This window comes from Acinetobacter lwoffii, assembly GCF_024129435.1.
Lineage (GTDB): Bacteria > Pseudomonadota > Gammaproteobacteria > Pseudomonadales > Moraxellaceae > Acinetobacter > Acinetobacter lwoffii_F.
The window spans coordinates 173,015-230,685 of record NZ_JAMXXN010000002.1; the positions used below are offsets into that span (position 1 = coordinate 173,015).

Below are 57,671 nucleotides of genomic sequence, written 5' to 3' on the forward strand. Positions count from 1 at the left end.
AAATTGATGTGGTGTATGGCAGTACCGTACGCAGCAAACATGTCGGACGTGACTTATTGGCCGGCCTGAAAAATATTGTCGGTGGTGAGCTTACCGCCTATACCGAACTGCTGGAAGAATCCCGTCAGGAAGCCATGAACCGCATGATTGAAAAAGCCCGTAGTATGGGTGCCAATGCGATTGTCGGCATTCGTTTCTCGACCTCTAATATCGCCCAAGGTGCTTCTGAACTCTTTGTTTATGGGACAGCCGTAGTCGTTGATCCGATCATGCCGAAATTGCCCGACCCTTTTCCGCAGGCAGATTAAAGCATGGATGGTTTAATTCTCCAGATCATCATTTTTGCCATTCTGTTTAGTGTTGGTTTCGGTTTTGGACGTTATAACGAAGGTAAACATTTTCGTTATCTGGATGAACAGGAACAACGTCTGGCCTATATCCGGGTGAACAATAGCCGCTTCGTTGTGTCTGAATATTCCGGACAGATGATCAGCAGCAATGTGGTCATTTCCCATGATTATTTTAAATATGCGATTGCCAATGTGCAGAATATGCTGGGTGGCCGTCTGACCAGCTATGAAAGTGTAGTAGAACGCGCACGACGTGAAGCGATTGTACGTTTAAAACTGGAAGCCGAAAAAATTGGTGCGACTCAGATTATGGGCATTCGGCTCAGCACGACTGAACTCGGTATGCAAGGTGGCATGGTGGAAGTCTTTGCTTATGGCACTGCAATCCAACAACCCGCTCAATCCGTTTAAACATCAGTTCAGAAAAAATCTATTGAGATAATCACGCCTGCTACGCGATCCGCGCAGTCAAATGACTCAACTCGAATCAGTTCGACACCTTTAGGATGAAATGTCGTAGAGGAAATAACTCAGACCGTTGCAATCTTCTTTATTGCAAACGGTTCTGTGCTAGGATCTTGAGAAGTCAGCAAAATAAATATAAATGACATGATGTAGTTTCTTCAGTCTATAAAAACGGCACTTCAATCCCGTCTGTATTTCTTTATTATTTTCCCAGCAATCGTTGGATTTTATCTGGTTTTACAAGCCCTCACCCCTTTGAGCTGGTCAAACTCCCTGTTGATCAGCTGGAATATCGCAATTTACGCTTATTTATTATTGACCATAAAAAACTCTGGCGTATTGATCATGCTCATATCCTGCAACGCGCCATGCAACAGGATGCCAGCAAATGGATCATTCTGTTTCTGGTGATCACCACCCTCATCATGTGTTTTATAGCGATTATTATTGAAATTAATCACTTACCTAAAGATACTACCATCCGAACCGGTCATTTAATCTTGTCAGTTCTGACCATTATTTCAGCCTGGTTCTTGATGCATACGATTTTTGCAATTCATTATGCACATGACTTTTATTTGGCGCTCGACAAACAGCAACAAGGTGGACTGGATTTCCCCAATACCACCAGACCGACTTATCCAGACTTTCTATATTTTAGTTATATCATCGGGACTTCTGCGCAAACTGCAGATGTATCCATTACTTGCCAATCCATGCGGGTTTTAAATACCCTACATTTGCTTTTGGCTTACGGATTCAATACCACCATTCTGGCCATCAGCATTAATGTAACGGCAAACTTTATCAGCACTTAAAAAGTTTTTTGGATAGTGGCAGTACCCTGAAAATAGCGATCTACCGCCCAATCAGCTACCACTACCCTGCGTCTAACCTGACCAGTTTTTAAATTAGGTCAATCACAGTATTTGATTGCTTCAAGCGGTGAGACCTTTACGCAATTCATCTTCGACGATGCTGAGTTCAATTTCACTAAATTTACGAATCTCACCTTCAGCATGCTTTTCTAGCATGCCACCCAGCAAAGGCACTTTGACTTTGACTGTCCAGTTTAACTGGAACTGGATCTGGTCTTCATCTCCAGTGACTGCACGCTGACAGATGGCCTCGATCGGCAAGTTCGCACCGAGTTGTACCGTCGAAGTCATTTCATTCAGATCGCTAACATCGGTACGCTGCAAACGGAATGCATCTTTGAGTAATTTTTTTGCGATATCAGGAATATTAACATCCAGATTATAAGCGCGTTTCAGGGTATACATATGCCCCTGCTTTTCCGAAACCAGGATTTCCAAGTTTTGCGCAGGAATTCGATGGCAAACTGCCTCATGCAAACGAATATCATTGGCCAAACGCTTAAATTCATCAATAGACACGCCATTGATAATTGCTTTCACGGTGAACTGATGTGCCATGCTATTTTTTCCTTATTTTTATTACGATATTCGCCTATGCCACTCTCGGCTGATGCGAATAAAAATCAGATACAGAGATGACTCTGCAATTTATATCAACTTTATAGCGGATGTCATTATTCTTTTATCGGGAAATACCGGCAATCCGGTCAATGTTTGCAACATAGTTTTACTGAAAGCTGTGCCTGTCCACAGCTGATCTGTAGCTGCGCTTCGCCATAATAAATCACGGCATGAAACTCATCGGCACCATCGTCCAGACCGGAAACAGAGTATTCTGTAACAGCCGGGAAAGCCTGTAACCAGTCAGCCTTATAAAAATCCGAGACCGAATCAAACTGCAAATACAGTTCAGGCTCAGCTTCGATCTTCATCGCCAGTGCAATAAACTTCTGTAATTGTGCTTGATGAAAATCAATGATCATAGCGCTCCTGCCTTTTTAGTCCGGATCATTGTTCGCCAGACTTCGTACATTTTAAATGACTATTTCAAGAATAGGATTCACGAGTCTTGAGGTTTTTCTAGCGCAAGATTATGGCTTGAAGGAGATAAATTATATGGGCTATTTCCGCCAAGCGGCAGAAAAAATCTGAGCTAAGGCATGAGATACCTTTTCTGAATTGCAATGGCTTAAGTACGTAGTCTGAGATCTTCAATCGTAGAAAATGACTGAAAGTGGTGTTCTAAGCACAGTCAGAATGCAAAAGTTCCCTACGAATTTCATGCCGGTGCTCTTCTCCAAAACGGTCGACATGTGCATAGAATACGCCATAGCGACCGACATAATATTCCAGTGACTGATCATAAAAATTCCAGAAAATAGACCATTCGCCTAAATCCATCTGACGAACCTGGGTACCACTGTGCATCGGCATTTTTTGTAATAGTTCTTGCTGTAACTGTTCGGCCTGTGCCCGATTCTCAATATGCACCTGCCGTTGAAAGAATAGCTGTGCCACATCGTCAAACAGTTCCAGTTCATAAGCATCCACCAGATGTACTTGCTGCTCTTGCTCGATGACCTCTTGTTCTGTCATGCTAGAAATCTGTGCTGGTTTTTCTGGACGCTGACACACCAGATGGCGCTGAGCTTTATAGATCTTTCTGCCTACGATCCAGGCAGCATTCAACATGAATAAAACACATAACAAGAGCAGTAATTTCAGCATGGTTGATGATCTCATATGACTAATTTTATTTTTATGGTTATAGGATCAAGATTCATTTGAATAGTCCCTTTTGACTCAGCATACGTCTATTTTTTATACAGTGCAAACTTGAGGCATATTTTTACTATTTATCTCCTCTGCTTGCTCATTTGTGCCCAGATTCAAACTTCGATTTATTTAAAAATGGATTTGCTTTGATTTTTTATTTTTAACGCTGTAATGAGATTGAAGAACTTGAGATAAACAAACAGAACAAATCAGCAACAGAACCGATCTTCACATTGATAAATCACAGCAAAGATTCTCAAAAAACTACAATATTGTTCTGTTTTTTACCCTCTTCTTTTTTATCCAATAAACCTTCCCTATAAATGTTCGAGAAAATGAATAATATTATGATTCGTGAAGGGAAGGTCGAAGATATACCTCAAATTATTCAGGTCATTCATGACAGCATTCAGTCCTGTGTACTGGATCATCAGCGTGAAGAAAGCAAAATTCAAACCTGGCTAGAAAAATTTGATCATGCCAGCCTGATTGTCGATATGCTGTATAACGATTGCTGGGTTTATCTCATCTATGACAAGGTCGTCGGGTTCTTATTGGTCAGTGATACTGGAGAAATCCGGATGCATTATGTGGCCCAACACTGCCAAAGACTGGGATTTGGCACCGAGTTATTTCAACAAATGCATCGCGCTTTATTAAAGAAAAAAATTCATCAGATTGAAATACAGTCTACTCAAACTGCGTTAAGTTATTATCAACACTGCGGCTTTCATCCCCATTCTGCCGAGCCAGAAGATGAATCGCGTTATCTGTATAAATATGTTTTTTAATCGGCCTCTTTTTCAATTTTTAACTGATCACGTCCGGCCTGTTTGGCGGCGTAGAGCTGCACATCTGCCGCTTTCATCAATTCATGAATATCTGCATAGCCATGTTTTTGTTCAACCCAGGCCGCGCCCATACTAACCGTAACATAATCTTTTTCATCTGGCCGATTCAGATGTTGCATACGCTGTTCCCGAATCTGGTTTAACACATTTTCCAGATTTTTAAGGGCAGTTTGAACCGGCATTCCAGTGAGCAGAATCGCAAACTCTTCACCACCATAACGTGCCAGATAGCCAGACGGTGGCAAAGTGCCTTGAATAATCCTGACCAGATTTTTCAGGATTTCATCGCCTTTTAAGTGGCCATAGTAGTCATTATAATTTTTAAAAAAATCGACATCGAGCATGGCAAAAATCAAGGTATGTTGCGGCTGTTGTTGGGTCTGTATAAACTGCTGCTGGATTTCATGATTTAAGGCACGCCGGTTAAAAGCTCCGGTCAGTGCATCAATATTCATCTGCTGTTCCAGTTTGGCATTCACTTCACGCAGCTGCTGGGTACGCTCTTTGACTTTTTGATCGAGCGAATTATTGAGTGCGATCAGGTTCAGGTTTAGCTGTTCAGTCTCATAAGTTTGATGTGCATAATGTCTGGACTGCTGAAACATGATTAATAAGGCATAGATACTGGTTGAGATAAAGAACAGATGCGTGGTTTTAATTACATTGATCAGCAACAGATAATCATTCAAAAAAGTGACACAAAGGAAAATAATTGCAATCAGATTTAAACGCGAATAATGCTCTTTATAACGTAGGGTCTGATAAAAGCCATAAATAAAATTACCGATGATGACCAAGGCGAAAATCGCACTAAATAGGGCTACTCGTTCAAATATCTCAGGAGGTGAAAATAGGGTGAAAGTAATGTTAAAAACCAGTAATGCCACAGCGATATAATAAATCACCGGATTTAGATAACGTCGGTTAAAAAGATGCATATAACTGAGAAAAAAGAAGGCAGCAATAAAAGTAAACAAATACTCTAAGCGGGTTCCCCACAGCCAATTAATATTGGTAAATACCGAATAGGCATAAGGTGCAGAAAACAGATTATGCAGGGCCAAAAAGACAATAAACCAGCCAAAAACAAAGATACTTTTACTGTTACGTTCTCGTGATCCCCGGAATATCGAAAATAGAATGGTAAACACCCCCACCCCAAGTACCGCGCCGCACACCATGGCAATACTCATCATGAGCTGCTGGAATTGGCGATTGATGGTAGCTGCAACGCCGATCTGCATTGGTCGTTCGAGACCGCCATGCAAGTGGGTATAATTGGAAGCCTGAATGCTTAAGGTAATATACTCAGTGTCTGGAACAAAATAGCCAATACGCGGTGCTTTCTCAGTCACCTGTTTGTCAGGTGTGGTACTGATTTCCCCGAGACGGACAATAAACTGTCCATTGACATATATCCGATAGGCGCCGTATTGGGTTGGAATCCGAATCGCGATGCGTCGCCCGAGAAATTCTTTCGGAATTTTAAAATAGCCAATAAAGGTACCGTAGCCAGAGTTTGAACCCGCTAGAGTTTTAAAAGAGGCTGGCAATTCAACTGTTTTTGACTGGAGTACGGGGCTGGGCTGAACAATAAACTGACTCGGATAAAACAGCCATTTTCCCTGCAAGGCACTAGTGCTATGTTCGGTAAAATGAACTTCAGTAATATGGTCGTGAGATTGCTGCTGAAATGACGGCGAAGGGAGTTCATCCTGAGCGATTGCTGAACTTATGATGCAAGTCATCCAGCTCAAGGCACAGACAAATACGAAAAAACAGACATTCCTTATCAAGTTATGCAAATACGTTATATCTCAAAATAACTCTTTATTATTCTTATAATCTACAAGGAATATTTTTGATTTCAAATCTTTTTAGATGTTTTTTGTAGCGTCTCCGGCACAGTCTATTTTGAAGCGACTGTACCAGAACCTTCATACATTTTTGAATAAAAAATATATTTTATATTCAGCAAGTTAAATGATTTTAATCACGTGTTTTTACATCAAACAGTTCAATTTCAAAAATCAGGTTGGAATTGGCTGGAATGACTTTACCCATTTTACGTTCGCCATAGGCCAAATGTGCAGGCACCATCAGTTTACGCTTGCCACCAACTTTCATTCCCAGAATCCCCTGATCCCAACCTTTGATCACACGACCGGTACCAATGACAGTTTCAAAATAATTACCACGGTCAATAGAAGAATCAAACTTGGTTCCATCTTCCAGCCAGCCGGTATAGTGCGTGGTAATTAAGGCACCTTTTACCGCTTCTTTACCTTCGCCTACTTTTAAATCAATAATTTCAAGTTCGTTGATCATGGTTATTTACCTGAGAGGAGCATAAAATTCAAAGCTCAGTATAAACTGGATTGCTCTGTTTTTTTAAGCTTGGGACATTGATGGGTTAAAAGCTGAGTTCCTGAATATTCTTATCATTGAGTAAATACTGGGTTAATTCTTGATGATTCTTGGCCGATCCCATCAGAATCCAGCGTCCGACAATCTGTTGATCAATTTTTTTTTGTGAGGAATGCACCACTTTTAACTCATAACGTTTAAATAACATTTCGTAGTGATCGGAATCATTCTGATCGAATGGGCAGACGATTTCATAGCTGCGTTCCTGATTCAGAGATTCAATGCCACGCTGAACATACATTAATAGAACCAGCACCGCCATGACAATAAAAGTAGCCCAAATACTTAAGAGTTCATAGCCAGCACCGACTGCCATGCCGAGTGCTGCCGTCATCCAGATGGTAGTCGCGGTGGTAATTCCAGAAATACGGTTATCATCTTTCAGGATAACACCAGCGCCCAGAAAACCCAGCCCAGTCAAGACATTGGCGGCCAGCCGGTCAGGATTGGCCACGCCTATTTTCAGGGAGATAATGGTAAATAAACAGGAACTCAGACTGACCATAATCATGGTACGCAATCCAGCAGATTTACTGTGATACTCACGCTCTGCACCAATAATTGCGCCAATCGCGACAGCTAGCAGTAAATCATAAAGTTCATGGTACATGGTGCAACCCTGCGTATTCTTATTCCTCAGATATACGCAATTTGAGCTACAAGATACAAGTCCAGACTTGCATCCTTATTTGGCCTTATTGTAACTGTTCCCACTCCACCAGCACCTGGCCCTGATCGCCAATCAAGGTCCATTCACCATCCATCACATTGAGCTGTAACTGCATGGTGCGTTCGCATAACTGTGGCAATGCGTCGGTGGTTGCGGTAGATAACTTCCACACTTCCACATTTTTTAAGATTTTTAATTTGCTGCTGCGCTTATACCATTCATCCACCGCAGAACCATAGGTGACAACTGCGACCTGCTTGCAACGCGCACTGGCCTTTTTGACTTTATCTTCATCCGGGCTACCGACTTCAATCCATTTGACCAGTTGACCGGTCAGATCTTTTTCCCAGAGTGCCGGTTCATCGGTTTCAAAAAGATCCTTGGTAAATTCCAGCGCTTCATCGGCATAGCGTGCATAGGCCAAAATACGCACCATCAAGCGTTCAATGGTTTCTGAAGGATGCAGCGCCATCGTCAGCTGATAGTCTGCATAACGATGCGTATCCATGTCCGCAATATTCAAATCAACCTTATAAATCGTCGCTTTTAACGCCATCACATAATCCTCAAATTTGGCGCCTAGCATATAAGATTTAGCGCTATTTTGCTGAACAGATTTAGGCCAATAATTCATTCAGCGCACTAGAAACAGTACCATTATTTCTCTGGATCCATACGACATTGCATCAGGGCAGTTTCAAAGGCCAGCCAATCCCGTGACTGTTGATAAATCACTTCTACCCGGTTATCAATGCCTTCATCTGCCGACTGATAATTAAACTGCTCAGGATTAAAATTAAAGCTTTTCCAGCCTTGATCCGTATTAAAAATTCCCTTGATTCTGAGCCAGTCTTTTTGTTCACAGAGCAGATCCAGCAGATCATAAAAATCAAATTGCCAGCGTTTTGGCAATTTCCAGCCCGCAACCTGATAACCCTGCGCGCTTTCTACATAATGATAAGGCATTTGCTGAATCACTAAGGGCGTATCTGCTGAACGGGTGATCTGTTGCTGTTTTAACAAAGGCTGAATCTGACGGGCGGAACCCCGATAGTCCTGCTTGATCAGTTCGATATCGAGTTGTCCATGCTCGGTGAACAGCCACTGTTGGGCATAAGGTTGATATTCTGCCTGAAGCTGCGTGAGCGCTGCGCGATCTGCGGCTGTCATCAAGTCAGTATGTGAAATCACCACAATATGCGCTGCCTTGAGCTGGTCTGCATACAGGTTTTGCTGGGTCCAGTCCCGGTCATGCAAACGCGAACCATCTACCACAGTGACTAAAGCCTGCATGTTTAAATGGCTGTGCCAGTGCGGTTCGGTCAGCTGTTCCAGTAATTGTCCCGGGTGCCCCAGCCCAGTAGGTTCGATAAACAGACGATCCGGTTTCACCTCTGACAGCAGCCGTGACAAGGCGATCTGCATGGGTAACTGGCTACTACTACAACATAGACAACCACCCAACAGCTCTTTGACCGCAAAGCCCTGGTCTTGTGGCAATAACTGCTGGTCTACCCCAATCTGGCCAAATTCATTCATCAGTACCGCCCAGATTTCCTGTTCCGGTTTTTGCTGTAATAAATGTTTGAGTAGTGTGGTTTTACCTGCCCCCAAAAATCCGGAAATGATATGGACAGGAATAGCCTGCGACGCTGACAGAATTTTCAAAATCGACTCTCAAGAGATTGAATAGAAATAGCAATACTCTGCATTATAAAGCACAGTGTGACTTTAAAATGCGTGTTCTTCGCAAACACGGCGTGAAAATCACAGAGATAAAAATTAATGGAATGATCCAAAATTACCAATTTTCTATGTTAACTTTTATTTCAAATTTGATTTTTGAAATATTCATACACACTTTCATTAAATAAAACTCTGCATAATTAACAGAAATAAAACAACTTTCTCAGTTTTGTATCTGCAGGGTTATTCCCTGCGTGTCGCTTTTGTTAATTGATTTGCTCAGTAAAATTTCAGTGCTTAGGATGGGCATCTGTCGAATTGATGTGATGGTCAGCTCGGCAGATTACATGACATGAATAAAAGGATGCCAAAAATGAAATATGCACAAATCTTACTTGCCACTACGCTTACTGCTGCTGCAGCCACCAGTTTTGCTGATAGTAAAACTACAGATGCGAAAACCACCACTGCAGAAGAAAAAGTGATTGTGACTACCCAGGAATTACCTGAATCGAATGCTCCTGTTGCAGGCGCATCTGCAGAGCAGCCTGCTGCCTCTGAAGCTGCTGCGGAAACTACGACACCTGCAAAACCTGCTGCACGTTAAGTGATTGAACAACTCGTTTAATCCTTCAATGAAGATATCAGGGACAGTAATTCTCCAGTAGGCTTTGTCCTATACTGCCCCCGATATTATTCTATGCTGAATCATGCTTGATGCTGGTTCAGCATTTTTATTGCATAAAATCTATTTATCACCATAGTCAAAACTGATCATAGAATTAATACAGGCTATCAAATTTTTATTATTTTTATAATTAAAATCAATTATTTATTTAAAAACAACCTATTTCAATCCAATATCATCCATATACTTAAGCTACTATCGCCTAACTTGTTTCTGGCTTCTAACTGTCCCTTAATAGCATCAAATGCAAGTCGATTGAGTGGACATTCGCTATGAGCAATACTAATTACACTACTGAAGTGGCAATCCTTGGCGCCGGCCCTGTAGGCTTAACCATTGCCAACTATCTGAGCAAGCAAGGCGTAGCTGTCACGATTGTCGAACAACTGGATAGTTTGATTGATTATCCACGTGCGATTGGAATCGATGATGAATCCTTGCGTACCATTCAATCTTTGGGTTTAGTCGATCAAGTCTTACCGCATACCACTCCGAATCATGCGATGCGCTTCTTGACGCCTAAAGGTCGCTGTTTTGCAGATATTCAGCCTTTAACACGTGAGTTTGGTTTCTCGCGCCGTAATGCCTTTATTCAGCCACAAGTCGATAACGTTCTGCTGCAAGGCTTAAAGCAATATAAAAACACCCAAGTGCTGTTTTCTCGTCAATTGACCCAGTTTAGTCAAGATGCTGACGGCGTAACACTTAACCTGCAAAATAAAGAGGGCGATGCAGAAACCATCCGCGCTCAATACCTGATTGCTTGTGATGGCGGTAATTCTTATGTGCGCCGCAACCTGGGCATTGCCTTTGAAGGTGAAACCGCACCGAATCAATGGATTGTAATCGACCTTGAGAACGACCCGCTTGCTACACCGCATATTTACTTATGTTGTGATCCGGTTCGTCCTTATGTATCAGCCGCATTGCCACATGGTATCCGCCGTTTTGAATTTATGGTCATGCCGGGTGAAACACAGGAAGAACTCAGCAAACCGGAAAATATTGCCAAACTTCTGTCCAAGGTTTTACCAAGTACGGATGGTATCGAAGTGATCCGTCAGCGTGTTTATACCCATAATGCCCGTATTGCCGACAAATTCCGTGTCGATCGTATTTTACTTGCCGGTGATGCAGCGCACATTATGCCGATATGGCAAGGTCAGGGTTATAACAGCGGTATGCGTGATGCCTTTAACCTGGCCTGGAAAATGGCACTGGTTATTCAAGGTAAAGCTGGCCCAGCACTTTTAGATTCTTATCAGATCGAACGTAAAGACCATGCCAAGGCGATGATTGACCTGTCGGTGATGGCAGGTCACGTACTGGCACCACCGAAAAAATGGCAAGGTTTTGTTCGTGATGGTATTGCCTATGCCCTGAACTACATCAAGCCGATCAAACAGTACCTGCTGGAAATGCGCTTTAAACCGATGCCGAAATATCATGACGGCGCACTTTTGAGTAACGGAACCAAGAACTCTCCGGTTGGCAAGATGTTTATCCAGCCTCAGGTTCAGCTGGCTTCGGGTGAAACCGTATTACTGGATAAAGTGATCGGTAATGATTTTGCGATTATTGCCTGGGGTGTTGATCCGAAATGGGGTCTGAGCCCACAAACGTTGCAACAGTGGAAATCGCTGGGTGTGAAATTCATTCAGGTGATCCCGGCAGTGCAATTGCAAAATAGCCAGCGCAAAGAGTATCAAGATGTCATCACCATTGGTGATATCGGCACAGATATCCGCTCGTGGTTTGGCAACACGTCTGATTCAGTTGTGATCCTGCGTCCTGACCGTTTCGTGGCTGCGCTGGCCATTCCTCAATCGATGGAAAGCACCAGCCAGCAACTGTTTAAAAAGCTTTACCTGAAATAATATTAGGGTCACCTTTCACCACGCTTCGGCGTGGTTTTTTTTATTGTTTTTAGATATCCCGGACAATATATAGACCGAGGAGTTAGACTCGGTATTCCTGAAACCACGGGATATCTTTCAGGGAATCACGGCAAGCCATCTGCTGCAGGAAGGGTCTGAACTCATCAAATTTCGGTAAAATTTTCGCAGATATGGCGAAGATTAAACAATAAGCCACATAGAGATCCGCGGCCGAGACTTTTTCACCCAACAGATAGGGACTGGCCTGCCCGATGCCCTGTTTCAGAAAATCAAATACGGCTGCTTCATTCCCAAAACTTAAACTTCTTCGGTTCTTTTCAATATTTTCTGGCGACACCTGTAAATCTTTTATATCGATATATTCGGTTAACGGCCCATGGCAGAAAAACATCCATTTTAAATACACCCCACGCTTGGGATCATCCAAAGCAGGTGCCAATCCTTGGTCACAGTACTTATCTGCCAGATAAATAAAAATGGCGGCCATTTCTGAAATGACGATCTCCTGATCTACCAGACAGGGAACTTTTCCCATCGGATTCATCTGTGTATATGCCTGCTGATGCATATCCTCATAGGCAATCTCCACCTGCTCAATCTGATCTTCAATTTGTAATTCTTTCAGCAAAGGCAACAAGGTCAGGCCACGTGATTGCGGATTGTTATAGAGCTTCATCATCCTGCTTCAACCGGTTTTTTTATTGTTAGAGGTTCAGTATAAAGCGATTTGCAGTTCCGATTTAAAAGGATGTGCTACAGATCATTTCTGTCGCACTGCTTTTTCGATGGGCTGATCAACGATGCAGATATTAGAAAAGATCCACACAAAACTTTTCTTTTAATACTTTTAAAATCAGATCAATCACCACATGTTTTTGATCCTTGCGATAATTGGCATACAGTCCAATCATCGGCAACGGTTCCAGCGTCTTTTTCACCACAATATTATCGCCGAGCAGTGGAATCACATAAGCCGGCACCAGACTCCAGCCCACGCCCATTCCCACCAGATTGACATTGAGCAGGATATTGGTGGAATACTGCACCACATTCACTTTTAATTTAGACTGTTTAAAAAAATCCTGAATCAGCTTATGCAGTTGCGGTGAGGGCTGCTCATCACTAATTACAAAGTCCTGACTTTCAAAACTCTTGATACTGACATAGGGCAAGGCCGCAGCCGGGGAATCTTTGGGCACAATCAAGGTTAAAGGCTCATCAAAAATGCGGATCGAATCAAACTCACTTAACTGCCCCGGATAACGGGTAAAGGCAATGTCAATCTGTCCATTTCTTAAAGCACTAAACTGTTCTGCATCGGTCAGACTGTGAAACTGTGCTTTCAGTTCAGGAAAATGCGCGCGGATATTCGGCATGATATAAGGAAAGACTTTCATTTCCGCGACCGGGACAAAACCGATATTCAGCTGGTCCTGCTGCGCATTGGCGATCTGTCTGGCAGTCTGAATGGCGCGCTCTGCATGTTCAAGACTCAGTAAAGCTTCTTTTAAAAACGCCTGTCCAGCTTCAGTTAGCCCGACCTTACGGTTATTCCGCTCTAGCAACTGTACGCCAACCTCACGTTCCAGATCCTTGATTTGCTGGCTCAATGAAGGCTGTACCGTATTTAATTTTTCCGCGGCACGGGTAAAGTTCAGTTCCTGCGCCACCGTAACGAAATAACGTAAATGCCTTAATTCCATTTTATAACTCCAAACTTGCCGGGCGCTTATTTTGCTTTTTGGCAACATACTGACGATAAACCAATATCGTCACAATGACGAGTGCGGCACTCAAAACATAGGTAGTTTCAAAGCCCCAATAGGCAATCAATACTCCCATTGCCACGGAACCGATCGCTAAACCCAGATCAAACAGGGTAAAGAAGGTTGAAATCGCATGTCCCATACGCTGTTTGTCGACCGACTGAATGGCCAAGGTCTGCAAACATGGGAATAGTGAACCATAACCGATCCCAATAAACACCGCCGACAACCATAATATCCATTGATTGGAAATCAGGCTGACAATCACTAGACCAATAGCAAAGAAAACAAATGAAGGATAAATAACTGCACTTGGTCCTTTACGGTCATAAATCTTTCCGACCCAAGGTCTGACCAGCAACATAGACGCTGCAAAGACAATAAAGAATACGCTGGTATAGGCCAAAAGCTGCTTGGTTTCACTAAATGCAGTAATAAAACCCATGATGCCCGAATAGGCAAAAGCGGTTAGCAACGCCACGAAACTTACCGCCAGAACTTTGACTTCCAGAATATCCTGCAAGCTCAAGCTGGTTCTCTCTGTGCTTATGGCTTCAGGTTTTGGTAACTCTGTGATTTTGAGCATCCAACAGAAAATGAGCCCCAAAGAAATGATAATGGCAAGAATGCCAAATAAGACCTTAAAGCTGGTGAACTGAATTACGGTCAATGCCAGCAAGGGCCCAAAAACCACACCAAGATTGGTCGACATGACGAAATAACCCATGCCCTCACCTTTGCGCTGTTCAGGAATAAATTCATTGGCGACGGGTACTGCCACCGTGGTCAAAATACTGAACCAGATGCCATGTAAAAAACGCACCAGCAACAGCGACCACATGCTATCTACCAGCAAATAACTAAAGGCAAATAAGGCAAAAATCACGCCGGCACCGCGCATCGAGATTTTCTTGCTGAGCTTTTCGATGATCATGCCGGAAAATGGCCGGATCGCAATCGAAGAGGCCAAAAATAGCGTCAGCGCCAGACCCGCTTCTTTTACCGAACCGCCCAGATCTTTCATGATGTAAATCGGCAAGATGGTCAATAAAGCAAAATAATAAACAAACAGGAAAAAATTATTGAATAAGCACAAGATAAATGAGCGATTCCATAACCGCTCAGCGCTAACTGACATAATCACCAACTCTTAAAATTTGTAGGGAAATAGCACAAACTCAGGCTTGAACAGTGACCGGATGCAAGGCCAACTCGACCAGATTCTGGATATAGTGTTCATCTGGAATCCGGTTGAAAAAAGTGATCTGGTAATGAATCGGGCCGTATAAGGTATCCAGCATCAAATCAAAAGGATAATCCGCGCGGATTTCTCCCCGTTCAATCGCTTGCTGAATCAGTTGATGGGTCTGTTGCCGACGTGGCAAGAGATATTGCTGAAAGAACTCACCTGCCAGTTCGCGGTGATTGGCAATCACTACCAGCAAAGCCCGACCGACCGGATGATTCAGCGCTTGAGATAAAGAACCGAGTTGTTGAATGAGATTGCTTTTCAGGCTTTTAGAGGTATCCAGCTCAAATACCGAAGCTGTATGCTGTTTGAAAGTGTCCAGCACCAGTTCCGATTTATGTTTCCACCATCGATAAATCGTGGACTTGCCAACACCGGCACGTGCCGCTACATCTTCAATCGTCAGCTGATGATATTCACATTCTGCCAGCGCATCTGCGACCGCCTGTAAAATGCACTGCTGTCGTCGGGAACTTTTTTCGTCACTGCTCATATTTTTCTACTTAACTTTTAAGATCTAAAAATCGAAACGATACGTATCGTTTTATATTAGAGTAAAAAATAACAAAGCTCCAGTGAAAAACTGAAATTGATGCAAAAAAAAGACCTTCATATGAAGGTCTTTTCTCAATCACGATTTAACTTAACTCTGTGCAGTCTTTTTATAAATGCTGCATGAAGGATGATGATTTTCTTGCAAACGCGCGACTTTACGCTGTTCTGCTGCTTCAAAACGGCAACGTTTCCAGTCATTGTCCAGGTTCAAAGCTGGAATCTGTTTTGGTTTACCATTTTCATCCACCGCAACCATGGTGAAATAACAGCTATTGGTATGACGTACCGTTCTCTTTTGAATATTCTGGGCTTCTACACGAATCCCGATTTCCATTGAAGTACGGCCAACATGATTCACACTGGCCAGAAAGGTAACCAGCTCACCAACGTGAATCGGCTCTTTAAAATTCACCTTGTCTACAGATAAGGTCACGACATAACTACCCGAATAGCGACTTGCACACGCATACGCCACCTGATCCAATAATTTCAGAATGGTTCCACCATGAACATTTCCTGAAAAATTTGCCATATCTGGCGTCATGAGAACTGACATCGTTAACTCTGACTGGTCATCCGACACTGCTGCAATTTGATCTAAAGGGGCCATCGTTTTCTTTGAACTCTTTGAATGACAAGGTTATCGTTTATTATTATAGCGTCTTTAACATGAATAAAATGTTCATTTCGGCAAATGAAGCATCACAATTATTGATATAGAAAATGTATTCATACAGAAAAAAATATATTTAATTGCTTAAAATCTCAGTTAGAAAGTTAAGTGCCAATAAATCAACACTTATTTATCTGTGGCCGATCACACAGCAACTGAGAATTTTTCACTGTTTTAAGCTCTGAACAAAAATAATTCAGGAAAATAGAAAGACTTTTCGTGATTTAAAGCATTACTGGTCTGAGCATTTCCTGCGCCACGTTCTGATAACTTAAAATTTGTTGACCATCCAAGGTCGTTTCAACGGTAAAAGAACCATCCTGATGGGTCGCGGTCACTGTAAAAATATAGTGTTCGAATTGTGCCAGTTTGACCTGCTGTCCAATTTTAATATGCGTCATGATGTCTATATCTGTGCAGTGATCTTTTCAAACTGCATTCTGGCATGAACACAGATGCTTTTGAATATTTGATCAACTTAAGTATACGAATAATAATATTAAAATTTTAATTTAGGACGAATAAGGCTTATTATTTAAAACAATATACTTATAATTCAATTTGTTATATTTAAAATTAATTTTATCTTTTGCGATAATTCTGATTGACTGATACACATAGGCAATTATCTTATCTTTTATAACAATCAGTTAAGCGTTACAGCCGATGATCCTTTATCCTTTTGATTGAATATCCCTATACTGCGGTCCTACGATATAGGAATAAACAGAAAATTCAAAAAAAGATTTATTGAGCTTGATGTTCATGTACCACAAACTGTGGAATACGATGTCCTTGAGCATAATCATGTTTTTGGTAGGCTTGTGAAATTTCCATCAACTTTAACTGGGTCGCCTCGGCACCAGCCTGCATGGTGAGTTCCCTGCCACGTACATCAAAGATATGGCCTTTTTCGCGTAAGTCCGGCTGAATCACCACATCTGCATGCTTTAATTCTTCATGTGCCAGATGTTGCTGCATAATATTAATGTTCTGATTAAACAGTCCCCAGACATTGCTGGTTTCCGTGTGAATGGGCTGTGCCAGAATATCCACCGCAATCACAATATCGGCTCCCAGCTCACGTGCCACATCGACCGGCACCGGACTGACCAGACCACCATCTACATATTCTTTACCTTGAATAATAGTCGGAATAAACATACTCGGAATCGAGACTGAAGCACGTACCGCCTGTCCGGTATTGCCATAGTTAAAGACGACTTTCTTGCCTTCTTTCAGCGCAGTTGCTACCACAAACATCGGGATTTTCATGGCTTCAAGCGGAGTTTGATCGACCTGTAAATTGACATAGTCTTCAACTTTCTTGCCATCAAAAAAGCCTTTTCTGGCCAGTTTGATATCACGGACATCATTCGGTCGCATGCTGAGGGCAATATTGCGCAGTTCAATCGCCGGTTTACCACTTGCATAAATGGATCCCACGATACTGCCCGCACTGGTTCCGACAATAAAATCTGGTTGAATACCCGCTTGTTCCAGTACTTCCAGCGCACCAATATGCGCATAACCACGCGCACCGCCACTGCCTAGGACTAAAGCAACTACCGGACGCTGTTGGGTTTGCTTGATCTTTTGAAAATCAATTTGATTTGGACGTGCCTGAGCTTCTCCGCGTTGTGCAGCAGGTTGCAGATGACTGGTCGCCGCTTGGGCTGTCATGGGGGTCGTTTGGCAAGCACTCAGGCCAAATGTACCCAGTATCACCATACTCAACACATATTTCTGCATGCAGAGAATGTCCTCATTAATCTAAAGCAGCATAGTGTATAAACACATGCATAAATAGTCTGTAGAATTTCGTAAAACTGTCATACAGTTCAGCTACTTTACCTTCATTTTTCCCCATAACTGTATGTCTTCAATCTCACTGTATCGGATTTTCCTGATTTTCCTGCAACTGGGCTGCATTTCATTTGGTGGTCCAGCGGCGCATCTGGTGTTTTTTCACCGAAAATTTGTGACCCAACTGCAATGGTTGAATGACACCCAGTACAGTCAACTGGTCGCTTTGGCGCAACTTTTACCCGGGCCGAGCAGCAGTCAGGTGGGGCTGTCGATCGGTTATCTGCAACGGGGCTATACTGGTGCCGTGATCGCATGGTTGGGTTTTACCCTGCCCTCAATGATTCTGATGACCTTGGTGGCGCTCTTGGGTCAAAGCTATTTTCATATTTTAAACTCAAACAGCTTTCATACCATCCAGTTAATTGTATTTTCTGTAATCGCCTGGGCATTCTGGCAAATGCTGAGAAGCTTCTGTAAAACGGTTTGGCAATACGCTGTCTTAATCCTCTCTGTCGCATTACTGATAGTCGTTTCAGTAAGTTTTAACCAGATTCTGGTCATTATACTGGGCGCAATCTGTGGACTCTTGGCTGGATATTTTTCCCAATCAGATTCGAAACCCAAAGAAATTAACAAAACGGCAATCAGCTCGCCATATATTCGATCTGCCGCTGCACCCTATTGGCTGCTAGCATTTATCTTGCCATTTTTGCTGCTGCCCTTAGCAGGCAAATTATGGGGTGAATCGGAGCTGCAATTTTTTTCCAATTTCTATCAGACTGGCTCGCTGGTATTTGGTGGCGGTCATGTAATTCTGCCTTTGTTACATCAGGACTTTGTTACGACTGGTTTAGTCAGTGCACAATCTTTTGATCTTGGCTATGCATTTGCCCAGCTGATGCCGGGACCTTTATTCAGTTTTGCCAGTTATATTGGTGCTTTGCTGCCTTGGACGCCTTATGCCTGGCTGAATACATTGTTAGCGACCTGTGCAATCTTTTTACCTTCATTTTTCTTGATCTTTGCCACCTTGCCTTACTGGTCGTGGTTGATGCAGCAGCGCCATATTCATCAGGCGGTGATGGGCATCAATGCTGCAGTGGTGGGTTTGTTACTATATTTATTGCTGGATCTTTCACAACGCTATTTTAGCTATGGTTCCGACCTGGTCTTTGTCGCGGTGATGATTGCCCTGCTACGCTCAAAACTACCGGTCTGGTTCAGCCTGATTTTGGGCTTTGTGCTTTATCAAAGTTATTTAAATTTCTTCTAAAGAAAACTTTGGCACAAAAAAGCCCCGAATGATCGGGGCTTTTTACTTCAAGTCTTACCAGATATCTGATTTGACTTTATCTTTAAATTTAGGATGATTATCCAGCTTAAACTCAGGCTCTTTCGCGCCACGCTTCAACTGACCGGTATAGTCTTTGAGCAACATCAGCAGGAAGGGCATCAGCAACAGGATTGCGATCAGGTTGATACTTGCCATCACGCCCATGAACAGATCTGCCATATTCCAGATCAATGGCACACTGGCGATAGAACCGAAATACACCATGATCAAAACAAAAATCCGGAAGATCAGCATCACCCGGCGATTGTTATTGATGAACTGCACGTTTCCTTCGGCATAGGCATAGTTACCAATAATTGAAGAATAGGCGAACAGGAATAAAATCAAAGCCAGGAAGTCATCGCCCCAAGCCCCAATCTGGCTTTCCAGTGCCATCTGGGTCAAGGTCACGCCTTCAAAGCCTGCATTTTCATACAGACCCGAAACCAGAATAATAATCGCGGTACATGAACACACCACAAAGGTATCTACAAATACTCCGAGCATCTGTACCAGACCCTGGTTGACCGGATGTTTGACATCGGAAGCTGCAGCGGCGTTCGGTGCCGAACCCATCCCTGCCTCGTTAGAGAACAGACCACGCTTGATGCCCATCATCATGGCCATAGATACCATGGCACCAAAGAAACCACCAGCGGCGGCTTCAAACTCAAAGGCTTTACTGAAAATGAGCTGGAAGATGGATGGGAGCAAATCGTAATTGATGACCGCAATATACAAAGCCACAGCCAGATAAAGCACAGCCATAAACGGCACAAAGCTTTCCGCGACTTTTGCAATCCGTTTAATTCCGCCAAAAATGATCACCGCAGTCATAAAGACCAGAAACAATCCAACCCAGGAGATTTCCAGATTCAGGCCGCCTAATGGCAGAATCAGGTTCGCCTGATCCCAGCCCCAGGCATGAGAAGTCGCTCCGGTAATGGCATTGGCCTGAACTGCATTGAAGACAAAACCATAAGTCGTGATCAATGCAATCGCAAAGACAATCCCGAGCCATTTCTGTTTCAGGCCTTGGGTAATGTAATAAGCTGGTCCACCACGGAATTGCTGGTTTTTGTTATCTCGCACCTTAAACAACTGGGCCAAAGAGGATTCAACAAAAGCAGAACTCATGCCCAGAAAGGCAGTAAACCACATCCAGAAAACGGCACCGGGGCCACCAATTGCAATCGCAATGGCAACACCCGCGACATTGCCCACCCCGACCCGGCTTGCCAGTCCAGTGACAAAGGCCTGAAACGGGGTAATGCCGTGCGTATCCTGAACCTTGCCACGGCTATTTTTCATGACTTTCATGCTGTGCCAGAACAAACGAATTTGTACTGCACCCGTCATGATCGTGTAGAAAATACCGACTGCGACCAGAAACACCACCAGAAAATCCCATAAAGGGCCATTCAGGGCATTAATCCAGCCGAGTAAGGTTTCATTTAACTGATCATTCATGTCACATCCTTATGAGCCTATGACTCATCGTATCAGGCATAAAAATTATGCAAAAAACTTCAAAATCATCTGAATAACAGTAGCATTGATTAAGTCAACGAAGAACGCACCACATAATGGAACAATCAGGAAGGCCTTATGCGACGCACCATACATATTGGTAATCGCCTGCATATTGGCAACCGCTGTTGGCGTTGCGCCCATACCGAAACCACAATGCCCTGCTGCAAGTACCGCAGCATCGTAGTTTTTACCCATGATGCGGAAAGTTACAAAACCGGCATACAAAGCCATGGTGATGGTCTGTGCACCCAGAATTACCATCAATGGTCCTGCAAGGTCAGCCAATTGCCATAATTTCAATGATAACAATGCCATCGCCAAGTACAGCGACAATGAAGCATTACCGAACACATCAATCGCGCGATCGAAAATCTGAACTTTGAAAACACCTTCCAGTACATTACGCAGGATGACACCACCCGCCAATGCCCAGACAAATGTTGGCAGTTCAAATGCAGTACCTTTACTGAAACCCGTCATAAACTCTGCAAAAGCCAAACAGCCTGCAAATAGACCCAAGGTCGTGATTGCATTATCAGCGGTAATTAAACGCACCTGATGCGGATATTCAAACGGTACATATTCGCTGGTGGTGCTGTCCATTGGCGTATTGTCACGCGTTTCAATTTGCTGATCGGTACGCGCAGTCGCCAGGTTATAACGGTTGATCAGCAACTTGGCTAAAGGTCCGCCAATAATACCGCCGATAATCAATCCAAAAGTCGCACTGGCCATACCTAGTGCCAGCGCCCCCTGAATACCATGTTCAACTTCAAAAATTTCCCCCCATGCACCCGCAGTACCATGACCACCGGTTAAGGTAACTGAGCCTGCAATCAGGCCAATCAACGGGTCAATACCCAATAATGTTGCCAGACTCATGCCGACCGCATTTTGCAAAATAATGAAAGCCGAAACAGCAAACAGGAAAATAACCAGACCGATCCCACCTTCACGCAACTTGGAAAAGTTGGCACTCAGACCAATCGAAGCAAAGAAAATCAGCATAAAGCTGGTTTGTAATTCTGCACTGGTGGTGATGCTATATCCCCACAATGAATGCACCAGCAATGAGATAATCGCCGCAACCAAACCGCCCGCAACCGGCTCAGGAATATTGTAACGTCTTAAAAAATCGATTTTATTAACCAGGAATCGGCCGAGTAACAAAACAATGACTGCGGCAATCAAGGTATAAAATGCGTTAAAAGTAAAATCCATAATTTTTTGCCCAAGATGATTTTGAATTTTTTATTTTTCTAAAAGTTATGGAGTGCGCTAGATTTCTAGCTCGCTCATTAGATGTTCATCTGGAAATATCCTGATTTGATCTATCACCTTTAGAAAAACAAACCGATTTATCATCTCTTTCAAACTTATGAATATCATCATCACGATCATATTCAACAAATGAGAGATTTATAAAAGCAACACCTTTTCTATTCCGATACTCAGTCTGTTGTAAAATTGCAGACAATTTTCAAACAGATGCGCATGCTGGTAAAAAAACTGTGTTTTAAGCTCAAAAAAAACATTCAGTGCTTGATGAGTGCTTTCAACCTAAAGACTTCATTCAAGCCATCTGGAATCGCGTTATTTAAAACAGATCTTAATCACGAAATGCATGAATTAAGATGAAAAGTCGTACATTATGCTGTTTCTTCGTATCAGGTTTTATTTCTTTTTATTAGCAATAGTTAATTTACCTATAAAAAATAATTATAAATTCTCATTTTTATATGAAGATTAATCTATATTTTAATTCAAAAAAAATATTAATCTTTTACTCGACACAAAATGAAACAGGGATCTTGAAATTAAATTATCTTGATTTTCAGTCAAAATAAACCAGTTCTCTGTGTGAAATTGTTATTGTTGAATGGTTCAAGCACTTGGGTTTTAAGCCATTTTTTAAATCAAAGACCAACTTTATGACTAAATCCATTGCTATCACTTAGGCGATTTATGCTCAGCTAAAAGAATGCGAAATTTAATTATTCAAGTCATTTTGCTGATAAATTGTTTTTTCAGCTGGCGAAGAATTAAATTTTCCTATCCCCCGTTCTGTTTGTTTAGTTTATAGTCATTGCAAACTCAATAAGGATATTCGACTGGACCCCATAATGGATCAAAATCTTGTTCATGCTGTAGATCACACCATCACTTCTCGCCATTCAGTGCGTGCTTTTTTAAATACCCCCGTTAGTACAGACACCTTAAAAGAGATTTTGACGGTGGCCAGCCGCGCGCCCTCAGGAACCAATACCCAACCCTGGAAGGTGTATGTGGTAACAGGTAAAAAGCGTGATGAACTCGTGCAACGTGTCTGTCAGGCACAAATGCAAATCTATGCAAATCCTGCATTGTCACAGCAGTATCAGGAAACTTTCGCCTACTATCCTGAACAATGGATCTCGCCATTTATTGAACGTCGTCGTGAAAATGGCTGGGGTTTATATGGCTTGCTGAATATTCAAAAAGGCGAAAAGGAAAAAATGGCGCGTCAGCAGCTGCGTAATTTTGAATTATTTGATGCCCCTGTCGGCTTATTTTTTACTGTACATCGGTCTTTGGCGATTGGGTCCAAAATGGATGTTTCCATGATGATCCAGAATGTCATGCTGGCAGCAAAAGCCCGCGGTCTGGACACTTGCCCGCAGGCAGCCTGGAATCACTTTCACCCGATCGTGCTTGATCTGGTCGGCGCACCCGATGATGAAGAGCTGGTCTGCGGTATGGCACTGGGTTATGCCGACCCAGAGCAAATTATTAACAGCTTTATTACCCCGCGCGTTCCCGTAGAAGAATTTGCCGTGTTTATCGATGAGTGATGCAAGCAGGGCTAAGCCAACTTGCTTAGCCCTCTGTCCAGACCAGTATTTTTATTATCTGAGAGGCAGCCAGCATCTATGCATTTTTTAGGCTGGGCATGTTGATTTTAAAAATCGCCCAAGCAGAAATACCGACAAAAACCAGCATGATCAATGCCATATTCAGTAAAGCATGCCAGATCAGAAAATTCAGTAATACACCGCTCAATAAACCACAGACAAATTGCATACTGCCCATAATGGCACTTGCAGTTCCTGCCCGCTCGCCCTGTTTAGCCATTGCTAAAGCCATGGCATTCGGACCAGTAAACCCAAGGGCTGCCACAACAATAAACATGCCTAACAACACCCAGAGCACAGAATCGACATCCAGACAGCCGAGCAAGATTAACCCTAATACACCGGCAAACTGCAGGCAGGTGCCGATTTTCAGGCGCTGTAATATCGAGAAACGCCCAGCCAGACGTTTATTCAAGGTCGAAAACAGCATGATCCCGAAGGCATTGGCACCAAAGGCGTAAGCAAACTGCTGCTCGGTCAGTTGATAACGATCCATCAGAATGGCAGAAGAAGCGCTGATATAACAGAACATCACCGCACCGGAAAAACAGCCGGCATAGAGCGGGCGTCGAAAGCTTGGATCCTGAAAAATAGTACGGTACAAACTTAATACCTGCTGGAAGTTCAGCTTGAGACGGCGTTCTGGCTCCAAGGTTTCTTTAAATAGAAAATGTACACAGGCCAGACTCAACAGACCGCAGCCCATCAGCACCAAGAAGATCACATTCCATTCATAAAACATTAATACCCAGGCCCCCAGACTCGGGGCGATGATTGGTGCAATCGCAGTCACAATCATCATGCTGGCAAAGGCCTGAGCTGCTGAGTGCATATCCAGACGGTCACGAATTGCAGCACGTGCCATGACCACGCCAACACAACCACCGAGGGCTTGCAGAATCCGTGCAGCGATCAGGCTCCATTCATCCTGCGCAAAGACACACAGCAAACTTGCTACAATGTATAAGCACAACCCAAAATACAGCGGTGGTTTACGCCCAACCCGGTCACTGATCGGACCATAAATCAGTTGCCCGATCGCCAGACCGAAGAAATAAGCCGGCAAGCTATTGGAAACCATTTGGGTACTGACACCAAAATCTGCTGCCATAGCCGGTAAGGCCGAAAGATACATATCAATGGATAAAGGCCCGAGTGCACTTAAGGTCGCCAGCAAAACAATCCAGGACATGGCATAAGGTTGTTGTACTATTTTATTCGATGTCATAAGCATGAAGATTTAAAACGCTAATATGCAGACAAATTAACACAGTGCATAGTATGATTTAGCCTGAAATGAAGATTTATAAATATACTATTTTCATTAGCCTATTCAGATTCAGCTCTAAGACTGCAGTATAAAGGACGACCTTTGAAATCTTGGCTCACTCGTCTCAAGCAAACCACCTATAATACGACCTTGATGTATAACCTGCGCATGATGACGGCATTTGCAGGTACCGCCTTTGTTCCCTATTTTATGGGACAACAATTGATGACGATTCCACTGACTTTAGGCGTGGTCGCAGCCGGTTTAAGCGATATTGATGACCGCTTTTCGGTGCGGATATTAAATCTGCTCTATACCTACATTGGCTTCTTTATTACCGCAGTGGGTGTATATCTGCTCTATCCCTATCCTGTGCTGTTTGCCTTGGCCTTAATTGTATCCTGTATTGCCCTGATTTTGCTGGGTTCACTAGGGCGACGCTATGCCACGATTTCCTACGGCTGTCTGGTGATTTCCGTTTATTCCATGCTCGGGGTGGAGCTGTTTGATGAATGGTATAAACAGGCTGGTTTATTGGTCATCGGCGCGATGTGGTACGGTCTGCTGTCGACCATCAGTTTCCTGACTTTCCCTGCCCGGCTGGCGCAAGACAAGCTTGCCATTTCCTATTCTGCGCTCGGTGATTTTTTATATGCCAAGTCCAATCTGTTTGATGTGGACATGACGCCGAAAAGCTATCAGCAGAGCATGATTGAACTCTCGCTTGAAAACGGCAAACTGATTGCGATTTTCAATGAGATGAAAACTGCCCTTTTAACTCGTCTGAAAGGTGACCGTGGGCAAAAAGATACCCGTCGCAGTCTGCAATATTATTTTGTGGCGCAGGATATTCATGAACGTGCCGATTCAGCACATATTGATTATCAGAAATTGGCCAAGATTTTCCAGCATAGCGATATCCTGTTCCGCTTCCAGCGCATCATGTCAATTCAGGGCAAAGCCTGTAAGGACCTGAGTGAAAGTTTACTGATGCGCAAACCCTATGTGCATAACCAGCGCTTCAAGCATGCCTTTGATAACCTGAGACAGTCTCTGGATAAGTTACGTCAGGAGCAGCAGTATGATCAGGTCTGGATCAATTCCTTATTTGCGCTGTTTCAAAACCTGAAATCAATTGATGCCCAGTTACGCAACCTGGAAACCGAGCAGAATATCAAGTCCGAGCGTTTCAAACATATCGAGAACCAGCTTAGAGATGATGACCTGAAAGGCTGGGATGACATCAAGATTCGGATTAAGCAGCATCTGACCCCAGAATCGGTGCTGTTCCGGCATGCCATTCGCCTGTCGATTGTGCTGCTGATCAGCTATATTTTTGTACAGGTCAGCAATATTGAATATGGTTACTGGATTTTATTGACCGCACTCTTTGTCAGCCAGCCCAACTTTAACGCCACCAAACGGCGTTTACGTCTGCGTATTATCGGTACGTTGGTCGGTATTATCCTCGGTTATGCCATTTTATATTTTGTGCCGTCCATCGAAGGACAATTATTGCTTCTGGTACTGAGTGGGATTCTGTTCTTTGAATTGCGCAGTAAACAGTATGCACAGGCCACCGCCTTTATCACGATTTTAGCCCTGATCAACTTCAACCTGGACGGTATGGGCTATGCCGCGGCCATCCCGCGTATGATCGACACCTTGATTGGCTGTGCGATTGCCTGGTTCGGCGTCAGTTTTATTTTTCCAGACTGGAAGTTCCGGCGTTTGCCGCGCAGTATCAAACGCAGCTTGCAGGCAGAAGCAGATTATTTGAGTGAAGTAATCGAGCAGTATAAATCGGGACGTAATAATGGCTTGAAATATCGGATTGTGCGCCGTACGGCCCACAATACCGATGCAGAGGTGGCTTCACTGATTTCAACACTGGCCACTGAACCGGATATTGATCCGGTACAAAAATCGCTGGCCTTTGAGTTCCTGTGTCTGAATCATACTTTTATCAGTTATATTGCCGCACTGGGCGCACACCGGGAAAAAATTGAAGATCAGGACATTCTGAATTTACTAGACAAAGCACTTGAGAACATTCGTGGTGCATTGTTACGAGATGAAATGCCCGATTTAAGTGCGCAAAATATGATTGCCCATATTCGCCAGCGCCTGGCTCAAGATCAGGAGCAAGATCAGAAATCCCTGATCATTTTGCAGCAACTGTCTTTAATGTTCAGCATTTTAAAGCAGTTGAGCCAACTGAAACAAAGTTTGAGTCATGAGCGTGATGAACAGGCCACTGAATTAGGTTCATTATAATTTGGCTGATTTTGGAACAATATACTCACTGAATTGGTACAATTAGTGCTAAACTTTTTACAGTTTAAAATCTGCTAATTTCACTATGACCGCGAAAAATTTATACGCTTATACCCTACAGCCTGTGAACTATGAAATTTCAGAAGCCGAGCAGCGTCATGCTCAGCTGGTGATCTGGCGTAGTACCAATAAAATTGGCATGAAAGCATGGCTGATCATGGGTGCTGTTGTTGCACTTTCTATTCTGGGCATTCTGCTCCTGAAGAACTATTCTACCGTGTTCTGCTGGGTGGCCATTATCTGTGTAGTGTTGTATTACCTGATCCGTACCTTTGGTCTGGAATGGTATGTTAAACGCAAGATGAATGAATTTCCGGTACAGGAAATCAAGGGTGTTCGCCTGGGCGTACAACCACATGGCATCGTGATGCGCCAGAAAATGGGCATGCAAGAAGGTGTTGGCGCGATTAGCTGGAAAGACATCTATGAATGGTACAACACACCAGAATTCATGTTGGTCAATTTCAAAGTAAAAGGCCAGCAAGGTGCGTATATCCTGCCGAAACGTCTGGACAGCAAAAACTTCTCTTTCGCCACGATTCGCAAGCATCTGGAAGCCGAAGTCGGCGCAGCAAAACAAATCTAAACTGTTCTTTTTTCAGTGAAAAACCTCCTGCCCCGGCATGGAGGTTTTTTTAATCTTAAAACAATAAATGATAATGAGAATAAATATTATCCTCAACACCTATAATTCGGGCTTAAACTTCAGTTATAATTTTGCCACTTTTATAGATCTCACCCTTAATCTGACGACCATGTTTAAAAAGACATTTTTCCAAATCCACTGGTTTCTGGGGATTACAGCAGGTTTAATCCTCTCGATAATGGGGGTCACTGGCGCAATCTATTCCTATGAACAACAAATATTAAAATGGATGAATAGCGACAGTTATACGGTTCAGGTTCAGCAACGTGACAAACTCACGCCTTCCGAGCTGTATCAGTACTTTAACCGTACTGCGCCTGACATGAAGATCAACAGTATTACCGTGGCACAAGATCCAAGTGCTTCGAGTACCGTGAATGTCGCTAAAGAAGGCGCACGGCGTGGTCAGAACATCATGATCAACCCGTATACGGCTGAAGTCTTGCCAGAGATTAAGGGTCGGGAATTTTTCCAGTTTGTTCAGCAACTGCATCGTAATTTGACGGTTGGTCCAGTAGGTAAGCAGATTACCGGTGCCTGTACCCTGATGCTGATCTTTTTTGTCTTGTCAGGTCTGTACCTGCGCTGGCCGAAACGTCATTCGATCAAGCAATGGTTCTTTGTAAAACCTCAGTTGAAAGGCCGTAATTTTATCTGGGATCTGCATGCTGTTGTGGGAACCTGGGTGGTGATTTTCTACCTGATTCTGGCCTGTACCGGTCTGTACTGGTCTTATGACTGGTGGCGCAATGGCATGTTTAAAGTGCTGGGTGTGGAACGCCCGCAACCGGAAATGCAGGCCAATGCCGGCAATAACCGTGGTGAAGGACGTCCAGGCGGTGAACGTGGTCCGCGTGCCGAAGGTGAAGTACGAGGCGAAGGCCGCCAAGGTGGCGAACGCGGTGCTGGTGGTGAAGGCCGTGAAGGTCTCAGCCCTGAAGCTACTGCCCGTGCGCTAGACCAGAGCTGGATTGGCTTTAACACTGAATTTTCAGATAAGTATTCTACCGTAACGTTTAACCTTCCGAAAAAATCGGATGGCGAAATGCAGCTGAGCTTTATCGATCCAGTCGCTCAGCATGAACGTGCACGAAACAGTGCCACTTATAATTACCAGACAGCTGAATTTACCAAAGTTGAGCTGTATGAAGATAAAAAGCTTAATGAAAAAATCATGAGCAGCATGTTACCGGTGCATCGTGGCAGCTTCTTCGGCCCAATTTACCAGTTCTTTGCCATGGTCGCAGCCTTGTTGATGCCGTTGTTCTTTGTGACCGGCTGGATGCTCTATCTGAAACGTCGTAAACAGAAGCGCTTAACACAGGCAGCACGTCAAGGTGCGACTGCAGTAAACGTCGATGAAAATGCCAAACCGTGGCTCATTGCTTATGCCTCACAAACAGGGGTTTCTGAGCAACTGGCTTGGCGTACAGCAACTGCCCTACAGGAAGCACGCCAACCGGTAACCGTCAAGCCGGTACAGCAACTGACGCTTGCCGATTTACAGCAAACCGAACAGGTATTATTTGTTGCCAGTACTTATGGCACAGGTGAAGCGCCGGATCTGGCTTCTTCTTTTGAGAAAAAAATCCTGTCTGCTCAAGCTGATCTCAGTCATTTAAGTTATGCGGTATTGGCTTTAGGTTCTCAGGAATATCCAGACAGCTATTGCAGTTTTGGTCACCGTATTGATCAGTGGTTAAAACAGAATGGTGCCCAGCAGCTATTCAATACAATTGAAGTCGACAATGCCAACAACGAGCATATCCAGCAATGGAATACTGCACTGGCACAAGTCACTCGACTTGAGCTACAAGCGATGAGTATCGATAAGACCTTTGATCACTGGAACCTGAGTAAACGTGAAGTCCTCAATCCAGGTAGTCTGGGTGCGCCTGCCTTCAATATCGAACTGACCCCTGAACATGAAGCCATCTGGCAAGCAGGTGATATTGCCGAGGTTCAACCAGGGAATAGCCAAGAACATATTCATGCATTTATGCAAAAGCACCAGATTGCAGCGGGTACAGAGGTCCCATCTCTGCATCAAAGCATTGAACAGGCACTCTGGGATCGTGATCTGACTCAAGCTGAACCTTTTGATTCTCTGGATCAGCTCCTCACGCAATTACCGGCTTTGGCAACACGTGAATACTCGATTGCCAGCATTCCAAGCCAGCAGGTTTTGCGTCTGGTGGTACGTCAGCAAACCGACACGAATGGTAATCTCGGTCTGGGTTCCGGCTGGTTGACTCAACATTCAGCGCTTAATGCACCCATTGCACTGCGTATTCGCAGCAATGAGTCTTTCCACCTGATTGATGACAACCGCCCGATTATCTGTATTGGTAATGGTACCGGGATTGCGGGATTATTAAGTCTGCTCAGTGCGCGTAACCGTCAGGACTATAGCCAGAACTGGCTAATCTTTGGTGAACGTCAGCGTGAACATGACTTCTTCTTTGAAGAAACCATTCAGGCCTGGCTGCAAATGGGAACCCTGAAACGTCTCGATCTTGCATTCTCGCGCGACCAGCAGGAAAAAGTCTATGTACACCATAAACTGCGTGAACAGGCTGAAGAACTAAAAGCCTGGATTGCACAAGGTGCGGTGATTTATGTTTGTGGTAGCATCAATGGTATGGCCAGCGATGTGGATCAGGCCCTGACCGAGATTCTCGGTGAAACAATGCTAGATCAATTACGTCTGGATGGACGTTATCGCCGTGATGTATATTAAGATAACCTGATATGCTAAAAACCGGGCTCAATGGCCCGGTTTTTATTGAAGATACAAAAGCAATAATAAGAATATGAATAAGAAAAAAGGAACTCTGGATGCTCAATCAACTTAAACGAAGTCTTAGCCTGATCTTTGGCTTGATTCTATGTCTCAATAGCGTCTGGTTACTGAGCCAAGGTCAGAGGCATTTTGCTATTGCCTTGTCTACCTTCATTGGGGTGGCATTCATCCTGTATGCCTTGTTTTTTTCATCTATTCAGCGCTGGAAACAGAATTCCCGATTCAGAACCTTGTTCTGGAACAGTCTCTGGGGCGGATTTCTATTCTGGATCATCAGTGTCGCTGCTTTCTTCGCTTATATCCAGATGTCAATCAACCCGACTGTTCCGGCACGACCTGCTGCAGCGATTTTAGTATTAGGTAGTGGTATTAATCAGGGTCAGCCCTCACCCATCTTAAAAAATCGTCTGGATACCGCAGCAAAATATGCAGAACGATATCCGAAGACTTTAATCATTATGACCGGTGGACGAAATTTCTGGGAGAGACAGAGCGAAGCTGAAGTCATGCAAAGTTATATCCATACGAACTATCCGCAGCTCAACAACCCCATTAGCCTAGAAGATCAAAGCAGGAGTACCCAACAGAACCTGCAATATTCTCAGGCAATATTAAAACAGCAACATATTGATCGAAATGAGCCAATTGCGATTGTCACCAGCGATTTTCACAGCCCTCGTGCTCGCGCCATTGCCAGACATCAGGGTTATCAACAAGTCATCAGCCTGAGTGCCAGCACACCCCAGAATGTTCGCTATAATTCCTGGTTACGCGAATATTTTGCTTTGATTAATGGCTGGCTACTGAATGAATATTCATTGTTCCAATAAACAAGCTGTTTTAAAAACAATAAATTTAATTTAAACGGATCTGCCTAGGCAAAGGCATATCCGGATTTTTAAACAGTTCAGGTTTTTGCACATAAATCTGATACAGATAATTTTTAATATCGAGTAATAATTTTTCCGGTGCCACCAGAATATTCTGTCCTTCCGGGGTCAGATCAAGCGAAACAATGGTACTTTCCTGACGTAAAAAGGGAATGACTTTCTCTACAAAATCCTTAAGACCAATTTCCTGAATCTCGTAATTTGCCCAATTGTCTTTAATCAGCAGTCGAGCCAGACCTTTACTTTGCCAGCAGGCAAATGCGCGTTGTCCGGTAGGCGTGGCACATAAGGCCCAGCCATCTTGGTAGAGTGCAAAAATGCCAGCATTGGCAACAATGGCTTCAATATATTGCTTATAAAGCTGTTGAGGATCGAAAGCAGTTTTTTGGGATTTGGTCGCGGCTTTGCGCTGATAGGGATTTCTCATAATCGTGAAATCTTAATATTATTATAATAGAATCAGATTCTAAGGAATAAATAGAGTTGAAGCAAGAAGATATGGTGGGCGCTGACGGGATCGAACCGCCGACATTCTGCTTGTAAGGCAGACGCTCTACCAACTGAGCTAAGCGCCCTGAGAAAAACAATAACGTTGTTTTAAATGACGCAAGACCAACAAGGAATATAGTCTTGGTATCTTGAAAACTCAGATCTCAGGAATCCAAGCTTCTCATCTTAGGATGGCGCAGCGGACGGGGCTCGAACCCGCGACCCCCGGCGTGACAGGCCGGTATTCTAACCAACTGAACTACCGCTGCATCGTAAGAATCTGGTGGGCGCTGACGGGATCGAACCGCCGACATTCTGCTTGTAAGGCAGACGCTCTACCAACTGAGCTAAGCGCCCTGATAAAGAGTGTCAATCTTTAGTTTATTAAATTCAGGCTCAGGGACCTCAATTTAATTTCTTTTGAAATGGCGCAGCGGACGGGGCTCGAACCCGCGACCCCCGGCGTGACAGGCCGGTATTCTAACCAACTGAACTACCGCTGCATCGCAAAAGAATCTGGTGGGCGCTGACGGGATCGAACCGCCGACATTCTGCTTGTAAGGCAGACGCTCTACCAACTGAGCTAAGCGCCCTCAAAAGGTCTATCGTATAAATGGCGCAGCGGACGGGGCTCGAACCCGCGACCCTCGGCGTGACAGGCCGATATTCTAACCAACTGAACTACCGCTGCATTTACACAATGTCGCTATTGTGGCAAACGAAAATTAAGATCTTAAAGTGGCGCAGCGGACGGGGCTCGAACCCGCGACCCCCGGCGTGACAGGCCGGTATTCTAACCAACTGAACTACCGCTGCAACTATAAGGTCTCAACATGAAAGAGCTTGGTGGGCGCTGACGGGATCGAACCGCCGACATTCTGCTTGTAAGGCAGACGCTCTACCAACTGAGCTAAGCGCCCTTTCTAAACGTCTATCATCGTTTGATGGGTGCATTATAGAGAATCTGCACAGCCTGTCAAACGCTTTTCGGAATGTTTTCCACTTTTTAGGTGTGAGTGATTAAAAAATAGGTTGTTTGTTAAAAAAAACAACACTTTTTGTTTATTTTTTAAGTCTCTACCGAAATTTTTTAATTTTCAAAATCAAAATTGAAGCGAAATTTTGTGTTTTACCCTGCCAGGTTTCAGTCTAACCATACGATGTATTGCAATTCTGATTAAGGATTATACAAAGCTTTAAAATACTCGACGTTGTGTTCATGTAATCTTGCAACTGTCATTTATTTTTTATTCAGAAAATGCCAGTAAATCTAAGCTTCAAATAATCATTTAACCCATTTCATGCGATAAAAATACGATCTGGATCAGATTACTCAATCTTTTCTGCTTTCTCCAACAAGCAGATTCAGTTCATAAAAACAAAATCATTTTCACATGATCTTAAAATCTAACTTTTAATCGCTTTTCGAAACATTTAGTTTTTCCAGATCTAATGCTTGTTCTGAAATATAGACCAGTGCATCTTCACTAATCAGGTCAAATAACTCAGCGACCTCCGGATTACGCATACGGATACAGCCGTGCGACAGCGGCTCTCCCATCTTTTCAGTTTCTGGTGTGCCATGAATATAGATATAACGCTGATAGGTATCGCAGCCCTCGCCTTGATTAAAACCTGTCTCAAGGCCACTCAACCATAAAATGCGCGTCAGGATCCAGTCCCGCTGCGGAAATTCCGCTGCCAATTGAGGATTATAAATTTCACCCGTCGCCTGACGTGCGACAAATACACTATTTAAGGGAGCATTCTGACCAAACTTTTCAGCGACTTTGTGCCAGCCACGAGGAGTCTTGCCACTATTTTCAGTTTCACCAATGCCATTTTTGCCACTGGAAATCAGATATTGCTTGTTTAGACGGGGCAGATACAGTTTTTGTTGGGCAAGATCAATCAGGATATCAGCTTGATCCAGATGCAAGGTATTCATGACTTGTTATTCTCAGACTCTATTTTATTTGGCTCTATAGGGTTTAACTGGCTCTCTGCAGATGGCGCTGTCGGTATATCTGTCTTTTCTGGGCCGACTGTATTTTGCTGAATAATGATCTGATTCGGTTCAGGGCGTCGCCATAACCAGATCGCGACGATCAGCATCGTAATATTGGTAAAGGCTTTTACGGCCAAGGGTGCCGTAGTAAACAGCATGATGATCCCGCTGATCAGCATCATGATACTGGCCAGCCATTTGGCCTTACGCGGTACAGTACCGTGGGCACGCCAATCTCTTAAGGTCGGACCATATTTGGGATGATTCAATAACCAGTCATCCATTTGTGGCCAGCCTTTGGATGAGGCCCAGGCGGCCAGAATCAAAAAGACCGTTGTTGGCATACCCGGCAGGATTGCACCGATAAAGCCCAGGATCACAAACAGCACCACCAGACTTCGCCAAAACAACACTTTCATACATCAACCCTAGCCGCAGAATTCAGGTAGTATAAAGCGTTTTCCGATACTGTCCGTTGTATTTCTGCACTTTTCACAGGTTGTCCTATGCCCTTTTCCAATTTAAACCAAAATCTTGTAGAAGCATGGCAACGTTATCAACATCCTCTGGTGCGGCAGCTAGCATTTGCTGTTGGCAGTCCGAATATCCTGTCCCATGTTCCAGATGAACTTGAGCTCATACATCGTTTTGAGTTGCATGACAGCCAGACCTGGCAGCGACATCTTAACCATTATCATCCACGCTTGGAATTTCTTGATCAGCATCCAAAAGAATTAATCGAATTTGTACAGCAACTAAAAAGCACACGTTTGGGGCTGCGTTTTGAAATGCTGGTCTGGTTCTGGTTGCTCGATGATGCTTACCATCCCTATCGGCTGCTTGGCCATAGTCTGCAAAAAATTGAAGGCGCCAAAACCTTGGGTGAGCTGGATTTTCTGCTATTAAATACCGATACAGGACAGATTGAACATTGGGAAGTAGCACTAAAATATTATCTGGCCGAAGCCGATTTTAACCTTTCACATTGGTATGGCCTGAACCGTACCGATACTTTAATCAGAAAAATGAAGCATTTCACACAAAAACAATTCCAGTTTGATGAGGCTTTGCAGCATCCCATTCAAAAACGGTATTGCGTCCTCAAGGGACAGCTGTATTTGCCTACACATCATGCTGACCAGTCGATTCCTGCATGGATCAATACCGAACGTCGTCTGGGCTTATGGGGACAGCATATTCCTGCTGCACAGCACGGTTTCTATCGTCTGCAACGACATGAATGGATTTATCCGCAAGCCCGGCCGAGCAGTTCAGCTGCGATCTGGTGGACGAATGGACTTTATAAAAAACTCGATAGCAATGACTTTTATATGTATCGCAATCCGGTGCTGATTCAGTATCCTTCGCATAAGCCCCTATAAAGCATTACATTTATTAACCGAAGCACTATGAAAACCACATATTTTTTAGAGCGTATATTTTCTACTCTAAGTCCCACATCATAATAATTTTATTATTGATTATACGGAGATGATGATGAAAAAAATTCTTGCTGCTTCATTAATGATGGCTTTTGTATTGACTGGCTGTAACACCGTAAAAGGCATGGGCAAAGATGTGTCTAAGGCTGGCGATGCGGTAACCAATACTGCTGAAAAAACCTCTGACGAAATCCGTCAAAACTAGTTTTTTCCTAAACGCTCACAGAACCCTATCCCAGATAGGGTTTTTTTATATCAGTCGTTCACATTCAAGCCTATATTCGCCTATTATAGAACCGAAAAAATTATCGACTGTTGAATACCGTATGAGCTCTTCCGCTACCCTCGATTTAAGCCTGCAACTATTACGTCAGCCTTCTGTCACACCGATTGATCATGACTGCCAGAACATCATGGCTGAACGTTTAAAGAAGATTGGTTTCAACATTGAATCCATGCGCTTTGAAGATGTAGATAATATCTGGGCACGCAAAGGCACAGAAGGTCCGGTCTTCTGTTTTGCTGGCCATACCGATGTCGTGCCAACGGGGAATCTGGATGCCTGGAACTCAGATCCTTTCTTACCAGAAATCCGTGAAGGCAAACTTTATGGTCGTGGCAGTGCCGATATGAAGACCGCGTTGGCAGCCATGGTAGTCGCAACAGAACGTTTTGTTGAAAAATATCCGAATCATAAAGGTTCGATTGCCTACCTGATTACTTCAGATGAAGAAGGCCCATCGATTAATGGCACGGTGAAAGTGATTGAAACACTGAAAGCACGTAATGAGAAAATCACGTGGTGTCTGGTTGGTGAACCTTCAAGCACTAACAAACTGGGCGATATTGTTAAAAATGGCCGTCGTGGTTCATTAAATGCCAATCTCACAGTCAAAGGCAAACAGGGTCATGTGGCTTATCCGCATCTGGCCGTGAATCCGATTCATACCGCCTCTAAAGCGATTGCTGAACTGTGCGACACAGTCTGGGATCATGGCAACGAATATTTCCCGGCGACGACCTTCCAGATTTCCAATATCAATGCAGGTACAGGCGCAACCAATGTTGTTCCCGGCACCATGAACCTATTGTGCAACTGGCGTTATTCAACTGAAGTGACTGCCGAAGAACTTAAATCCCGTACACTGGAAATTCTGGATCGTCATGGTGTGGACTATGATGTTTCCTGGACTTTATCTGGCCTGCCTTTCCTGACCCCGGTCGGTGACCTGGTAAATGCAGCTAAAACCGCCATTCTGAATGTGACAGGGACTGAAACCGAACTCTCGACTTCGGGTGGCACCTCAGATGGCCGCTTTATTGCGCCTACAGGTGCACAAGTTCTGGAACTTGGCGTATTAAATGCCACGATTCATCAGATCAATGAACATGTCGATATTGCAGACCTAGAGCCACTGGCTGAAATTTATGAGCAGATCTTGGTCAACTTACTTGGGAATTAAATAAATAGATGACGTAATAAAAAAGGAACTCCATGAAGTTCCTTTTTTATATTTTATAGTTTGAATTACGGCCCGATTGCAGCCTGAATATTCGTCATATTCGGAATATGGAACAGCTGTTCGTTCATGCGCACATATTGAAAGATGGCAGGATCATTCACCGGCTGATCGACATCGACCACTTCAGAAATACGGATCCGGATGGTTTTCGGCATTTCATTGCACATCAAGGCAAAGCGCTGAGTGATTTCATCACCCTCAATCACCAGTGCCACCCCATTTTGACGTGACGGATCATTCACTGCATAGACCGGTAACTGTGCCTCATGCCATTCTACAGTTTTGACCTGAGTATTGCTATCCAGTGCTGACAGGACAATGTTTTGTGGCAATAACATCGGATCTTTGCCATGACAATCAATAATATAGGCATCAATAAATCCGGTCGATACCGTAATCAGATGCTGAAGTTCCTGCTGGCTAATCTGATCAGCCATTTTATTGCTTGAATTGGTCTGACTCATATATTACCCCTGTTTTTCAGCAATCAGTTGTTGGATATTGGCCAACAGTTCCGCTTCCTGGAACGGTTTACCCATATAATGTGTTACACCTAGGCTGAATGCACGTTCACGATGCTTCTCACCGGTACGTGAGGTAATCATGATAATCGGCAAGTCACGGTGAATATCATGGTGACGAACCAGATTGGTCACTTCGAAACCGTCCATACGTGGCATTTCGATATCCAGCAACATCAGATCCGGTCTGACGTTTTCAAGCTGCTCGATCGCATCCACACCATCTTTGGCAGTGACAATATCATAGCCTTGACGTTCCAGCAGACGCGACGTCACTTTACGTACAGTCACCGAGTCATCGACAATCATCACCAGACGACGTGCATTGGAATTACGCGAACCATCACGCTGATCATTCAGTTGTTTGATACGCTGTGTCGCCTGAATCTGGCGGGCAACATTCTGTCCATCGAGAATGAGACAGACCTGACCATCACCTAGAATCGTAGCACCGGCCACCACTCCGACATTGGCAAACTGCTGTCCAATCGGTTTCACCACAATTTGCGCTCGTGAACCGACCAGCTGATCGACCAGCAAGGCAATGGTTTGACCACTATTGCCTTTGATCAACAGCACCGGTAATGAATGCCCAACATTATTCAGACGTGGAATCGGCTGGTTGCCAACAAACTCAGACAGATAGCGCAATTTATAATTTTCGCCATCGATCTTGAAATAGTCATCTTTACTGTTGAAATAGCTTTCCAATGTGGTCGGCGCAATACGCACGATCCGGTCAATCTGTGCCAGTGAAATCGCATATTGCTGATCGCCCACTTTCACCATCAAGGCATCGCTGACCGCTACGGTCGTCGGTACGCGAATCGTAAAGATGGTGCCCTTGCCCAGTTTCGAGCTTACTGACACATGGCCGCCCAGCGATTTAATTTCACTTTGCACCACGTCCAGACCGACACCACGACCAGAAATCTGGGTCACTGCTTTCGCGGTACTGAAACCAGGATGGAAGATAAATTGCAGGATTTCTTCCTGATCAATAACTTGATCCGCTTTGATTAGATCCAGACTCAGCGCTTTTTCACGAATCTTCTCTGCATCAATCCCCTTACCATCATCACTAAAGGATACAATTACATCGGTTCCCTGGCGGCTGATGTTCAAGACAATCGAACCCACTTCCGGCTTGTTCAGTGCGATACGATCTGCCGTATCTTCCAGGCCATGGTCAATCGCATTACGCAGCATATGCTCAAATGGGGTGACCAGACGCTCGAGAATATTACGATCCAGTTCACCTTCGGTATTCTGTACGATCAGTTCTGCAGGACGGTTCAAGGTGGTCGAGGTTTGACGCACAATACGCTGTAAACGCGGCAACATCCGGTCAAACGGAACCAGACGGGTACGCATCAGACTTTCCTGAATCTCGGCCTGAATACGGGATTGTTGCAATAACAGTCCTTCAGTTTCGCGAATCTTGTCGGCCAGCGTACTCTTGAAGTCGACTAAATCCGATGCCGATTCTGCCAGTGATTTGGACAGCTGATTTAGAGAGGAATATTGGTCCATTTCCAACGGGTCAAAGTCTGCATAGCGCGAATTTTCTGAACCATGTTTGGCAATAATCTGTGATTCCAGCTCGCCTTCCATTCGACGTAGCTGGTCAGCAAGACGCTTGATCGCCAGTTCCATCTCGTTCAAGGTATTGCCCAGCTGGCTTAGGTCCATCTCGATACGCGAACGGTTAATCGAGTTCTCACCGGACAGGTCAATCATTTTCTCGACCAGATCAGCAGAAATACGGATCATCTCGTTATTGCTATCGCTGGTGCCGCTATTCGCCCATTCACCCATCATGTGTGGCGGTTCAGTACCATCGCCTTCAACAAAGCCAAAGTCGCTGACCACCAGATTATCTGTTTTCGCCAGACGCTCAGGCAATTGCGCAGTAACGTCCACATAAGCAATCTTTTTCAGACTGCTGTGCAGCTGCTCAAAACCGTTATAGTCACGCTGGAAAATCGCCTGTCTTAACCAGACCAGCGTTTTCTGCAATAAGCCATCATAGGCATTCGAGTTAAATTGATAGACCGCAAACTGTTCGAAAGTCGTTTCCAGCTCATAAGCAATACTGGCCACTTCTTCAACATCAATCATACGTGCGCCGCCCTTGATACTATGGGCAGCACGCTGTAATTGCAGCAATAAACTACGGTCACTACGCTGGTCAAACCATTGATTGAGCAGCTTCTCGGCATTCGCCAGAATCTCTTCGGATTCTTCCAGGAAAGATTCTTCAACAATGGATTTCAGTTCGTCTTCTTCAGAACGTTCCACTGGTGTGTCTTCAGTAGCCTCAGGAGATTCCAAGATTTCCAGTAATTCTTCAGCTTCAGCCAGATCAGTTGCAGGCTGTTCAGTCGTTGCTGACTCTTCAAGTTGCGGCTCAGAAATTGATGTCGCTTGGACCTCTGCAACTTCAACTACAGTGTTCGCGCTCTCCGCAGCAGCAACAGCTTGTCCAGACACCAGCGCCTGAATATTTTGCAGAATCGCAATCGCTTCTGGTGCAGGATAATCAATACCGTCTTCCCGAATCGATTGAATACGATCGGAAACGTTGTCCTGAACCAGACGGATAATCTGGATTAAAGCAGGTGTCACGGCAATTTGCTGACGGATCACCCGCTCATAAATACTTTCTAGTTCATGCGCAATCAAACCGATATGCGATGCTGCGATCATGTTTGCACCACCTTTTAAGGTATGCAAATGACGCATCAGATTGTTCAGTGAGGTCGTATCATCCTGTTTTTTGCTCCAGGTATTTAGATCTTCATCAATGCCTGCCAGCAATTCATCCGCTTCTTCCAGGAAGATACTTAGTAATTCTTCATCAAAATCACGGTTGGTTTCAGCACTTTGCTGCTGCTGACGATCCGCAGCGATGCGTTGGCTCAAGCCAGCAAAATCGACACTGCCAGTCGCGACAGTTTCAGCCACCTGTGTGGCCTCTGAGCTTAGCTCAACATTCTGATTGGTATTATCTTCAGCAAATATTTCCAGATCCTGCTGCACAAATGCAGACAGTTCACTGAGTATTTTTTGAATTTCATCATTCAGAATGACGCGCTGTCCTGCGGCCAAGGTATCAAATAAATGAATAAATTCCTGATGCGCCTGTGCGAACAGTTCATAAGCATAATCGCTGTTTAGCAGCACTGGCTTTTCAAGCAGCGCATCATAAGCCGATTTCAGATCGGCAGTGAATTCATGAATTCCCTGCGCTGCCCGGCTTTCTGTATGTGCCAGCAATTCTGCAGCCTGCTGGCTGAGTGCCTGAATATATTCCGGATAATCGACTTGGGCGCGTTTATCAAATTCAAACTCGGCATCCAATAACAGATCAATATCCAGCTCAACCAGTTTGGACACCAAGCCTTGCGTCTGAATACTATTGGTTTCAGTAACTGCAAAGCCATAATCATTCCAGACACGCTCAAAGGTGGCATATACCGCATCCAGTTTTGCAGTGTTGCCCTGACGTAGCAAATGCAGATAGTCACTGACAAACTCGGCATACTGAATCAGTAAAGCAGTTTCTTTTGAGGTTGAGACAATTTCATCTTGCAGCAGGGTTTTGAACAGATGCTCTACTTTAGAGCTGGCCTCAAAAATCTGGTCAATCTGCGCCATGGATGAACTGCCGCGCAAGGTATGAATCGCACGAATTAGCGCATTATAATCTTGTGATTTTTCATCTTCAGTGCGAAGGAAGGTGGCAATCGTTTCCAGATGCTCTTCTGCTTCTTCAATAAAGATCGCCACAGTTTCTTCGATATCACTGCGAACCGGTACTTCTACTGGCGCTACTGTTAGCTCAGCTTCACTTGGCTCATTGTCTGCAAGCTCAAGACCTGTCATCTGACCTTCAGCAGTCAAATGAACTGCCAATGCCAGTAATTCTTCCAATGCAGGCTCAGGCGAAATTTGTTGTTGTAATTGTTGTCCCAAGAGCACCATTGGACGCAGGTCGAGATCCAATTGCTGTACATGTTTGAATTTTGGATATAAAGCATATTGATAGACATTCAGTACCGCTTGGGCAAATTTTTGCACCGTCGGTGTTAGCTGAATCGAACCGGACAAAACCCGGTTTAAGGTATCTTCAACCGCCCAGGCCATTTCCCCTGCCGATTTTGCCCCGACCATGCGGCCTGAACCTTTCAGGGTGTGAAAATGGCGGCGAATGGTCTTCAGATTTTCTTGATGATCTGGATTAGTCAACCATTCTGGAAATAAAGCATTTAACTCAACGAAGATCTCTTCGATTTCCTCAACAAAAATTTCAAGAATTTCTGCATCTTGATCAAGATAACTATCTTCAGGAAGCGTTGTCGTTTCAACTAAATTTTTTAATATTTCTTTCATAGCTTATGCTTCTTACGTTATGCCGCCAAGAAGGGCGCTCAAACTTAATTGTGACCGTCACGCAATACCTAATGTTTGAGGTTAAGTACATCTTGTCGAGGCTTTATCTGTATTTTTTGAATGTGCCTCAATCGTAATCAAGGCACATTCTCCCCATCATCGCTAACTTTATTCTGGTAGTTTAAAGTCAGCTACAGATTCACGTAATGCATCGGCCATATTTGCCAGTTCAGATACCGAACGTGCTGTATCGAAGGTGGCACTGGTGGTTTGCGAAGTAATTTCCTGTACGACATTCATCGTGGTCGCAATATGACCTGCAGATGCAGACTGCAGTTTCGCTGCATCGGAAATGTTCGCAATCAGTTTCGCCAGGTTATTCGATACGGTTTGAATCTCATCCAGTGCCACACCGGCATCTTTAGACAAGTTCGCACCACGTACAACCTCGGCTGTAGTTTGCTCCATCGAAATAACCGCTTCGTTGGTATCGGTCTGAATGGTTTTTACCAGGCCTTCAATCTGCTTGGTTGCAGACGCAGAACGCTCTGCAAGACGCTGTACTTCATCGGCTACAACTGCGAAACCACGACCGGCTTCACCCGCCATCGACGCCTGAATGGCTGCGTTCAATGCCAAAATGTTGGTTTGGTCGGCAATATCGTTAATCAAGGCAACGATGTTACCAATTTCCTGAGAAGATTCACCCAGACGTTTAATACGTTTTGAGGTTTCCTGAATCTGTTCACGAATCGTGTCCATCCCCTCAATCGAGCGTTGTACGACATCCGCACCATTTGCAGCAATTTGTACCGAACGGTCTGCTACCACAGCAGATTCATCGGCGTTGGCAGATACCTGATCAATCGACATGGCCATTTCGTTAATTGCCGCAGAAGCACCGGCAATTTCCTGAGCCTGATGTTCAGAAGCTTCAGCCAACTGGTTGGTAATGCCCTGTGTGGTCGCGGTATATTGCGCAACTTCTTGCGAAGTTTCAGTAATACGCGATACCAGGTCACGTAACTGGTCGATTGCAAAGTTAATCGAGTCGGCAATCGCACCGGTAAAGTCTTCCGATACTGTTGCGTATGAACGTAAATCACCATCTGCAAGATCGGCGATTTCATCCAGTAAACGTAAAATCGCATTCTGGTTACGGTCATATTCTTCTTGTAAACGGCCTACACGCTGCTTATCCGATACACCACGTAAAGAAAGCAATTTGAATACACAAAGCAAGAAACCAAGTAACAAGGCAATCAACAGGATGGCTGGAATAACGGTTTTAAGACCTGAGTTACCTGATAATTTGTTCAGGTTATCTAAAAGCACATCAGACTGGGCAAAAATAGATGCAGCGGCCTGACGAACTTTTACAATTTCAGTCGAGTTCTTCAGAATAATTGCTGATGCTGATTCGAGTACTTCATCATATTCAGCCTTAATACCTTCTAGAGATTCACGCATTGCTGGATCAGCAATACGCTGTACGCCCAGTTCAACAGAACCATTCAATTGTGCATTTAAATAAGAGCCGAAAGTTTCGGTATCGGCACTAAAGTCATCCGCCGATTCACGAGAGCCATCACTACCTGTCAGTACCAAACTGATTGAACGTAAGATACGTTCTGCAATGAATACCTGGTTTTTGGCAATAACCACCTGGTTCGATGGCATATCTTGACGTGCCATCTGGTCGACCATCAAGTTATATTCCGCCTGAATCCCCGGAATCGCTTCACCAATCGCGATGTTGGTGTCGTATAACTGGTTAATAATCTTTTGTTGCGAGGTAATCAGATCAATACTGCTGGATACTTCTGTCCACTGTTTATCAACAGCTTGCAAAGCATCATTGTTAGAGTGAATACTTTTAACTGTCTCAAGGTTTTCAGCAAAAGCTTTTTGCGAATCAGTCAGGTTCTTCATGGCCTCAGGCGTACCCGAAGCTGTCGCTTCAGTCGCTTGGCGCGAAATCGTTTGTGAGAGGAGACGCAAATCACCCAGACTTTGAGTGAGTTCATTGGTACGTGGAACACTATAAAAAAGATACAATAAAGTGATCAGTGCGGCTAAAAGACAGCCTGCTGCTCCATAGATCAGCGGTTTTGATTTCTCACTATCACCGAAGACACGTGATAACTGATCTACTTGCGTTTGAATCTTAGCTAAAAAAGCATTACCGCCTTTGCGGCCAGTGCTCTCACCTGTATTTTTCTTTTTAAGTTTAAAGCCCATGCAGCCTCTCCCCGGTTGACGCCTTGCTTAGTTTCGAGCGCGACATTTAATTTATAAATTTTATAGATGCGTTCATAAATTTTGGATTTTGCAACAGACGACTGAATAAAAACACATGCCACTGCTGGTTGTGCTGATGGAAAAACCCCTGACAATATTCTTGTAAGTTTTTATCCAATTCAGATTTCTTCGAAAAGAAACTTTTCTTATTGAAATGTTGTATACCCAAAACTTGATCTACGACCAAACCCACATACTGGTCATTATGGTTGATACATAATACTTTTTGAGTCGGTGAAAATTGACTGCTTTGCCCTGATACGTACTGCGTCAGATCAGAAACCGATAACAGTCTTCCCCGGATATTCGCCAGACCCAACACCCATGCTTGCGTCTTGGGTACCGGCGTATATTCTGGGGGATAAATCACTTCTGATACTTCCCCCAGCGGGGCAACAAAATATTGCCCCATCATCTCAAAAGCAATGCCCGACCATCGGTTAACTTCATTGCCATTGGAAACGTAGTTTTTATTCCCCCGTTTCGCAATGCGAAGCAATTCGATAAATCCATTTGCTGCCATAGAGCTTATCCTGCATTGAGGTGCTGCTTAATTACATCTATTAATTGTTTTTCATCGACTGGTTTTGTTAGATAATCCGCTGCGCCTTGACGCTTGCCCCATACACGGTCAGTGGCCTGATCCTTAGTACTCACAATCACGATTGGAATATGTTTGGTCGTTGCACCACGTGCAATCTGGCGGGTCGCCTGAAAACCATTCACGCCCGGCATAACCACATCCATCAGGACTAGGTCCGGCAATTCTGCCTGTGCCATGGTGACGCCATCTGCGCCATTGGCTGCTTCAATCACCTCAAAGCCGTGTTTAGAAAGAATCTCTCTAAAGCGAAAAGTTTCTGTCGGTGAGTCATCCACAATTAGGATACGTGCCATGCCAATTCCCCAAAAAAATCAAATATTAAGCACTAATATGGTTACGGATTGCATTGAGCAATTCATCTTTACTAAAAGGTTTAGTCAGGTATTCATCTGAACCCACGACACGACCTTTGGCCTGATCAAATAAGCCATCTTTACTCGATAGCATAATCACAGGAATATTCTGGTAATTCTGAGAGTTTTTGATTAAGGCGCAGGTTTGATAACCATCCAGGCGCGGCATCATAATATCTACAAAAACGATATCTGGATTTGCTTCGGCAATTTTTGACAAAGCCTCAAAACCGTCTACTGCAGTAATGACCTCATAACCTTCGCGTTGAAGAAGAGTTTCCGCAGTACGACGAATGGTCTTTGAGTCATCAATAACCATAATTTTTAGATTTTGGAATTTATCGTCCATTTGTTTAACCCTTCCCATTTTAGAAACTATATGCCATAAGGCTCATAGGATTATTTTATTACGATCGATAAACATTTTTAACATAAAGTCACTTGTATTATCAATGAACATTTTCCACACAAGTAGACAAAATCATTTATTTTTAATAACAGCTTCACATTTTCTTATCGTTATTGGTTTTTTTTTGACTAACGGTAGTTTTTTATTGATAAATTTAAGTCTAATATAACAAGATTATTACTTTAAAATAAGTAATTTAGTCAACTTTAAATTCGGGGAGCCAATGATGAGTCAGTTTTTAAGAAAACTTGCTGTCATTGATAAAAATAAAATGACTGGTCAATTCATTGTTGTTGTGCTGCTACTGTTACAGGTGAGCTTAACGTGTGCGAGTAGTAACCAACTCCCGCAAAAAGCCACTTGGTATCGTTATTATGACAGCAAGGGTGTGGCCAATATCAGTACTAATGTCACGCCAAATCATATCCGTTATGGCTATGAAGCACTTGACCAGAATATGCAGGTGATTAAGCGTGCCCGTCCTTATAATGCCGAAGCGGATATCAGGCAAGCGCCACAACGTGCCAAGCAGGCGCAGCGAATTGCCGAAGATCATAAACTCAAGCGTGCTTATAACAATAGCCAGACCGCTTTACAGAAAAAGAATGACAGCCTGGTCCAGTTAAAAAAACAGATTGATTTTCAGCAAGAACAAATGAAGCAACTGCAAAAAGATCGGGTCATGTTTGTGCGTCAGGAACGTGAATATTTACGTAAAGGTAAAACACCACCGGCACACCTGAAAACAACATTAGACAATAACCAGAAAAATCTCATTTCCCAAAAAGAAAATATTCAATCTTTACAAAGTCGCTATCGAAATCTGGAAGCAGAATACGACAAAATTATCGCCCGTTTAAAAGCACTTGAATAAATACAAATAGCGTGTTGAGGTTTTGATCCATAGCACGCTAAAAGGACTCATATGCAAACTGCACCGCATTCTCATGATTTAAATATGCCTTCCCCGCGCTCTATCCTGATCATGAGTGCACTTTGCTTAAATATGTTTTTAGTGGCTTGTGATAAAAATGAACCCGTACAGCAAGCAGAAACACCCAAATCCATTGAAGTCATTCCTCAAGATCTAGTTGCAGTTCAATCTGGCAATTCAGTTCAAAAAACTGCATTCACCGGCACCATTCGTGCAGTCAATCAAAGCAGCATACAGGCACAGGTTTCTGCTACTGCCACCAGCGTAAACGCACAGGTAGGTCAATCAGTTTCCAAGGGACAAGTGCTGGTACGTCTAAATAATCAGGACAATGCAGCCCGTTTGGCACAGGCACGTGCGAATCTGGCCTCCACTCAAGCACAAGCCAATCAGGCTCGCAACATGATGCAGCGGAAAAAGCGCCTGCTCGATCAGGGTTTTATTTCAAAAGTAGAATATGAACAAAGTCAGGTCGATTATCAGGCCCAGCTTGAAAATGTCCGCGCCCAGCAAGCCAATGTCGATATTGCCCAGAAAGCAGATCGTGATGGCACTATGACTAGCCCGATCAGTGGCGTGATTACCCAGCGCCAGGTCGAACCCGGCCAAACCGTGGCAATTGGACAAACCCTGTTTGAAATCGTCGATCCGAAACGGCTGGAAATTCAGGCACGCGTACCCAGTGATCTGCAATCAGGTTTAAGACTGGGCAGTAAAATCGAATACACTATTCAAGGTAATCCAAACCGGCTCACTGCCGTAATTAGCCGGATTTCCCCGATCGCAGATCAGGCCAGTCGCCAGATCGAATTCTTTGCCACGCCAAATGAAACCATTCCCTCGCTAAGTATCGGCTCCTTCATTGAAGGCAACATTCTGAGTTCACAACAGATTTCCGGACAGATGATTCCATTGGATACCATTCAGGATATCCAGAACAAACCCTATGTCTGGGTGATTCGCCAGAATAAAATTATCAAGGTCAATGTTCAGGTACTAGAACAGCGTTATAGCGACAACATTGCCGTGGTTCAAGGACTGGAAAATAGTGATCAGGTCAGCCGGGTTAAGTTTAGCGAAGCCGATCTGCAAAAAACTGTCACCCTTCGCGCCAACTAAAGCCATTCACACAGGATCATTGATATGTGGTTTACCCGAATTAGTGTGAAGTATCCGGTTTTTACCATCATGATGATGTTCTGCCTGATGGTGCTGGGGCTGGCTTCATGGCAGCGGATGGGCGTTGAAGAATTTCCTGATGTCGATTTCCCATTTGTGGTGATCTATACCAATTATCCAGGCGCTTCTCCGGAAACGGTTGAATCGGAAATCACCAAGAAACTCGAAGATCAGATCAATACCATTTCCGGTTTGAAACAGGTAATTTCCCAGTCTAGTGAAGGCCTGTCCATCATCACCACCGAATTTAATCTGGATGTGACCTCTACTACAGCAGCTCAGGACGTGCGGGATAAAATCGCCTCTGTGACTGCTGAATTCCGGGATGAAATTCAGGAGCCGATTGTTGAACGTTATGACCCGACGGCGAATGCGGTAATGTCGATCGTATTTGAATCCGACAATATGGATGTGAAAGCGCTCAGTTCCTATCTGGACCAGCGGATTGTGCCACAATTGCGCACAGTCCCGGGAGTCGGAACGGTCAACCTGCTTGGTGATGCGCAGCGCCAGATCCGGATTCAGGTGGAACCGCAAAAACTACAAGCTTTTGGCATCGGTGTGGACAGTGTGATTAACACCTTAAAGGCCGAGAATATTGAAGTCCCGGGGGGGACGCTTAAATCGGGTAATTCGGAACTGGTCATTGAAATCAATTCCAAAGTGCTGCATCCCCTCGCCTTCGGCGATCTGGTCATTGCCAATAAAAACGGCGTACCGATTTTCCTCAGACAAGTTGCCAATATTCAAGACAGTCAGGCAGAGCTGGAATCCGCAGCTTTTCTGAATGGCAAAACTGCAGTTGCGATTGATATTTTGCGTAGTTCAGATGCAAACGTCATCGAAGTAGTCGACAAGAGCTACGCAACTTTAGAAAGTATTGAGGCGCAGCTTCCACAAGGTACCACTTTACAAGTGGTGGTGGACTCCTCCAAAAGTATCCGCGGCACCATTGGTGATGTAGCCCGAACCATTATTGAAGGTGCGGTACTGGCTGTGCTGATTGTCCTATTATTTTTAGGCTCTTTCCGTTCAACTGTGATTACCGGTTTGACCCTGCCCATTGCACTCTTGGGCACGCTGACCTTTATCTGGGCCTTTGGTTTTAGCATCAATATGATGACTTTGCTGGCACTGTCCTTAAGTATTGGCCTGTTGATCGATGATGCGATTGTGGTGCGTGAAAATATCGTCCGGCATGCCGATATGGGCAAAGACCATGTGACTGCTGCGCTCGATGGCACCAAAGAAATTGGCTTAGCCGTGCTGGCCACCACATTGACTATTGTTGCCGTATTCCTGCCTGTGGCCTTTATGGGCGGAATTATTGGCCGTTTCTTCTACCAGTTCGGGGTCACGGTGAGTATGGCCGTTCTGATCTCGATGTTTGTCAGCTTTACCTTAGACCCGATGCTCTCTGCACACTGGGCAGAAAAGAAAAAAGATCCGAATAAAAAACCAGGTCGGGTGAAACGTTTCTTTAGCTGGATCTCCGGCAAGCTGGATAACTTAAGCCATGTCTATGAAAAATTATTAAAACTGGCATTGCGCTTCAGATTGATTACCCTAATGATTGCTGTGGCTTCATTATTTGGTGCTCTGGGTTTATCCAAACTAATCGGCACCGAATTTGTGCCGGTCCCGGATAAAGGCGAAATCCGGATCAAGTTTGAAACACCGGTCGATTCATCACTTGAATATTCACAGGCCAAACTGCAGCAAGTGGATCAAATTATTCGTCAGCATCCGGATGTCAAAGCCACCTATGGGGTGATTAATGGCGCAACTGACCGCGGTAAAAACCATGTCAGTTTACGGGTGACCGTGACACCGCGTACCGAACGGGAAAAGACCCTGAATGAGCTGAATAATGAATTCCGCCAGCGTCTGCAATCGGTAGCCGGAATCAGCATTACCTCGGTGGCATCCGCCGATGAAACCGTTTCAGGTGGCCAGAAGCCGATCATGATTTCGATCAAAGGTCCTGATCTGGATGAACTGCAAAAAATTTCCGATCGTTTTATGACGGAAATGGCGAAGATTAATGGCATTGTCGATCTGGAAACTTCATTAAAAGAACCCAAGCCGACCCTCGATGTACAGATCAATCGTGTCTTGGCCAGTGATTTAGGTTTATCGGTCAATCAGATTGCCAATGTGGTGCGTCCGCTGATTGCCGGTGATGATGTCACGACCTGGCAGGATGAAAAAGGTGAAACCTATGATGTGAATCTGCGCCTGACCGAAGACCAGCGTAGCTTGCCGAGCGACTTACAGAATATGTATATCACCTCGAATAAAACGGATGCCAATAATCAACCAATTCTGGTTCCGCTTTCGAGCGTGGCCAAATTTGAAGAAAAGCTCGGCGCTTCACAAATTAACCGACGTGATCTGGCTCGTGAAGTTCTGGTCGAGGCCAATACTTCAGGACGTCCTGCAGGCGACATCGGGACGGATATCAGCCGCTTGCAAGAAAATTTCGATATGCCACCGGGTTATAGTTTCGACACTCAAGGCTCCAATGCCGACATGGCAGAATCCGCAGGTTATGCACTGACTGCGATTACCCTGTCGATTGTCTTTATCTATATTGTGCTCGGTTCACAGTTCAATAGCTTTATCCATCCTGCAGCAATTATGGCCTCACTGCCATTGTCACTGATTGGCGTGTTTCTGGCCTTGTTCCTGTTTAACTCAACCATGAACCTGTTCTCGATTATCGGCATTATTATGCTGATGGGATTGGTAACCAAGAATGCGATTCTGCTGATCGACTTTATCAAGAAAGCCATGGATCGCGGTGAAAACCGCTATGATGCGATTATTGCCGCTGGTAAAACCCGTTTGCGTCCTATTCTGATGACTACCAGCGCGATGGTCATGGGCATGGTGCCACTTTCCCTAGGGCTAGGTGAAGGTGGCGAACAAAGTGCACCGATGGCGCATGCGGTGATTGGTGGCGTGATTACCTCTACCCTGCTGACCTTGGTGGTGGTGCCGGTGATCTTTACCTACCTGGATGACTTTAAGAATTTTATGCTGCGTCAGGCACGTAAAATCATGGCATAATTTAATGCAACACAATGAGGTGACATTCCCAAATGCTCACCTCATTTTTTATTGTATAATCCCTGCTTTAACGCTTAATTTTTTAGGACAGTTTCCATGCGCGCGAGTCGCTTTTTATTTGCAACGTTAAGAGAAACCCCGAACGATGCTGAGGTTATTTCCCATCAGCTGATGCTTCGTGCCGGTATGATTCGTAAGTTGGCTTCAGGTCTATACACCTGGTTGCCGATGGGCGTTCGCGTATTAAATAAAGTTGAAGCGATCGTTCGCGAAGAAATGGACAAAGTCGGTTCACTTCAAGTCTATATGCCGGTGACTCAACCTGCATCTTTGTGGGAAGAATCAGGTCGTTATGTACAATACGGCCCTGAACTTTTACGCTTCAACGACCGCCATGGCAACCCATTTGTTCTGGGTCCGACGCATGAAGAAGTGATCACTGACCTTGCACGTAACGAATTAAAAAGCTACAAGCAATTGCCTGCAAACTTCTACCAGGTACAAACCAAATTCCGTGACGAAATTCGTCCCCGTTTTGGCGTAATGCGTTCACGTGAATTCATCATGAAAGATGCCTACTCTTTCCATGCCAACCAGGAATCACTGCAACAAACCTACGACGACATGTATGCAGCCTATTGCAAAATCTTCAACCGTCTTGGTTTAGATTTCCGTCCGGTTCAAGCAGATACCGGTTCAATCGGTGGTTCAGGTTCTCACGAATTCCACGTGCTGGCTTCAAGCGGTGAAGATGATATCGCCTTCTCGACTGAATCTGACTATGCAGCCAATATTGAAATGGCAGAAGCAGTACTTGTCGGTGAACGTGCGGCACCTACACAAGAACTCAAACTGGTAGATACACCAAATCAAAAAACCATTGCAGATGTATCAGCATTCTTGGGTACCGATCCTGCCCATTCAGTAAAAGCATTGCTTGTTCAAGGCATTGCAAAAGAGGATGGTTCCGTTCCTGTGGTTGCTTTATTCCTTCGTGGCGATCATGAACTGAATGAAATTAAAGCTGAAAAACATCCTTTAATTGCTGCACCTTTGACATTTGCTACTGAAGAACAACTTCAAGCACTTGGCTTAACTGCTGGCTTTGTCGGTCCTCAAGGTCTGGTCGAAAAAGGTATCACCGTCATTGTTGATCGTGCAGCATCTGTATTGTCTGACTTTGTTGCAGGTGCAAATGCAGCAGATCAACACGCAACAGGTGTAAACTGGGAACGTGATGCGCAGTTCACTGAAGTTTATGACCTACGTAACGTGGTTGAAGGCGATCCATCTCCAGATGGTAAAGGTACGCTTCAAATCAAACGTGGTATCGAAGTGGGGCATATCTTCCAGTTGGGTCAAAAATACTCTGAAGCTTTAGGTTGTAAAGTCTTGGGTGAAGATGGCAAACCATTCACTGTAACAATGGGGTGTTATGGTATTGGTGTAACGCGTGTAGTAGCTTCTGCAATCGAGCAGAACTTTGATGAGAAAGGCATTATCTGGCCAACTGCCATTGCACCGTTTGAAGTTGCCATTGTGCCGATGAATGCACACAAATCTCCACGAACTATGGAAGCTGCGGAAGCACTCTATGCTGAATTACAAGCTGCAGGTTTTGACGTATTACTTGATGACCGTAACGAACGTCCGGGCGTGAAATTCTCTGATCTTGAGCTGACAGGTATTCCACACCGTATTGTAATTGGCGAAAAAGGCTTAGATGCAGGTACGTTTGAATATAAAGGCCGTCGTGATGCTGAATCTGTAAATATCTCGAAAGAAGAATTATTGGCAAAAATTGCTAAATAATTTTGCTTTCTTATAAAAAATCCCGCGTAATACGGGATTTTTTATAACTAAACTTAGCAGAATTTGTGTCCACCAAAGCAGTTCGGTTTAAAGTTCTGGCCTTGTAAAGTTAAATTAGTAAGAGGGAAATCAAGTAGCGCAGGATTTTTAATTTCCTTTACATCAAGTGCACTTCCTAGCACACAACCAAAAACCAGACTTCCACAATCTCGCACATTAGTGGTTAAATCATGGTTAATTCCTGCAATAGTTTGCTTTAAAACAGCATCTGAAATTGGCACACTATATGAAGGTGAAATACTTCCTAAATCCACTTCATCTTCCATTGCCAGCCACCACCCTTGTTTTGCCGCGACTGCTGCACCAGGCCATAAAATGCTTTGGGATTGCAAGGAGAGTGAAGCTGGATTATTTAAATATAAAGCATGAATAAGTCCGAGATTTTGTTTAACGGTAATGTCTGTCTGTAGCCCGGTTAAGTAGCCTGTAATATCTTTATCTAATTTTAATGCTCCATCCAATAATTCTGCTTTTAATGGTCCTTTAAAATCAATACGACCTACTGTCCCTGTCCCTTTTAGTACAACTTCTTTCATTCTTGTTCCTGACACTATCGTAGCAGGAATAGTAAAAGGTGCTGTTGTAGAATTTAACTGGAAAGCATAATTGCTAGATGTGTAATGTAAATCCAGAGGTAATGGTTGACCTAATATAGTGCCTTTTACCGTGCCCTCAATATTCATTCCAGTTGTAGCATAATCCATGACACGAGGAGCCGTTGTTGCAACTCCTGATGAGGATTTTGTTTTCATATAACCACTGAAACTGTTAATACCATTTGGTGTAGCACTATTTTCTGTCCCCATTGTCAATAGACCCGAAATCTTTTCCGCACTTAAACGAAAACCTAAAACTTCACGTGTAGACGCCTGATTTGGATTTTTTATGGCAAATTGTACAAATGGATTAGTAATCAGAGCTGAGGTCGCGGCACGATCCGCACCATTTGTAGGATTACCACTTAAGGCTATATGATCAATATCAATATCACAGCCGGTTGCACCATTAACACCGCCACACCCGAGCTGTAGCTTTTTTATATTGGCATTAATTTCCATCTCGGCTTCCAAGCCTAATTTATAAAATGAGATATTACTCTGGTCATAAGTAGCTCCTAGATTATCCATCTGGTTAAATCCAGACTGAACCTCCATTGACAATAAAGCCTGCCCATTGACTTCTGAGAGCTCTTGGTCTTCCAATGAGGTTAATGCAGATACCTGGCCACTTAGGCCCATCATAGCTACCACTAGACTTTTTAATATTATTTTTTTCATTTTTCTCATCCTGATTTTTAGCGTGGTGTGATTCCCATCGTGCTACGAATGGTTCCACCAGTCAGTGCAATACTTGCCATGTTTTGCATATTGCCATTGGTCGCCATGGCAAAATTGGCTTTAAATGGTGTTGCAATATTATTTTCATAATTGAGTTTGACCTGATTATCCAAAGTCACTGTATCTGCACTGACACGAACTTTTGCTTTGACACCCAAATGACCTTCCATCCGGTTAAAGTTAATTGACGAAGTTTTTAATACCCCGGCTGAATCAATATCTTCATTGGCGATACTAAAATAGCTACCTAGATTATCTTTGTTTGCAGTTTCTTCTGCGGTAAGGGGTCTAAACTTAAAATTTGCATCAAATGACAGGAAGTTGGTATCTGGTGAATCGCTGGTCGGATCCACTCCTGGAATGATGAGGAGCTCGCCGTTTCCATCAAGTTTAAAAGCAATATTAGTCAGGACATCATCACGTTTAGAAAAATTATCATGAGGCACATAGCTTCCGCATTTAGTGACCGATGCATTGGTACAATTATATTTAGATCCTGGTAATTGACCAATCGCAAGCTCAGCTTTAGCTCCAATCAGCAGTTTATCGGCACGAATATAAATACCTTCATCTTTATAACTAATAATCCCTTCCGACTTGATCAAAGCATCGATATTCCTAAAACCGGCATAATAGTTAACTGCCTCACCATGATCGCCATTTTTACCATCAATCAATATAATCGAGGTTGTGCTTGGCAAACCGGTTTTCTTGTCAATTCCATAGCCTTCTGTAGATGCCATAATGTTATAAGCAATTGCTTGCTTATTGTCTGTTCCATAAGTCGTTCCAGACAACGCAACATTGGCATTTAAATTATAAATAGGAATACCGATTCCCCATGAACCACCATCGCCATCAATTTCCGCTAAAGAGTTATCTGATATGAAACGTGCTTTAGCAGCAATGGACTGAAAATCCATGCCACGTACGGCGATATAGGCAAAATCCTCTCCATTCGTGGTGGTACTGAGTGTCTGTTTAAGTACAGTGCTACTACTACCTAAAGTCTTTTGCATATTTTCATTGATTATGAAACCGAGACTTTTTGCAGTAATGGTATTTATATATATATTTCCAAAGTCGATATAAGCATTTTTACCATGTAAGGATCCGTCAGCATTACGTGTAGTCAAGGGTCTGAGCTTGGAAAATTGCACAGCATGACTTCCCTTACCGGTATGACCAATCTCAAGTGTTGTAGGTGCCATAGTTGCTGGAAGCCCGGTACTATTAGCACCTGTAAAATCTGCAGACAAGCCCAGATTCAACCCACCTTCTCCCACCAGGCCACTGTAACCTGTTGCAGCTTTGTCCTGACGTTCTAGTACACCATTCACCTTGTTACTAACATCAAAAGTACCTATCTGGGTTTGATCGGCACTCATCGATAATCTTGCGTTAGTGACTGCACCCGAAGCCCCTAAACGCATAATATTTTTACGTTCATTATTTGGCGTGTTATAACGCAAGTCAATATTAACCCCTGGATTGGTCGGATTAACCCGGTCAGCCGTGATATCAGTAATATCTTCAGCACGCTTTAGATCCACATAATGATCTTGACTGCCATTTCGTGTGGTCAGTACCACGCCTTCATCCGGGTCAATGTACATATATCCTTGACCCGCGAAGTTAAAGTTAAAGTCATTCAAAATCAGACTATTTTCACCTAATTTATGACTAATCGTGGCATTTTTAAGTTGAAAATCGATACTGGCAATTGAATCTTTATTAAATAGACCTGCACTGGTTTGTAATAGCACACTAAGCGGTGTAGAGGCACCAATCCCTAATGCCCCCAAACTTTGATTAGATTGAGTACCCGTAGTCCGAATACTATTCGCAGATTGACTACATGGATTGGTCGTACAGGCGATCTTTACCAATTTTAAATCTGCAGTGGCTTGAAACGGTGAAACACTTGCAGCTAGCCGAAGTCCTGCCCCTTGTGAAGTGGCACCTACATCTATTTCAAGTTGACTAATGATTGGTTTATTATCTTTTCCAATAATCTCAACATTATGTAGACCTAAACCCATTTTAGTGTTGGCAGTTGGATTTGGATCATACCAATTGGCTTGAGCAATACTGGCTTTAGAAATTTCATGAGTAATCACCATACCATCTTGTCCAGTGACTTCACTCAATTCCTGCTCTTCAATAGTTTCAAGTGCATAACCTTGTTGTATAAGACACATGCATACCGTTAGCAATTTCAACTTTATTGTTGTTTTTTTCATTTTTATATCCTTATGCTGTACTTGACGTTGTTACTAACAACGACTTTGTGCTCCACCTGTACAGTTATAACCAAATATTTTCAAATTGCCTGACGTATGCAGATTTCCATGAACGTTCAACCCCATAAATCCTTTTTCAGCACCTTTATCAAATGAAGGAACATCTTGGGGCGCGGTTGTATAAGTTCCATCGGCATTATAGGTACGCCCTGTATACGTACTATAAACACCTGTATTGGCATAACCTTCCAAGGCGCCAGCACCTGTACCCGTTTCAATGGAAACTGTATTAAAGCCTAAATTACGGATCTTTAAAGGCTGGTGATCATAAAAGGTAATTTGCATCGCCGTTTGTGGTTCATTACGATGATTAATGATGGTTGTTCCATCGATCGAAAACTTATCAATCTGAATCGTGCCTTGAATGCCTTTAAAGACTAACCACTTTTTATTTCCATTGGCATCGACATGGTTATTCGGCGCTATTGCCAGACGGCAAAATTGTTTTGTTGCTCCACAAGCGGTGGGATCTAGAACATAAAATACTTCTAGCGGGTTGCCACTTCCATCAAGCCGAGAAATTTTATCTTTACTTAAATCTGTCGCATAAACATGGTTTAAAGATAAAGTCCAGTTAAGATCAGCTCCACCCTGCCCCACTGTATTGGTTAGTGCTTGCTGATCAAGGGCTTCCAATCCGGCAAGACTGGCCATAGAAGTACATAATAATGCACAGAGTGTTACTAATTTGGACATTCTTATACTCCCTTAAAGACCAGTTGTTCTAATTTTCAGATGCTGAATCAGGACACCATCAATGACAGCAGATCCAAAATTCTTACTTACACCCTCAGTATTTTTAAATACGATTCCTGTTGAATTCACACCATCCTTGGCACGCAGCATATTTGTTCCTGAGATACGCTCTGTAGTCCCTATTGAGATACTACTGTGAGTCGCATTACGCCCTTGATAAAGTGCGGTGGTATCTGACACATTATTTTTAATCGGTGTACCACAACTATAGACATTACAGGTCGAACCCTTTAAATCTGTTGTACCCAATCCGCCCCCATAATTTTGATAAATTTGATTATAAATAGCAGGAATATTAGGAATACGTGTCACTTCTAAAATAATATTATTGCCTTCTGAACCGACAACGAAAGGCTGGTACATATTACCAAGCACCAAGTTAATATTTGGACTATAGAGATATAAGCCCTCAGAATCATGAAATATAGGAGCATCACTTCCATTCAAGGCCGGGGTCGGGACATTACCATCAAGCGCATCTGTTTTTGCTGCGGTACTGAGACGAATACCTTTACTGTTAAGATTACTATCGCTACTGCTTAGAGTTTCTGGTCGATCATTGGTATTCAGACGAACAATACTCGCCATACCCAATGTTTGGCTGTAATTCTTATTGTCAGATTCTAAGGTTTGGAATAACCGAACTTGCGAGCCATTAAAACTCAGACCATTGGCAACAAATTGGGTTCTTAATCGGTAATCCGTATCAAGTCCTGATATTGGCCCACC

At 43.8% G+C, this 57,671-nt stretch carries 48 protein-coding genes, 8 tRNA genes and 2 pseudogenes (2 of these 58 running past the window's edge); 19 read left to right on the forward strand and 39 right to left on the reverse strand.

The window, feature by feature from the left end:
- The 3 genes and pseudogenes from NI455_RS02150 to NI455_RS02160 form a co-directional block, all read left to right on the forward strand.
- Window positions 1-308, forward strand: partial view of a YbjQ family protein gene (locus NI455_RS02150; protein WP_005104015.1) — the 3' portion only. Its footprint begins 49 nt before the window's first position; only the last 308 of its 357 coding nucleotides appear in the window; its start codon lies beyond the left edge, outside the window; it ends in the stop codon at window positions 306-308.
- A gap of 3 nt (window positions 309-311) precedes the next feature.
- On the forward strand, window positions 312-761 hold the full coding sequence (locus NI455_RS02155; protein WP_004731922.1) for a YbjQ family protein: 450 nt from the start codon (window positions 312-314) through the stop codon (window positions 759-761).
- Between the two features lie 219 nt (window positions 762-980).
- Window positions 981-1,633 (forward strand): annotated as a pseudogene (locus tag NI455_RS02160) (DUF1345 domain-containing protein).
- Between the two features lie 120 nt (window positions 1,634-1,753).
- On the opposite strand, the gene NI455_RS02165 reads toward NI455_RS02160, so the two are convergent.
- The 3 genes from NI455_RS02165 to NI455_RS02175 form a co-directional block, all read right to left on the reverse strand.
- Entirely contained in the window at window positions 1,754-2,251 is a 498-nt protein-coding gene (locus NI455_RS02165; RefSeq protein ID WP_004280652.1) for a DUF2505 family protein, read from the reverse strand.
- Window positions 2,252-2,400: 149 nt separating this feature from the next.
- The gene (locus NI455_RS02170) at window positions 2,401-2,676 is read right to left on the reverse strand and encodes a hypothetical protein (RefSeq protein WP_243474427.1); all 276 of its coding nucleotides are present in this window, start codon (window positions 2,674-2,676) and stop codon (window positions 2,401-2,403) included.
- A gap of 259 nt (window positions 2,677-2,935) precedes the next feature.
- On the reverse strand, window positions 2,936-3,421 hold the full coding sequence (locus NI455_RS02175) for a hypothetical protein (protein WP_253112169.1): 486 nt from the start codon (window positions 3,419-3,421) through the stop codon (window positions 2,936-2,938).
- A 371-nt stretch (window positions 3,422-3,792) separates the two neighbouring features.
- Between NI455_RS02175 and NI455_RS02180 the strand changes: the two genes are divergently transcribed.
- Window positions 3,793-4,260 (forward strand): GNAT family N-acetyltransferase, encoded by a 468-nt coding sequence (locus tag NI455_RS02180; protein ID WP_086044556.1) that lies wholly within the window; start codon window positions 3,793-3,795, stop codon window positions 4,258-4,260.
- Here NI455_RS02180 and NI455_RS02185 read toward each other — a convergent pair.
- From NI455_RS02185 to NI455_RS02205, 5 genes are all read right to left on the reverse strand, one after another.
- Window positions 4,257-6,068 (reverse strand): sensor domain-containing diguanylate cyclase, encoded by a 1,812-nt coding sequence (locus tag NI455_RS02185; RefSeq protein WP_253112171.1) that lies wholly within the window; start codon window positions 6,066-6,068, stop codon window positions 4,257-4,259. The genes NI455_RS02180 and NI455_RS02185 overlap by 4 nt on opposite strands.
- A gap of 241 nt (window positions 6,069-6,309) precedes the next feature.
- Window positions 6,310-6,648 (reverse strand): FKBP-type peptidyl-prolyl cis-trans isomerase, encoded by a 339-nt coding sequence (locus NI455_RS02190; RefSeq protein WP_004280661.1) that lies wholly within the window; start codon window positions 6,646-6,648, stop codon window positions 6,310-6,312.
- An 85-nt stretch (window positions 6,649-6,733) separates the two neighbouring features.
- Window positions 6,734-7,357 carry an MgtC/SapB family protein gene (locus NI455_RS02195; protein ID WP_004731934.1) on the reverse strand — a complete coding sequence of 208 codons (624 nt, stop codon included), beginning with the start codon at window positions 7,355-7,357 and terminating at the stop codon, window positions 6,734-6,736.
- An 85-nt stretch (window positions 7,358-7,442) separates the two neighbouring features.
- Complete coding sequence (locus NI455_RS02200; protein WP_044108573.1) at window positions 7,443-7,973, reverse strand: YaeQ family protein; 531 nt, start codon at window positions 7,971-7,973, stop codon at window positions 7,443-7,445.
- A gap of 101 nt (window positions 7,974-8,074) precedes the next feature.
- A complete protein-coding gene (locus NI455_RS02205) occupies window positions 8,075-9,085 on the reverse strand; it encodes a CobW family GTP-binding protein (RefSeq protein WP_253112173.1) in 1,011 nt (336 codons plus the stop codon).
- Between the two features lie 391 nt (window positions 9,086-9,476).
- Here NI455_RS02205 and NI455_RS02210 point away from each other — a divergent pair, with 391 nt between their 5' ends.
- Entirely contained in the window at window positions 9,477-9,710 is a 234-nt protein-coding gene (locus NI455_RS02210) for a hypothetical protein (protein WP_004645811.1), read from the forward strand.
- A 353-nt stretch (window positions 9,711-10,063) separates the two neighbouring features.
- Complete coding sequence (locus NI455_RS02215) at window positions 10,064-11,668, forward strand: bifunctional 3-(3-hydroxy-phenyl)propionate/3-hydroxycinnamic acid hydroxylase (protein ID WP_253112175.1); 1,605 nt, start codon at window positions 10,064-10,066, stop codon at window positions 11,666-11,668.
- A gap of 82 nt (window positions 11,669-11,750) precedes the next feature.
- Here NI455_RS02215 and NI455_RS02220 read toward each other — a convergent pair whose 3' ends face one another.
- The 7 genes from NI455_RS02220 to NI455_RS02250 form a co-directional block, all read right to left on the reverse strand.
- On the reverse strand, window positions 11,751-12,365 hold the full coding sequence (locus NI455_RS02220; protein WP_253112224.1) for a glutathione S-transferase family protein: 615 nt from the start codon (window positions 12,363-12,365) through the stop codon (window positions 11,751-11,753).
- A gap of 133 nt (window positions 12,366-12,498) precedes the next feature.
- The gene (locus tag NI455_RS02225; protein ID WP_253112177.1) at window positions 12,499-13,392 is read right to left on the reverse strand and encodes a LysR substrate-binding domain-containing protein; all 894 of its coding nucleotides are present in this window, start codon (window positions 13,390-13,392) and stop codon (window positions 12,499-12,501) included.
- 1 nt (window position 13,393) lies between these two features.
- The gene (locus NI455_RS02230) at window positions 13,394-14,593 is read right to left on the reverse strand and encodes an MFS transporter (RefSeq protein ID WP_253112179.1); all 1,200 of its coding nucleotides are present in this window, start codon (window positions 14,591-14,593) and stop codon (window positions 13,394-13,396) included.
- A 40-nt stretch (window positions 14,594-14,633) separates the two neighbouring features.
- Complete coding sequence (locus NI455_RS02235) at window positions 14,634-15,197, reverse strand: TetR/AcrR family transcriptional regulator (RefSeq protein WP_253112181.1); 564 nt, start codon at window positions 15,195-15,197, stop codon at window positions 14,634-14,636.
- A gap of 150 nt (window positions 15,198-15,347) precedes the next feature.
- Window positions 15,348-15,869, reverse strand: coding sequence for an acyl-CoA thioesterase (locus tag NI455_RS02240; protein WP_004280680.1), 522 nt, complete (start codon window positions 15,867-15,869; stop codon window positions 15,348-15,350).
- Window positions 15,870-16,156: 287 nt separating this feature from the next.
- Window positions 16,157-16,333 (reverse strand): hypothetical protein, encoded by a 177-nt coding sequence (locus NI455_RS02245; RefSeq protein ID WP_005265927.1) that lies wholly within the window; start codon window positions 16,331-16,333, stop codon window positions 16,157-16,159.
- Window positions 16,334-16,679: 346 nt separating this feature from the next.
- Window positions 16,680-17,684 (reverse strand): patatin-like phospholipase family protein, encoded by a 1,005-nt coding sequence (locus NI455_RS02250; RefSeq protein WP_004645821.1) that lies wholly within the window; start codon window positions 17,682-17,684, stop codon window positions 16,680-16,682.
- Window positions 17,685-17,808: 124 nt separating this feature from the next.
- Between NI455_RS02250 and chrA the strand changes: the two genes are divergently transcribed.
- Entirely contained in the window at window positions 17,809-19,014 is a 1,206-nt protein-coding gene (chrA, locus tag NI455_RS02255) for a chromate efflux transporter (RefSeq protein ID WP_253112183.1), read from the forward strand.
- A gap of 54 nt (window positions 19,015-19,068) precedes the next feature.
- On the opposite strand, the gene NI455_RS02260 is transcribed toward chrA, so the two are convergent.
- Together NI455_RS02260 and gltS are read right to left on the reverse strand one after the other, a co-directional pair.
- Window positions 19,069-20,544 (reverse strand): alanine/glycine:cation symporter family protein, encoded by a 1,476-nt coding sequence (locus tag NI455_RS02260; protein ID WP_253112185.1) that lies wholly within the window; start codon window positions 20,542-20,544, stop codon window positions 19,069-19,071.
- A gap of 45 nt (window positions 20,545-20,589) precedes the next feature.
- On the reverse strand, window positions 20,590-21,828 hold the full coding sequence (gltS, locus tag NI455_RS02265; RefSeq protein ID WP_004731964.1) for a sodium/glutamate symporter: 1,239 nt from the start codon (window positions 21,826-21,828) through the stop codon (window positions 20,590-20,592).
- A gap of 902 nt (window positions 21,829-22,730) precedes the next feature.
- Here gltS and NI455_RS02270 point away from each other — a divergent pair.
- Window positions 22,731-23,438, forward strand: a complete 708-nt coding sequence (locus NI455_RS02270; protein ID WP_184412400.1) for a nitroreductase — start codon at window positions 22,731-22,733, stop codon at window positions 23,436-23,438.
- Window positions 23,439-23,514: 76 nt separating this feature from the next.
- On the opposite strand, the gene NI455_RS02275 is transcribed toward NI455_RS02270, so the two are convergent.
- Window positions 23,515-24,732, reverse strand: a complete 1,218-nt coding sequence (locus NI455_RS02275) for a multidrug effflux MFS transporter (RefSeq protein ID WP_253112187.1) — start codon at window positions 24,730-24,732, stop codon at window positions 23,515-23,517.
- Between the two features lie 138 nt (window positions 24,733-24,870).
- On the opposite strand from NI455_RS02275, the gene yccS reads away from it, so the two are divergent.
- The 4 genes from yccS (at window position 24,871) to NI455_RS02295 (ending at window position 31,384) form a co-directional block, all read left to right on the forward strand.
- Window positions 24,871-27,045, forward strand: a complete 2,175-nt coding sequence (yccS, locus tag NI455_RS02280) for a YccS family putative transporter (RefSeq protein ID WP_253112189.1) — start codon at window positions 24,871-24,873, stop codon at window positions 27,043-27,045.
- Window positions 27,046-27,130: 85 nt separating this feature from the next.
- On the forward strand, window positions 27,131-27,691 hold the full coding sequence (locus tag NI455_RS02285; RefSeq protein ID WP_153566570.1) for a YcxB family protein: 561 nt from the start codon (window positions 27,131-27,133) through the stop codon (window positions 27,689-27,691).
- Window positions 27,692-27,860: 169 nt separating this feature from the next.
- Window positions 27,861-30,491, forward strand: a complete 2,631-nt coding sequence (locus NI455_RS02290) for a PepSY domain-containing protein (RefSeq protein WP_253112191.1) — start codon at window positions 27,861-27,863, stop codon at window positions 30,489-30,491.
- 98 nt (window positions 30,492-30,589) lie between these two features.
- Window positions 30,590-31,384, forward strand: a complete 795-nt coding sequence (locus tag NI455_RS02295; protein ID WP_253112193.1) for a YdcF family protein — start codon at window positions 30,590-30,592, stop codon at window positions 31,382-31,384.
- Between the two features lie 25 nt (window positions 31,385-31,409).
- On the opposite strand, the gene NI455_RS02300 is transcribed toward NI455_RS02295, so the two are convergent.
- The 11 genes and pseudogenes from NI455_RS02300 to NI455_RS02350 all read right to left on the reverse strand — a co-directional run.
- Window positions 31,410-31,871: a DUF2750 domain-containing protein gene (locus NI455_RS02300; protein WP_005104048.1), complete on the reverse strand. Its 462-nt coding sequence runs from the start codon at window positions 31,869-31,871 to the stop codon at window positions 31,410-31,412.
- Window positions 31,872-31,943: 72 nt separating this feature from the next.
- Window positions 31,944-32,019 (reverse strand) — tRNA-Val (locus NI455_RS02305).
- 106 nt (window positions 32,020-32,125) lie between these two features.
- Window positions 32,126-32,202 (reverse strand) — tRNA-Asp (locus tag NI455_RS02310).
- A 12-nt stretch (window positions 32,203-32,214) separates the two neighbouring features.
- Window positions 32,215-32,290 (reverse strand) — tRNA-Val (locus tag NI455_RS02315).
- Between the two features lie 69 nt (window positions 32,291-32,359).
- Window positions 32,360-32,436, reverse strand: a tRNA-Asp gene (locus NI455_RS02320).
- A gap of 14 nt (window positions 32,437-32,450) precedes the next feature.
- A tRNA-Val gene (locus NI455_RS02325) sits at window positions 32,451-32,526 on the reverse strand.
- Between the two features lie 21 nt (window positions 32,527-32,547).
- A tRNA-Asp gene (locus NI455_RS02330) sits at window positions 32,548-32,624 on the reverse strand.
- A 48-nt stretch (window positions 32,625-32,672) separates the two neighbouring features.
- A tRNA-Asp gene (locus tag NI455_RS02335) sits at window positions 32,673-32,749 on the reverse strand.
- Window positions 32,750-32,777: 28 nt separating this feature from the next.
- Window positions 32,778-32,853, reverse strand: a tRNA-Val gene (locus tag NI455_RS02340).
- A 494-nt stretch (window positions 32,854-33,347) separates the two neighbouring features.
- Window positions 33,348-33,881, reverse strand: coding sequence for a cell wall-recycling L,D-carboxypeptidase ElsL (gene elsL / locus NI455_RS02345; RefSeq protein WP_253112195.1), 534 nt, complete (start codon window positions 33,879-33,881; stop codon window positions 33,348-33,350).
- A 125-nt stretch (window positions 33,882-34,006) separates the two neighbouring features.
- A pseudogene (locus NI455_RS02350) lies at window positions 34,007-34,360 on the reverse strand (YbaN family protein); the annotation flags it as partial.
- A gap of 87 nt (window positions 34,361-34,447) precedes the next feature.
- Here NI455_RS02350 and NI455_RS02355 point away from each other — a divergent pair.
- From NI455_RS02355 to dapE, 3 genes are all read left to right on the forward strand, one after another.
- Window positions 34,448-35,323, forward strand: coding sequence for a DUF1853 family protein (locus tag NI455_RS02355; protein WP_253112199.1), 876 nt, complete (start codon window positions 34,448-34,450; stop codon window positions 35,321-35,323).
- Window positions 35,324-35,435: 112 nt separating this feature from the next.
- Window positions 35,436-35,588, forward strand: a complete 153-nt coding sequence (locus NI455_RS02360) for an entericidin A/B family lipoprotein (protein WP_004280704.1) — start codon at window positions 35,436-35,438, stop codon at window positions 35,586-35,588.
- A 121-nt stretch (window positions 35,589-35,709) separates the two neighbouring features.
- Window positions 35,710-36,846, forward strand: coding sequence for a succinyl-diaminopimelate desuccinylase (dapE, locus tag NI455_RS02365; protein ID WP_253112201.1), 1,137 nt, complete (start codon window positions 35,710-35,712; stop codon window positions 36,844-36,846).
- Window positions 36,847-36,911: 65 nt separating this feature from the next.
- On the opposite strand, the gene NI455_RS02370 is transcribed toward dapE, so the two are convergent.
- The 6 genes from NI455_RS02370 to pilG form a co-directional block, all read right to left on the reverse strand.
- The gene (locus tag NI455_RS02370; RefSeq protein ID WP_005106257.1) at window positions 36,912-37,370 is read right to left on the reverse strand and encodes a hypothetical protein; all 459 of its coding nucleotides are present in this window, start codon (window positions 37,368-37,370) and stop codon (window positions 36,912-36,914) included.
- Window positions 37,371-37,373: 3 nt separating this feature from the next.
- Entirely contained in the window at window positions 37,374-41,822 is a 4,449-nt protein-coding gene (locus NI455_RS02375; RefSeq protein WP_253112203.1) for a hybrid sensor histidine kinase/response regulator, read from the reverse strand.
- Between the two features lie 168 nt (window positions 41,823-41,990).
- Window positions 41,991-44,063, reverse strand: coding sequence for a methyl-accepting chemotaxis protein (locus NI455_RS02380; RefSeq protein WP_253112205.1), 2,073 nt, complete (start codon window positions 44,061-44,063; stop codon window positions 41,991-41,993).
- A 46-nt stretch (window positions 44,064-44,109) separates the two neighbouring features.
- On the reverse strand, window positions 44,110-44,646 hold the full coding sequence (locus NI455_RS02385) for a chemotaxis protein CheW (RefSeq protein ID WP_004280709.1): 537 nt from the start codon (window positions 44,644-44,646) through the stop codon (window positions 44,110-44,112).
- Window positions 44,647-44,651: 5 nt separating this feature from the next.
- Window positions 44,652-45,020, reverse strand: coding sequence for a response regulator (locus tag NI455_RS02390; protein WP_004280710.1), 369 nt, complete (start codon window positions 45,018-45,020; stop codon window positions 44,652-44,654).
- Between the two features lie 25 nt (window positions 45,021-45,045).
- Window positions 45,046-45,429 (reverse strand): twitching motility response regulator PilG, encoded by a 384-nt coding sequence (pilG, locus tag NI455_RS02395; protein WP_004280711.1) that lies wholly within the window; start codon window positions 45,427-45,429, stop codon window positions 45,046-45,048.
- Between the two features lie 286 nt (window positions 45,430-45,715).
- Between pilG and NI455_RS02400 the strand changes: the two genes are divergently transcribed.
- The 4 genes from NI455_RS02400 to NI455_RS02415 all read left to right on the forward strand — a co-directional run bounded on the left by NI455_RS02400 (window position 45,716) and on the right by NI455_RS02415 (window position 52,486).
- Entirely contained in the window at window positions 45,716-46,363 is a 648-nt protein-coding gene (locus tag NI455_RS02400) for a hypothetical protein (RefSeq protein WP_253112207.1), read from the forward strand.
- A gap of 51 nt (window positions 46,364-46,414) precedes the next feature.
- Complete coding sequence (locus NI455_RS02405) at window positions 46,415-47,542, forward strand: efflux RND transporter periplasmic adaptor subunit (protein WP_253112209.1); 1,128 nt, start codon at window positions 46,415-46,417, stop codon at window positions 47,540-47,542.
- A 24-nt stretch (window positions 47,543-47,566) separates the two neighbouring features.
- Window positions 47,567-50,674 (forward strand): efflux RND transporter permease subunit, encoded by a 3,108-nt coding sequence (locus NI455_RS02410; RefSeq protein ID WP_253112211.1) that lies wholly within the window; start codon window positions 47,567-47,569, stop codon window positions 50,672-50,674.
- A 96-nt stretch (window positions 50,675-50,770) separates the two neighbouring features.
- Entirely contained in the window at window positions 50,771-52,486 is a 1,716-nt protein-coding gene (locus NI455_RS02415) for a proline--tRNA ligase (RefSeq protein ID WP_253112213.1), read from the forward strand.
- 53 nt (window positions 52,487-52,539) lie between these two features.
- Here NI455_RS02415 and NI455_RS02420 read toward each other — a convergent pair whose 3' ends face one another.
- The 4 genes in view from NI455_RS02420 to NI455_RS02435 are tightly spaced (at most 33 nt apart) and all read right to left on the reverse strand, a layout consistent with a single transcriptional unit that may run on beyond the window.
- Window positions 52,540-53,823, reverse strand: coding sequence for a hypothetical protein (locus NI455_RS02420; RefSeq protein WP_219308676.1), 1,284 nt, complete (start codon window positions 53,821-53,823; stop codon window positions 52,540-52,542).
- Between the two features lie 17 nt (window positions 53,824-53,840).
- Entirely contained in the window at window positions 53,841-56,126 is a 2,286-nt protein-coding gene (locus NI455_RS02425; protein WP_253112215.1) for a hypothetical protein, read from the reverse strand.
- A gap of 33 nt (window positions 56,127-56,159) precedes the next feature.
- Window positions 56,160-56,882 carry a hypothetical protein gene (locus NI455_RS02430; RefSeq protein ID WP_004280723.1) on the reverse strand — a complete coding sequence of 241 codons (723 nt, stop codon included), beginning with the start codon at window positions 56,880-56,882 and terminating at the stop codon, window positions 56,160-56,162.
- 12 nt (window positions 56,883-56,894) lie between these two features.
- A protein-coding gene (locus NI455_RS02435; protein ID WP_253112217.1) for a hypothetical protein crosses the window boundary here: on the reverse strand, window positions 56,895-57,671 show its final stretch. The gene runs 1,239 nt beyond the window's last position; only the last 777 of its 2,016 coding nucleotides appear in the window; its start codon lies beyond the right edge, outside the window — the gene reads right to left on this strand; the stop codon is at window positions 56,895-56,897.

Excerpts from the sequence above, each read along its gene's own strand:
- NI455_RS02155 (WP_004731922.1), top strand. The coding sequence starts at position 312 with ATGGATGGTTTAATTCTCCAGATCATCATTTTTGCCATTCTGTTTAGT.
- NI455_RS02165 (WP_004280652.1), bottom strand. The coding sequence starts at position 2,251 with ATGGCACATCAGTTCACCGTGAAAGCAATTATCAATGGCGTGTCTATT.
- NI455_RS02170 (WP_243474427.1), bottom strand. The coding sequence starts at position 2,676 with ATGATCATTGATTTTCATCAAGCACAATTACAGAAGTTTATTGCACTG.
- NI455_RS02175 (WP_253112169.1), bottom strand. The coding sequence starts at position 3,421 with ATGCTGAAATTACTGCTCTTGTTATGTGTTTTATTCATGTTGAATGCT.
- NI455_RS02180 (WP_086044556.1), top strand. The coding sequence starts at position 3,793 with ATGTTCGAGAAAATGAATAATATTATGATTCGTGAAGGGAAGGTCGAA.
- NI455_RS02185 (WP_253112171.1), bottom strand. The coding sequence starts at position 6,068 with ATGACTTGCATCATAAGTTCAGCAATCGCTCAGGATGAACTCCCTTCG.
- NI455_RS02190 (WP_004280661.1), bottom strand. The coding sequence starts at position 6,648 with ATGATCAACGAACTTGAAATTATTGATTTAAAAGTAGGCGAAGGTAAA.
- NI455_RS02195 (WP_004731934.1), bottom strand. The coding sequence starts at position 7,357 with ATGTACCATGAACTTTATGATTTACTGCTAGCTGTCGCGATTGGCGCA.
- NI455_RS02200 (WP_044108573.1), bottom strand. The coding sequence starts at position 7,973 with ATGGCGTTAAAAGCGACGATTTATAAGGTTGATTTGAATATTGCGGAC.
- NI455_RS02210 (WP_004645811.1), top strand. The coding sequence starts at position 9,477 with ATGAAATATGCACAAATCTTACTTGCCACTACGCTTACTGCTGCTGCA.
- NI455_RS02215 (WP_253112175.1), top strand. The coding sequence starts at position 10,064 with ATGAGCAATACTAATTACACTACTGAAGTGGCAATCCTTGGCGCCGGC.
- NI455_RS02220 (WP_253112224.1), bottom strand. The coding sequence starts at position 12,365 with ATGAAGCTCTATAACAATCCGCAATCACGTGGCCTGACCTTGTTGCCT.
- NI455_RS02225 (WP_253112177.1), bottom strand. The coding sequence starts at position 13,392 with ATGGAATTAAGGCATTTACGTTATTTCGTTACGGTGGCGCAGGAACTG.
- NI455_RS02230 (WP_253112179.1), bottom strand. The coding sequence starts at position 14,593 with ATGTCAGTTAGCGCTGAGCGGTTATGGAATCGCTCATTTATCTTGTGC.
- NI455_RS02235 (WP_253112181.1), bottom strand. The coding sequence starts at position 15,197 with ATGAGCAGTGACGAAAAAAGTTCCCGACGACAGCAGTGCATTTTACAG.
- NI455_RS02240 (WP_004280680.1), bottom strand. The coding sequence starts at position 15,869 with ATGGCCCCTTTAGATCAAATTGCAGCAGTGTCGGATGACCAGTCAGAG.
- NI455_RS02245 (WP_005265927.1), bottom strand. The coding sequence starts at position 16,333 with ATGACGCATATTAAAATTGGACAGCAGGTCAAACTGGCACAATTCGAA.
- NI455_RS02250 (WP_004645821.1), bottom strand. The coding sequence starts at position 17,684 with ATGCAGAAATATGTGTTGAGTATGGTGATACTGGGTACATTTGGCCTG.
- chrA (WP_253112183.1), top strand. The coding sequence starts at position 17,809 with ATGTCTTCAATCTCACTGTATCGGATTTTCCTGATTTTCCTGCAACTG.
- NI455_RS02260 (WP_253112185.1), bottom strand. The coding sequence starts at position 20,544 with ATGAATGATCAGTTAAATGAAACCTTACTCGGCTGGATTAATGCCCTG.
- gltS (WP_004731964.1), bottom strand. The coding sequence starts at position 21,828 with ATGGATTTTACTTTTAACGCATTTTATACCTTGATTGCCGCAGTCATT.
- NI455_RS02270 (WP_184412400.1), top strand. The coding sequence starts at position 22,731 with ATGGATCAAAATCTTGTTCATGCTGTAGATCACACCATCACTTCTCGC.
- NI455_RS02275 (WP_253112187.1), bottom strand. The coding sequence starts at position 24,732 with ATGCTTATGACATCGAATAAAATAGTACAACAACCTTATGCCATGTCC.
- NI455_RS02285 (WP_153566570.1), top strand. The coding sequence starts at position 27,131 with ATGACCGCGAAAAATTTATACGCTTATACCCTACAGCCTGTGAACTAT.
- NI455_RS02290 (WP_253112191.1), top strand. The coding sequence starts at position 27,861 with ATGTTTAAAAAGACATTTTTCCAAATCCACTGGTTTCTGGGGATTACA.
- NI455_RS02295 (WP_253112193.1), top strand. The coding sequence starts at position 30,590 with ATGCTCAATCAACTTAAACGAAGTCTTAGCCTGATCTTTGGCTTGATT.
- NI455_RS02300 (WP_005104048.1), bottom strand. The coding sequence starts at position 31,871 with ATGAGAAATCCCTATCAGCGCAAAGCCGCGACCAAATCCCAAAAAACT.
- elsL (WP_253112195.1), bottom strand. The coding sequence starts at position 33,881 with ATGAATACCTTGCATCTGGATCAAGCTGATATCCTGATTGATCTTGCC.
- NI455_RS02355 (WP_253112199.1), top strand. The coding sequence starts at position 34,448 with ATGCCCTTTTCCAATTTAAACCAAAATCTTGTAGAAGCATGGCAACGT.
- NI455_RS02360 (WP_004280704.1), top strand. The coding sequence starts at position 35,436 with ATGATGAAAAAAATTCTTGCTGCTTCATTAATGATGGCTTTTGTATTG.
- dapE (WP_253112201.1), top strand. The coding sequence starts at position 35,710 with ATGAGCTCTTCCGCTACCCTCGATTTAAGCCTGCAACTATTACGTCAG.
- NI455_RS02370 (WP_005106257.1), bottom strand. The coding sequence starts at position 37,370 with ATGAGTCAGACCAATTCAAGCAATAAAATGGCTGATCAGATTAGCCAG.
- NI455_RS02375 (WP_253112203.1), bottom strand. The coding sequence starts at position 41,822 with ATGAAAGAAATATTAAAAAATTTAGTTGAAACGACAACGCTTCCTGAA.
- NI455_RS02380 (WP_253112205.1), bottom strand. The coding sequence starts at position 44,063 with ATGGGCTTTAAACTTAAAAAGAAAAATACAGGTGAGAGCACTGGCCGC.
- NI455_RS02385 (WP_004280709.1), bottom strand. The coding sequence starts at position 44,646 with ATGGCAGCAAATGGATTTATCGAATTGCTTCGCATTGCGAAACGGGGG.
- NI455_RS02390 (WP_004280710.1), bottom strand. The coding sequence starts at position 45,020 with ATGGCACGTATCCTAATTGTGGATGACTCACCGACAGAAACTTTTCGC.
- pilG (WP_004280711.1), bottom strand. The coding sequence starts at position 45,429 with ATGGACGATAAATTCCAAAATCTAAAAATTATGGTTATTGATGACTCA.
- NI455_RS02400 (WP_253112207.1), top strand. The coding sequence starts at position 45,716 with ATGAGTCAGTTTTTAAGAAAACTTGCTGTCATTGATAAAAATAAAATG.
- NI455_RS02405 (WP_253112209.1), top strand. The coding sequence starts at position 46,415 with ATGCAAACTGCACCGCATTCTCATGATTTAAATATGCCTTCCCCGCGC.
- NI455_RS02410 (WP_253112211.1), top strand. The coding sequence starts at position 47,567 with ATGTGGTTTACCCGAATTAGTGTGAAGTATCCGGTTTTTACCATCATG.
- NI455_RS02415 (WP_253112213.1), top strand. The coding sequence starts at position 50,771 with ATGCGCGCGAGTCGCTTTTTATTTGCAACGTTAAGAGAAACCCCGAAC.
- NI455_RS02420 (WP_219308676.1), bottom strand. The coding sequence starts at position 53,823 with ATGAAAAAAATAATATTAAAAAGTCTAGTGGTAGCTATGATGGGCCTA.
- NI455_RS02425 (WP_253112215.1), bottom strand. The coding sequence starts at position 56,126 with ATGAAAAAAACAACAATAAAGTTGAAATTGCTAACGGTATGCATGTGT.
- NI455_RS02430 (WP_004280723.1), bottom strand. The coding sequence starts at position 56,882 with ATGTCCAAATTAGTAACACTCTGTGCATTATTATGTACTTCTATGGCC.